The organism is Pseudomonas sp. GW821-FHT07F05 (assembly GCF_059418765.1).
On sequence record NZ_JBWKQL010000013.1, the window covers coordinates 99175 to 153887 of the forward strand.

The 54713-nt window shown below is 59.3% G+C and carries 66 protein-coding genes (1 of these 66 running past the window's edge); 14 read left to right on the top strand and 52 right to left on the bottom strand.

Features of this window, described 5'->3' with window-relative positions; translation table 11 throughout:
- Positions 1–218 precede the first annotated feature (218 nt).
- Positions 219–2102, top strand: coding sequence for a TonB-dependent receptor domain-containing protein (locus AC07RO_RS22290; RefSeq protein WP_495087106.1), 1884 nt, complete (start codon positions 219–221; stop codon positions 2100–2102).
- A gap of 18 nt (positions 2103–2120) precedes the next feature.
- Here AC07RO_RS22290 and AC07RO_RS22295 read toward each other — a convergent pair whose 3' ends face one another.
- The 11 genes from AC07RO_RS22295 to nrdR form a co-directional block, all read right to left on the bottom strand.
- The gene (locus AC07RO_RS22295) at positions 2121–2918 is read right to left on the bottom strand and encodes a cobalamin-binding protein (RefSeq protein WP_495087107.1); all 798 of its coding nucleotides are present in this window, start codon (positions 2916–2918) and stop codon (positions 2121–2123) included.
- 46 nt (positions 2919–2964) lie between these two features.
- Positions 2965–3582, bottom strand: a complete 618-nt coding sequence (gene ribA, locus AC07RO_RS22300; RefSeq protein WP_192173797.1) for a GTP cyclohydrolase II — start codon at positions 3580–3582, stop codon at positions 2965–2967.
- Between the two features lie 106 nt (positions 3583–3688).
- Entirely contained in the window at positions 3689–4435 is a 747-nt protein-coding gene (locus AC07RO_RS22305) for a substrate-binding periplasmic protein (protein WP_346627626.1), read from the bottom strand.
- Positions 4436–4491: 56 nt separating this feature from the next.
- The gene (locus AC07RO_RS22310) at positions 4492–5001 is read right to left on the bottom strand and encodes a phosphatidylglycerophosphatase A family protein (protein ID WP_346627625.1); all 510 of its coding nucleotides are present in this window, start codon (positions 4999–5001) and stop codon (positions 4492–4494) included.
- Positions 4998–5963 (bottom strand): thiamine-phosphate kinase, encoded by a 966-nt coding sequence (gene thiL, locus AC07RO_RS22315; protein WP_495087108.1) that lies wholly within the window; start codon positions 5961–5963, stop codon positions 4998–5000. Before thiL ends, AC07RO_RS22310 begins: the two co-directional genes overlap by 4 nt.
- A 37-nt stretch (positions 5964–6000) precedes the next feature.
- Entirely contained in the window at positions 6001–6501 is a 501-nt protein-coding gene (nusB, locus tag AC07RO_RS22320; protein ID WP_282370125.1) for a transcription antitermination factor NusB, read from the bottom strand.
- Positions 6498–6974: a 6,7-dimethyl-8-ribityllumazine synthase gene (gene ribH / locus AC07RO_RS22325; protein WP_037017809.1), complete on the bottom strand. Its 477-nt coding sequence runs from the start codon at positions 6972–6974 to the stop codon at positions 6498–6500. Before ribH ends, nusB begins: the two co-directional genes overlap by 4 nt.
- Before the next feature lie 147 nt (positions 6975–7121).
- Entirely contained in the window at positions 7122–8213 is a 1092-nt protein-coding gene (gene ribBA, locus AC07RO_RS22330) for a bifunctional 3,4-dihydroxy-2-butanone-4-phosphate synthase/GTP cyclohydrolase II (RefSeq protein WP_495087109.1), read from the bottom strand.
- Positions 8214–8230: 17 nt separating this feature from the next.
- Entirely contained in the window at positions 8231–8902 is a 672-nt protein-coding gene (locus tag AC07RO_RS22335; protein ID WP_495087110.1) for a riboflavin synthase, read from the bottom strand.
- 46 nt (positions 8903–8948) lie between these two features.
- Entirely contained in the window at positions 8949–10088 is a 1140-nt protein-coding gene (ribD, locus tag AC07RO_RS22340; RefSeq protein WP_495087111.1) for a bifunctional diaminohydroxyphosphoribosylaminopyrimidine deaminase/5-amino-6-(5-phosphoribosylamino)uracil reductase RibD, read from the bottom strand.
- A 2-nt stretch (positions 10089–10090) separates the two neighbouring features.
- The gene (nrdR, locus tag AC07RO_RS22345; RefSeq protein ID WP_065988433.1) at positions 10091–10555 is read right to left on the bottom strand and encodes a transcriptional regulator NrdR; all 465 of its coding nucleotides are present in this window, start codon (positions 10553–10555) and stop codon (positions 10091–10093) included.
- A gap of 174 nt (positions 10556–10729) precedes the next feature.
- Here nrdR and AC07RO_RS22350 point away from each other — a divergent pair, with 174 nt between their 5' ends.
- The 3 genes from AC07RO_RS22350 to trxA all read left to right on the top strand — a co-directional run bounded on the left by AC07RO_RS22350 (position 10730) and on the right by trxA (position 12811).
- Entirely contained in the window at positions 10730–11182 is a 453-nt protein-coding gene (locus AC07RO_RS22350) for a hypothetical protein (protein ID WP_463583027.1), read from the top strand.
- Positions 11179–11835 (top strand): class I SAM-dependent methyltransferase, encoded by a 657-nt coding sequence (locus AC07RO_RS22355; RefSeq protein WP_495087112.1) that lies wholly within the window; start codon positions 11179–11181, stop codon positions 11833–11835. The genes AC07RO_RS22350 and AC07RO_RS22355 overlap by 4 nt, the downstream gene beginning before the upstream one ends.
- A 103-nt stretch (positions 11836–11938) precedes the next feature.
- Positions 11939–12811, top strand: a complete 873-nt coding sequence (gene trxA, locus AC07RO_RS22360) for a thioredoxin (protein ID WP_192173806.1) — start codon at positions 11939–11941, stop codon at positions 12809–12811.
- Positions 12812–12995: 184 nt separating this feature from the next.
- Here the strand turns inward: trxA and AC07RO_RS22365 are convergent, their stop codons facing one another.
- On the bottom strand, positions 12996–13349 hold the full coding sequence (locus tag AC07RO_RS22365) for a hypothetical protein (protein ID WP_346627621.1): 354 nt from the start codon (positions 13347–13349) through the stop codon (positions 12996–12998).
- Between the two features lie 173 nt (positions 13350–13522).
- Here AC07RO_RS22365 and AC07RO_RS22370 point away from each other — a divergent pair, with 173 nt between their 5' ends.
- From AC07RO_RS22370 to AC07RO_RS22390, 5 genes are all read left to right on the top strand, one after another.
- A complete protein-coding gene (locus tag AC07RO_RS22370) occupies positions 13523–14101 on the top strand; it encodes a DUF2796 domain-containing protein (protein ID WP_122536840.1) in 579 nt (192 codons plus the stop codon).
- Positions 14102–14164: 63 nt separating this feature from the next.
- A complete protein-coding gene (locus tag AC07RO_RS22375; protein ID WP_495087113.1) occupies positions 14165–14875 on the top strand; it encodes an ABC transporter ATP-binding protein in 711 nt (236 codons plus the stop codon).
- Between the two features lies 1 nt (position 14876).
- Positions 14877–16142, top strand: coding sequence for an ABC transporter permease (locus tag AC07RO_RS22380; protein WP_495087114.1), 1266 nt, complete (start codon positions 14877–14879; stop codon positions 16140–16142).
- A gap of 10 nt (positions 16143–16152) precedes the next feature.
- Entirely contained in the window at positions 16153–16677 is a 525-nt protein-coding gene (locus AC07RO_RS22385; protein ID WP_192173810.1) for a DUF3299 domain-containing protein, read from the top strand.
- 111 nt (positions 16678–16788) lie between these two features.
- A complete protein-coding gene (locus AC07RO_RS22390; RefSeq protein ID WP_282370151.1) occupies positions 16789–17475 on the top strand; it encodes an OmpW/AlkL family protein in 687 nt (228 codons plus the stop codon).
- An 82-nt stretch (positions 17476–17557) separates the two neighbouring features.
- Here the strand turns inward: AC07RO_RS22390 and AC07RO_RS22395 are convergent, their stop codons facing one another.
- Positions 17558–18487, bottom strand: a complete 930-nt coding sequence (locus AC07RO_RS22395) for an NAD-dependent epimerase/dehydratase family protein (protein ID WP_495087115.1) — start codon at positions 18485–18487, stop codon at positions 17558–17560.
- Complete coding sequence (locus AC07RO_RS22400) at positions 18480–19364, bottom strand: sugar nucleotide-binding protein (RefSeq protein WP_122536834.1); 885 nt, start codon at positions 19362–19364, stop codon at positions 18480–18482. Before AC07RO_RS22400 ends, AC07RO_RS22395 begins: the two co-directional genes overlap by 8 nt.
- A 202-nt stretch (positions 19365–19566) precedes the next feature.
- On the opposite strand from AC07RO_RS22400, the gene AC07RO_RS22405 reads away from it, so the two are divergent.
- Positions 19567–23880, top strand: a complete 4314-nt coding sequence (locus AC07RO_RS22405) for a DEAD/DEAH box helicase (protein WP_495087116.1) — start codon at positions 19567–19569, stop codon at positions 23878–23880.
- Between the two features lie 3 nt (positions 23881–23883).
- On the opposite strand, the gene AC07RO_RS22410 is transcribed toward AC07RO_RS22405, so the two are convergent.
- Both AC07RO_RS22410 and AC07RO_RS22415 read right to left on the bottom strand, forming a co-directional pair.
- Positions 23884–26043: a mechanosensitive ion channel family protein gene (locus AC07RO_RS22410; RefSeq protein WP_495087117.1), complete on the bottom strand. Its 2160-nt coding sequence runs from the start codon at positions 26041–26043 to the stop codon at positions 23884–23886.
- 20 nt (positions 26044–26063) lie between these two features.
- Complete coding sequence (locus tag AC07RO_RS22415; protein ID WP_495087118.1) at positions 26064–26264, bottom strand: hypothetical protein; 201 nt, start codon at positions 26262–26264, stop codon at positions 26064–26066.
- Here AC07RO_RS22415 and AC07RO_RS22420 point away from each other — a divergent pair.
- The 3 genes from AC07RO_RS22420 to AC07RO_RS22430 are packed head-to-tail and all read left to right on the top strand — an operon-like array spanning position 26263 to position 29782.
- Positions 26263–28617 carry an FdhF/YdeP family oxidoreductase gene (locus tag AC07RO_RS22420; RefSeq protein ID WP_495087119.1) on the top strand — a complete coding sequence of 785 codons (2355 nt, stop codon included), beginning with the start codon at positions 26263–26265 and terminating at the stop codon, positions 28615–28617. The two genes, AC07RO_RS22415 and AC07RO_RS22420, sit on opposite strands and share 2 nt — an antisense overlap.
- Positions 28618–28674: 57 nt before the next feature.
- Complete coding sequence (locus AC07RO_RS22425; protein WP_495087120.1) at positions 28675–29253, top strand: TetR/AcrR family transcriptional regulator; 579 nt, start codon at positions 28675–28677, stop codon at positions 29251–29253.
- A 49-nt stretch (positions 29254–29302) separates the two neighbouring features.
- On the top strand, positions 29303–29782 hold the full coding sequence (locus AC07RO_RS22430; protein WP_346627612.1) for a nuclear transport factor 2 family protein: 480 nt from the start codon (positions 29303–29305) through the stop codon (positions 29780–29782).
- 91 nt (positions 29783–29873) lie between these two features.
- Here the strand turns inward: AC07RO_RS22430 and AC07RO_RS22435 are convergent, their stop codons facing one another.
- The gene (locus AC07RO_RS22435) at positions 29874–30413 is read right to left on the bottom strand and encodes a single-stranded DNA-binding protein (protein ID WP_037017756.1); all 540 of its coding nucleotides are present in this window, start codon (positions 30411–30413) and stop codon (positions 29874–29876) included.
- A 9-nt stretch (positions 30414–30422) separates the two neighbouring features.
- The gene (locus AC07RO_RS22440; RefSeq protein WP_495087121.1) at positions 30423–31817 is read right to left on the bottom strand and encodes an MFS transporter; all 1395 of its coding nucleotides are present in this window, start codon (positions 31815–31817) and stop codon (positions 30423–30425) included.
- A gap of 189 nt (positions 31818–32006) precedes the next feature.
- Here AC07RO_RS22440 and uvrA point away from each other — a divergent pair, with 189 nt between their 5' ends.
- Positions 32007–34841 carry an excinuclease ABC subunit UvrA gene (gene uvrA / locus AC07RO_RS22445; RefSeq protein ID WP_192174977.1) on the top strand — a complete coding sequence of 945 codons (2835 nt, stop codon included), beginning with the start codon at positions 32007–32009 and terminating at the stop codon, positions 34839–34841.
- 73 nt (positions 34842–34914) lie between these two features.
- Here the strand turns inward: uvrA and bfr are convergent, their stop codons facing one another.
- The 34 genes from bfr to rpoC all read right to left on the bottom strand — a co-directional run.
- Positions 34915–35379: a bacterioferritin gene (gene bfr, locus AC07RO_RS22450; protein ID WP_122623962.1), complete on the bottom strand. Its 465-nt coding sequence runs from the start codon at positions 35377–35379 to the stop codon at positions 34915–34917.
- Between the two features lie 252 nt (positions 35380–35631).
- The gene (rplQ, locus tag AC07RO_RS22455) at positions 35632–36018 is read right to left on the bottom strand and encodes a 50S ribosomal protein L17 (RefSeq protein ID WP_074891753.1); all 387 of its coding nucleotides are present in this window, start codon (positions 36016–36018) and stop codon (positions 35632–35634) included.
- A gap of 42 nt (positions 36019–36060) precedes the next feature.
- Positions 36061–37062: a DNA-directed RNA polymerase subunit alpha gene (locus tag AC07RO_RS22460; RefSeq protein WP_007970428.1), complete on the bottom strand. Its 1002-nt coding sequence runs from the start codon at positions 37060–37062 to the stop codon at positions 36061–36063.
- A gap of 22 nt (positions 37063–37084) precedes the next feature.
- Entirely contained in the window at positions 37085–37705 is a 621-nt protein-coding gene (rpsD, locus tag AC07RO_RS22465) for a 30S ribosomal protein S4 (protein WP_037017742.1), read from the bottom strand.
- 18 nt (positions 37706–37723) lie between these two features.
- Entirely contained in the window at positions 37724–38113 is a 390-nt protein-coding gene (rpsK, locus tag AC07RO_RS22470) for a 30S ribosomal protein S11 (protein ID WP_002555466.1), read from the bottom strand.
- A gap of 30 nt (positions 38114–38143) precedes the next feature.
- Entirely contained in the window at positions 38144–38500 is a 357-nt protein-coding gene (rpsM, locus tag AC07RO_RS22475) for a 30S ribosomal protein S13 (RefSeq protein WP_037017739.1), read from the bottom strand.
- Between the two features lie 131 nt (positions 38501–38631).
- Positions 38632–38748 (bottom strand): 50S ribosomal protein L36, encoded by a 117-nt coding sequence (gene rpmJ, locus AC07RO_RS22480; protein ID WP_002555468.1) that lies wholly within the window; start codon positions 38746–38748, stop codon positions 38632–38634.
- Between the two features lie 28 nt (positions 38749–38776).
- A complete protein-coding gene (gene secY, locus AC07RO_RS22485) occupies positions 38777–40108 on the bottom strand; it encodes a preprotein translocase subunit SecY (RefSeq protein WP_065988454.1) in 1332 nt (443 codons plus the stop codon).
- Positions 40109–40540: a 50S ribosomal protein L15 gene (gene rplO, locus AC07RO_RS22490; protein WP_037017733.1), complete on the bottom strand. Its 432-nt coding sequence runs from the start codon at positions 40538–40540 to the stop codon at positions 40109–40111. It lies immediately after the preceding gene.
- A 3-nt stretch (positions 40541–40543) separates the two neighbouring features.
- A complete protein-coding gene (rpmD, locus tag AC07RO_RS22495; protein WP_028621547.1) occupies positions 40544–40720 on the bottom strand; it encodes a 50S ribosomal protein L30 in 177 nt (58 codons plus the stop codon).
- 2 nt (positions 40721–40722) lie between these two features.
- Positions 40723–41223 (bottom strand): 30S ribosomal protein S5, encoded by a 501-nt coding sequence (rpsE, locus tag AC07RO_RS22500; RefSeq protein ID WP_037017729.1) that lies wholly within the window; start codon positions 41221–41223, stop codon positions 40723–40725.
- A 3-nt stretch (positions 41224–41226) separates the two neighbouring features.
- On the bottom strand, positions 41227–41577 hold the full coding sequence (rplR, locus tag AC07RO_RS22505) for a 50S ribosomal protein L18 (RefSeq protein WP_037017727.1): 351 nt from the start codon (positions 41575–41577) through the stop codon (positions 41227–41229).
- Between the two features lie 10 nt (positions 41578–41587).
- Positions 41588–42121, bottom strand: coding sequence for a 50S ribosomal protein L6 (gene rplF, locus AC07RO_RS22510; protein WP_108121485.1), 534 nt, complete (start codon positions 42119–42121; stop codon positions 41588–41590).
- A 12-nt stretch (positions 42122–42133) separates the two neighbouring features.
- A complete protein-coding gene (gene rpsH / locus AC07RO_RS22515) occupies positions 42134–42526 on the bottom strand; it encodes a 30S ribosomal protein S8 (protein WP_037017722.1) in 393 nt (130 codons plus the stop codon).
- Positions 42527–42740: 214 nt separating this feature from the next.
- Positions 42741–43046 carry a 30S ribosomal protein S14 gene (rpsN, locus tag AC07RO_RS22520; RefSeq protein WP_003186042.1) on the bottom strand — a complete coding sequence of 102 codons (306 nt, stop codon included), beginning with the start codon at positions 43044–43046 and terminating at the stop codon, positions 42741–42743.
- A gap of 13 nt (positions 43047–43059) precedes the next feature.
- A complete protein-coding gene (rplE, locus tag AC07RO_RS22525; protein ID WP_037017720.1) occupies positions 43060–43599 on the bottom strand; it encodes a 50S ribosomal protein L5 in 540 nt (179 codons plus the stop codon).
- Positions 43600–43619: 20 nt separating this feature from the next.
- Positions 43620–43934, bottom strand: a complete 315-nt coding sequence (rplX, locus tag AC07RO_RS22530; RefSeq protein ID WP_002555478.1) for a 50S ribosomal protein L24 — start codon at positions 43932–43934, stop codon at positions 43620–43622.
- Positions 43935–43945: 11 nt separating this feature from the next.
- Positions 43946–44314 carry a 50S ribosomal protein L14 gene (rplN, locus tag AC07RO_RS22535; RefSeq protein ID WP_002555479.1) on the bottom strand — a complete coding sequence of 123 codons (369 nt, stop codon included), beginning with the start codon at positions 44312–44314 and terminating at the stop codon, positions 43946–43948.
- 23 nt (positions 44315–44337) lie between these two features.
- The gene (gene rpsQ, locus AC07RO_RS22540) at positions 44338–44604 is read right to left on the bottom strand and encodes a 30S ribosomal protein S17 (protein ID WP_003194644.1); all 267 of its coding nucleotides are present in this window, start codon (positions 44602–44604) and stop codon (positions 44338–44340) included.
- A 2-nt stretch (positions 44605–44606) separates the two neighbouring features.
- Positions 44607–44798, bottom strand: a complete 192-nt coding sequence (gene rpmC / locus AC07RO_RS22545) for a 50S ribosomal protein L29 (RefSeq protein ID WP_002555481.1) — start codon at positions 44796–44798, stop codon at positions 44607–44609.
- Positions 44798–45211 (bottom strand): 50S ribosomal protein L16, encoded by a 414-nt coding sequence (rplP, locus tag AC07RO_RS22550; RefSeq protein ID WP_003186052.1) that lies wholly within the window; start codon positions 45209–45211, stop codon positions 44798–44800. Before rplP ends, rpmC begins: the two co-directional genes overlap by 1 nt.
- 12 nt (positions 45212–45223) lie before the next feature.
- The gene (rpsC, locus tag AC07RO_RS22555; RefSeq protein ID WP_003176422.1) at positions 45224–45910 is read right to left on the bottom strand and encodes a 30S ribosomal protein S3; all 687 of its coding nucleotides are present in this window, start codon (positions 45908–45910) and stop codon (positions 45224–45226) included.
- A 13-nt stretch (positions 45911–45923) separates the two neighbouring features.
- A complete protein-coding gene (gene rplV / locus AC07RO_RS22560; protein WP_003103908.1) occupies positions 45924–46256 on the bottom strand; it encodes a 50S ribosomal protein L22 in 333 nt (110 codons plus the stop codon).
- A gap of 13 nt (positions 46257–46269) precedes the next feature.
- Positions 46270–46545 carry a 30S ribosomal protein S19 gene (rpsS, locus tag AC07RO_RS22565; RefSeq protein ID WP_002555486.1) on the bottom strand — a complete coding sequence of 92 codons (276 nt, stop codon included), beginning with the start codon at positions 46543–46545 and terminating at the stop codon, positions 46270–46272.
- Positions 46546–46561: 16 nt separating this feature from the next.
- Positions 46562–47386 carry a 50S ribosomal protein L2 gene (rplB, locus tag AC07RO_RS22570; protein ID WP_003210080.1) on the bottom strand — a complete coding sequence of 275 codons (825 nt, stop codon included), beginning with the start codon at positions 47384–47386 and terminating at the stop codon, positions 46562–46564.
- A gap of 14 nt (positions 47387–47400) precedes the next feature.
- Positions 47401–47700: a 50S ribosomal protein L23 gene (rplW, locus tag AC07RO_RS22575; protein ID WP_065988457.1), complete on the bottom strand. Its 300-nt coding sequence runs from the start codon at positions 47698–47700 to the stop codon at positions 47401–47403.
- The gene (rplD, locus tag AC07RO_RS22580; RefSeq protein WP_037017717.1) at positions 47697–48299 is read right to left on the bottom strand and encodes a 50S ribosomal protein L4; all 603 of its coding nucleotides are present in this window, start codon (positions 48297–48299) and stop codon (positions 47697–47699) included. The genes rplW and rplD overlap by 4 nt, the downstream gene beginning before the upstream one ends.
- A 12-nt stretch (positions 48300–48311) precedes the next feature.
- Positions 48312–48947, bottom strand: a complete 636-nt coding sequence (gene rplC / locus AC07RO_RS22585) for a 50S ribosomal protein L3 (protein WP_065988459.1) — start codon at positions 48945–48947, stop codon at positions 48312–48314.
- An 81-nt stretch (positions 48948–49028) separates the two neighbouring features.
- On the bottom strand, positions 49029–49340 hold the full coding sequence (gene rpsJ, locus AC07RO_RS22590) for a 30S ribosomal protein S10 (RefSeq protein WP_003186070.1): 312 nt from the start codon (positions 49338–49340) through the stop codon (positions 49029–49031).
- Between the two features lie 139 nt (positions 49341–49479).
- Positions 49480–50673 carry an elongation factor Tu gene (gene tuf / locus AC07RO_RS22595; protein WP_024646116.1) on the bottom strand — a complete coding sequence of 398 codons (1194 nt, stop codon included), beginning with the start codon at positions 50671–50673 and terminating at the stop codon, positions 49480–49482.
- A 31-nt stretch (positions 50674–50704) separates the two neighbouring features.
- A complete protein-coding gene (fusA, locus tag AC07RO_RS22600) occupies positions 50705–52810 on the bottom strand; it encodes an elongation factor G (RefSeq protein WP_192174976.1) in 2106 nt (701 codons plus the stop codon).
- A gap of 30 nt (positions 52811–52840) precedes the next feature.
- Positions 52841–53311 (bottom strand): 30S ribosomal protein S7, encoded by a 471-nt coding sequence (gene rpsG, locus AC07RO_RS22605; RefSeq protein WP_002555493.1) that lies wholly within the window; start codon positions 53309–53311, stop codon positions 52841–52843.
- A 116-nt stretch (positions 53312–53427) separates the two neighbouring features.
- Positions 53428–53799 (bottom strand): 30S ribosomal protein S12, encoded by a 372-nt coding sequence (rpsL, locus tag AC07RO_RS22610; protein WP_002555494.1) that lies wholly within the window; start codon positions 53797–53799, stop codon positions 53428–53430.
- Positions 53800–54001: 202 nt separating this feature from the next.
- On the bottom strand, positions 54002–54713 hold the final stretch of the coding sequence (gene rpoC / locus AC07RO_RS22615; protein WP_108121483.1) for a DNA-directed RNA polymerase subunit beta'. The gene runs 3488 nt beyond the window's last position; the window shows 712 of its 4200 coding nt (coding positions 3489–4200); its start codon lies off the right edge, out of view; the stop codon is at positions 54002–54004.

Here is a 54713-nt window from a genome sequence, read left to right on the forward strand (position 1 = left end):
GGTCCATCTCTGGCATTGTCCGGGCGATGGGGGGCGTGAGACTGTCCTGCTGTGGTTGTACACCGCAATCAGCTGACAAACGCGAACCCTGTGGGAGTGAGCTTGCTCACGAAGAGGTCTGCCCATTTAACGTATCTTCATCGCCTGTAACCCGGCATTCGCGAGCAAGCTCGCTCCCACTGGGGCCAGGGGTGTCAGACAGCCTACTTGTATAGAACATGACCCTTTCCCGCCTCGCCCTCGCCTTCTCCCTCATCCCTGCCACGCAGGCCTTCGCCGACCAGCCTGATCGCGAAAGCGCCCTGAAGCTGGACAGCGTGCTGATCAGCGCCAATCGCCAAGTCGAGCAGCGTGATGCCAGCACTGCGGCGAGCACCGTATTCACCCGCGCCGACATCGAGCGGCTGCAACCCGGCAGCGTCACCGACCTGTTGAGTCGCGTGCCCGGCGTGCAAGTGGCGCCCAGCGGCGGCCGGGGCAGTTTGCCGGGGATTTTCATTCGCGGGACCAAGGCTGCGCAGAGTCTGGTGTTGGTCGATGGGCAGCGCATTGCCAATGCGACGTCGGCGGACAGCAACCTGCAATACCTCGACGTCGAGCAGATCGAGCGCGTGGAAGTGCTGCGCGGTTCTCGTTCGGTCATCTACGGCGCTGACGCCATTGGCGGCGTGATCCAGATCTTCACCCGACGGGGCGCCGATCAAGGCCTCCAGGCCCGCCTGCATACGGGTTTCGGCAATCGAGGCACCCAGCAGCAGAGCCTCGGCCTGTCGGGCGGCGATCAACAGACGCATTTCAACCTCAGCACCAGCCTGGATGAAACGGCAGGCATCGACCGCACCGGCCCGTCCTTCGCCAGCGATGACGATCACGACGCCTACCGCAATAAATCCCTGAGCCTGAACCTCAGCCACTGGCTCAGCGACGACGTGGAGGTCGGCTTCAACGCTCTGGATAACCGGGGCAAGACCGAGTTCGACAACCCGTTCGGTCTGTTCGACCCGGTCACGTTCAACACCGTGGGTCAGCAGCAATACAGCAAGTTTGACCTGAGCAGCCTCGGCACCTACGTCGACGCCCGCATCAACCAGACCTGGAAAACCCGTCTGGAGCTGGGCCACAGCGAGAACCGCGAAAAGACGCTGGATAAGCTGAGCGACGATCACTACGTATTCAACACCTACCGCGACTCGTTCAATTGGCAGAACGACCTGACGCTGGATGACCGCAACAGCCTGATCCTGGGTGGCGACTGGTACGAAGACCGCGTCAACAGCAGCACGCCGTTCGACGAGGACAGCCGCTGGAACCGCGCGGCGTTCATCCAGCATCGTTTCAAAGGCGAGCACTTCTCGGCCGAGCTCGGCCTGCGCCATGATCAGAACGAGCAGTTCGGCAGCCAGAACACCTGGAGCGGCACCCTCACCGTTCCGCTCAATGACGCCAACGACGTGCTGCTGTCCTACAGCGAAGGCTTCCGCGCTCCGACATTCAATGACCTGTATTACCCGGACTTCAGCAACCCGAATCTCAAACCCGAGCACTCCAAAACCTACGAGCTGCAATGGCGCAGTCGCCTGAGCGAAACCGCCCGCCTTGAGGCCTCGCTGTATCGCACTGATCTGCAGGACGCGATTGCCCTCGACAGCGACTTTCGCCCTCAGAACATCGGCTCGGCACGGATCAAGGGTGTCGAAGCGTCCCTTGAGCAGCAATTGTTCGGCTGGACCGGCAAGCTCGGCGCGTCGGTCATCGACCCCCGTGATCGGGACACCGGCCATACGCTCAACCGCCGCGCCCGCCGAACCCTGAACCTCGATCTTGATCGGCAGTTCGATCGCCTGGGCGTTGGCGCCAGTTGGCAGGCCGTCAGCGATAGCTACAACGACGAGGCCAACACCCAGCACATCGGCGGCTATTCGTTGTTTGGATTGCACAGCAGCTGGAAAGCCAGCGACGAAGTGAAGCTTGAGTTCAAACTGGATAACGCCCTGGACAAACGCTACAGCCGCACGCTGTACAGCTTCGATGGCAGCAATTACGGCTATCGCGAAGAGGGTCGAACGTGGATGTTTGGCGTGACCTGGACGCCTGAGCTGTAGATGTTCAGCCCGCCTGATCTAGCGTTCTGGCGCTATTACGCTGCACACCTTCGCCACCGCTTCCACCATCTGCCCGCTTGCTCGTTCGAGGCCTTTATCGGGCACGGCAAACAGGCGACCGGCTTTCACGGCCTTCAACTGCGGCCAGGTTTTCCATGCTGGCAACAATGCAGCGTCGCTGGCGAGAATCACGTCCGGATCTCGCTGCAGCACTGACTCGATACTCACCTGCGGCGCCGGCAGGGTCAGGTCTTCAAACACGTTGCGTGCGCCGCAGACGGTCAGTGCATCGCTGATGATCTGGCCGCCGCCTACGGTGTAAAGCGGCTGATCCCACACTTGGTAAAAGACTCTCAGCGGGACATCGCGGCGATAACGCTCACGCAATCCGGCCAATCGCTGACGGAAATCCCCCGCTACTTGTCGTCCACGATCGGCGAGGCCAAGGCGTTCGCCCATCTGCTCGATCTGATCAGCCAGTTCTTCCAGCGTGTGAGGCTCGGCGGTGTAGGTGGGAATATTCAGGCGCCTCAGTTGATCGCGCTGGGCCGCGCTGACACTCCCGGGCCATAGCAGCAAAAGATCGGGCTGCAAACTGAGCAGGCGCTCGATGTCGAGCTGCCCGTAGCGACCCACCGAAGGCAGGCGTGCCACCTTTGTCGGGCGTGGACCGCCGTCGAGCACACCGACCAGCAGATCGGCGGCATCCAGTTCGATAACAATTTCAGTAAGAGAGGGTGCGAGGCTAACGACCCGCTGCGCAGCGCCGGCCTGAAAAGCAACCAGCAACAGGAGAAAGGCAACCCAGCGGCGCATCAAGCGCGTCCAGCCTGCGCCAGACGACGGCGCAGACTGCAAAGCATCACGCCGGATCGACTTCGCTCTGATGCTCGTTACCCATCATGTGACCCAGCTTGCCGGCCTTGGTCGCCAGATAGAGCTTGTTGTGCGGATTGTGGCCGGTGTGCAGCGGCACACGCTCGGCGACGGTGATGCCCATGTCTGTCAGCGCTTTGACTTTGCGGGGGTTATTGGTCATCAGACGCAGGGACTGGATGCCCAGATGCTCCAGCATCGGCAGGCAAATGCCGTAATCGCGCTGGTCAGCGGCGAAGCCCAGGCGCTCGTTCGCTTCAACGGTGTCGGCACCGCCGTCCTGCAATTCATACGCGCGGATCTTGTTCATCAAGCCTATGCCGCGGCCTTCCTGGCGCAGGTACAACAGCACGCCGCGGCCTTCGGCGGCGATGGCGCGCAACGCCGCCTCAAGCTGGGAACCGCAGTCGCATCGCTGACTGAACAGCGCATCACCGGTCAGGCATTCGGAATGCACACGGCCGAGCACCGGGGCGCCATCTGACACATCGCCGAGGGTCAGCACGACATGCTCGCGACCGTTTTCCTGCTCGAGAAAGCCGTTCATCTTGAAAGTGGCAAAAGGGGTAGGCAGCTTGGAAGCCGCGACAAATACGACGGGCACCGGGTGCTCCTGATCAGTATGAGGGCTGGAAATTCGCAACATTGTAACAGCAGGTTCCGGCAGACGCTTAGGCTGAATTGTCGGCCAATCAGATCAACAAGTTTGATCAGTGGGCAGCGTCATTACCGGATTGACGACCGTCTGTGTCGAACGGATACGCATGCTTCCAGCGTGCAAAGATCGGCCGCAGCTTGCCGCTGTGCACAAGTTCGCCCATCCGTACGTCAAACAGATCCCGCAGCGCGTGCCCTCGCGGGGTATCGGCAAAGCTCAGGTACAAAGGAATGGAGGTGAGATAGGTCAGCCGATAACGCTGAGGATCGTCGCTTTGGGCGAGGACAAAGTCCATTTCCGGTTTGGCATCGATGTACAGATCCGCGCGCCCGTATTCGAGCATCGGCAGAACGTGATCGCGCCGGGCGACCTCGTTGAAGTGCGTCACGTTGGGCAGATAGTGCTGATACTCGTAGCCACGCACCCAGGCCAAACGGTATTTGCCCAGCGTCTGCAGAGAAGGAAGCGGCTTGGAGGCCAGACCCAGCGTGTAAATCTCGTCGGTGTCGTAGTTCCACTTCGAGTAGAGCGTGCCCTCTACCTCATCCTTATAGGCGGCAATCCACGCGTCGGCCTCGCCCCGCTGCACCAGCCCGACCGCGCGGGTGTACGGCTCGATGCGCTGCTCAACCTTGACGCCGGCCGGCTCGAAGATCTCCCGCATCAAATCCCAACCCAGCCCCGTGCCGTCGGTTTCGGTGTAACCAATCCAGTGCTCGCTGACCAGCTGGATGTCAGTAGGCTTGTCAGACATCGGCGCAGGGGTTGCCGCATCGGCAGTCGCCCAGACACTTGTCATCAGCAACCACACAGCGAGCAGCCATCCCACCCCTGAACGCCTCATGAGCGTAGCCCCTACATCACGGCCCACAGCCAGACCAGCCCTTGCATCGCCAGCCATGCGAACACACCGGCCAGGACATCATCCAGCATGATGCCGACGCCGCCGTGCACATGCTTGTCGATCCAGTGAATGGGCCAAGGCTTGAGGATGTCGAAAAAGCGGAATACCAGGAAACCCACCAGCAGCCAGCCCCAGCCTTCGGGTACCAGCCACAAAGTAATCCACATCCCGACCATCTCGTCCCAGACGATGCCTTCATGGTCGTGAACGCGCAGGTCGTCCGCCACCTTGCCGCACAGCCAGAAGCCGAACAGGATCGTCAGGCCAAGGACCAGCCAATAGCCCCAGTCCGGTAGCATCTGCCACAGGGGAATAAACGGCACGGCAACCATTGAGCCCCATGTGCCGGGCGCTTTGGGCAATGTGCCGGAGCCGAAACCGAAGGCCAGGAAATGCCACGGATTGGTCCAAACGGACGGAGGAACGTTCTCCGCCGGGACCTGATTAGGATGATCTGTCACCGTGTCTCCTGAAAATGTTGATAGCCCCGAATCAACGGGGTGACGTCCTGCCCAAGTGCGTCGATCAGCGCCACGCCGTGGCCTTCGACCACCCGACCCAGAACGAAAACAGGCAAGCCTGCAGCCTGAAGTTCAGCCAGCCATGATGGCGGCAACGTGAAGGCCAGTCTGTAGTCATCGCCCCCACTGAGCGCCGCACTCAACGCCGCATCAGGCCCAAAAAAACTCAGCAGCGCGTCAGACATCGGCACTTTTTCGCGCTCAACGAGCAAGCGCACGCCCGAGGCGGTGGCGATATGTCCGCAGTCGGCGAGCAGTCCGTCAGAGATGTCCAGCGCCGCGCTGGCCTTGCCGCGCAACGCGATGCCCAGCTCGAACTGCGGCTGCGGCGACCAGTAACGCGCCAGCAAGGCCTGAGTGGTAGACGCCTCGGTGCTGCGCTGGTTCAACACCAACGGCAGCGCTCCGGCCGCGTCGCCCAGCGGACCGCCCACGCACAACAAATCGCCGGGCCGTGCGCCGCTTCTGGTCAGGGCCTGCCCGTTGGGGACCGTGCCGAAAACGGTGACCGTCAGGCTCAACGGCCCGCGCGTGGTGTCGCCACCGATCAGGCGCAGGCCGCAGCCTTGGGCCATGGTGTTCAAACCACGGGCGAACGCTTCCAGCCAGTCGGCGGAAACCTGCGGCAAGGTCAGAGCAAGGGTAAAAGCGAGAGGACTGGCGCCCATGGCAGCCAGGTCGCTGGCCGACACGCCGAGAGCGCGCTGGCCGAGCAGGAAAGGATCGCAGACGTCGGGGAAATGCACCCCGGCGACCAGCGTGTCAGTGGAGATGGCGAGTTGCTCGCCAGCGGCCACCGACAACAGGGCGCAGTCGTCGCCGATCCCCAAGGCAACGCCTTCGCCGGGCTGCGCGCAGGGCGCAGCGGCAAAGTAATTGCGGATCAGCTCGAACTCGCCCATGGCGGAGACGCTCAGGTTCTGGAGAAACCCAGAAGCCTCAGCGCTTGTGCGCCTTCACTTCGACTTCGCGCAGACGCGGAGCCAGCTTGTCGAGCACGCCGTTGACGAACTTGTGGCCGTCGGTCGAACCGTAGACTTTCGCCAGCTCGATACCTTCGTTGATGACCACGCGGTACGGCACGTCGATGCGCTCCAGCAGCTCCCAGGTCGACAGACGCAAAACCGCCAGCTCAACCGGGTCCAGCTCGTCGATGGTCAGGTCCAGACATGGCGCCAGCGCTGCGTCGATTTTGTCCTGATTGCCCGGAACACCGTGGAGGATGTCGTGGAAGTAAGCGGCGTCGACGGAGGTGAAGTCGTTGTCGACGCGAAATTGTGCTTCGATTTCGTTCAGCGACTGGCCAGCCATGTGGCGCTGGTAAAGGGCCTGCATCGCCATCTGGCGAGCGGCACGACGCTTTTCGCTTTTCGATGGCTTGCCAGCGTCTGCCGCACGTGGATCACGCGGGTTGAACTGATCGCTTTCGTCGTTAATCACTTGGCCTCCAACTGCGCCAACAGGCTGACCATCTCGATGGCGGACAAGGCAGCTTCAGCGCCTTTGTTGCCGGCCTTGGTGCCGGAGCGTTCGATCGCCTGTTCGATGGAATCGACGGTCAAGACGCCGAACGCGACCGGTACGCCGAACTCCATGGACACCTGGGACAGGCCCTTGGTGCATTCGCCAGCGACGTATTCGAAGTGCGGGGTGCCGCCACGAATGACGGCGCCGAGGGCGATGATGGCGGCGAATTCGCTGCGTTGAGCGACCTTCTGCACGACCAGTGGGATTTCGAACGCGCCCGGTGCGCGGATGATGGTGATGTCGCTTTCGCTCACGCCATGGCGAACCAGGGCATCAACGGCACCGCTCACCAGGCTTTCGACGACGAAGCTGTTGAAGCGGCCAACCACCAGGGCATAGCGACCTTGGGGGGCGATGAAGGTACCTTCGATGGTCTTCAGGGTCATTCGGCTGAGTCTCGTGTTCTCGTATTAAAGAGCATGAAAGCGCGCATCGGGCGCGCGCTCTCAGGGATTTTAGGCCACGAATGGGCGACTGCAGGGACCAGAACCACCCACGGCTGAACGCTGTCGGGGCCTGTCACCTGCCGGTCTTTATTCGGAGGGCACGTATTCTACAACTTCCAGATCGAAACCGGATATCGCATTGAACTTCATTGGCGAACTCATCAGGCGCATTTTGCGCACGCCGAGGTCACGAAGGATCTGCGAACCGGCACCGACGGTGCTGTAAGTGGTCGGCGTCTTGATCGGTGTGCCGCCAGCGGTTTCACGCACATGGGCCAGAACCGTGTCGCCATCGAGCGGGTGACCGAGCAGCAGCACGACGCCGCTGCCGGCCTCGGCCACGGTCTTCATGGCAGCGCGCAGGCTCCAGCGGCCGGGCTGCTTGACCATCAGCAGGTCGCGCAGCGGGTCCATGTTATGCACGCGAACCAGTGTGGCTTCTTCCGCGCAGATCTTGCCCAGCGTCAGCGCCAGGTGCACGTCACCTTCGACGGAATCGCGGTAGGTCACCAGATTGAAATGGCCCAGTTCGCTGTCGAGAGGCTGCTCGGCGATCCGCTGAACGGTACGTTCGTGGATCATCCGGTAATGAATCAGGTCGGCAATGGTACCGATCTTGATGTTGTGCTCGACCGCGAAAGCTTCCAGTTCAGTACGACGGGACATGGTGCCGTCGTCGTTCATGACTTCGCAGATCACGCCGGTCGGCTCGAAACCGGCCATGCGCGCCAAGTCGCATGCCGCTTCCGTGTGGCCTGCGCGGGACAGTGTGCCGCCGGCCTGGGCCATCAGCGGGAAGATGTGGCCCGGGCTGACGATGTCTTCGGCCTTTGCATCCTTGGCAGCAGCGGCCTGAACGGTGCGCGCGCGGTCGGCGGCGGAAATCCCGGTGGTCACACCCTCGGCGGCTTCGATGGACACGGTGAACTTGGTGCCGAAGCCCGAGCCATTGCGCGGCGCCATCAATGGCAGTTTCAGGGTTTCGCAGCGCTCGCGGGTCATCGGCATGCAGATCAGGCCACGGGCGTAACGCGCCATGAAGTTGATGTGCTCGGCCTTGACGCACTCGGAGGCCATGATCAGATCGCCTTCGTTCTCGCGGTCTTCGTCATCCATGAGGATGACCATCTTGCCTTGGCGAATGTCTTCAACCAGTTCTTCGATGCTGTTGAGCGCCACGCGGCACCCCCTTCAATTCAGGATTTGAGGTAGCCGTTGGCGGCCAGAAAGCTTTCGCTGATGTTGCCGCCCTGGGCAGGCGTCGGATCAGCCGCTTTGTCACCGAGCAGCAAACGCTCGAGGTAACGCGCCAGCAGGTCGACTTCCAGGTTGATCTTACGGCCCGGGCGGTAGTCGCCCATGATGGTCTCGGCGAGCGTGTGCGGCACAATGGTCAGCTCGAACTCGGCGCCGTTGACGGCGTTCACGGTCAGGCTAGTGCCGTCGATGGTGATTGAGCCTTTGTGGGAGATGTACTTGGCCAGCTCGCGCGGGGCGCGCATGCGGAACTGGATCGCACGGGCGTTTTCTTCGCGGGACAATACTTCGCCGACGCCGTCGACGTGGCCGCTGACCAGATGGCCGCCCAGGCGGGTGGTCGGGGTCAGGGCTTTTTCCAGATTGACCCGGCTGCCGGTTTTCAAATCGACAAACGCAGTGACGTTCAGGGTTTCGCGGCTGACGTCGGCCCAGAAGCCGTCGCCTGGCAATTCAACGGCGGTCAGGCAGACGCCGTTGACCGCGATGCTGTCGCCCAGTTTGACGTCGGAAAGGTCGAGCTTGCCGGTCTCTACGTAAACGCGGACGTCGCCGCCTTTCGGAGTGATGGCGCGGATGCTGCCGATGGATTCGATGATGCCGGTAAACATGGGTGCTCCTGGAAAACAGGGCCAGCGCTGGGCGCGGAAGCCGGAATTATACGCCGGGGTGCGACGCGGGTATCGCAATGACTCGCCAGTCATTGCCGACCGCGCGCATTTCGACGATCTTGAGTTCGAGCGCCTCGCTCATCTGCGCCAGCGGCAGGTCCAGCAACGGTCGCGCCGACGAGCCCATGAACTTGCCCGCCACGAAGATCTGAAATTCATCCACCAGGCCCAGTCGGGTAAACGCGCCAGCGAGCTTGGGACCGGCTTCGACCAGCACGTCATTAACGCCCCGGGCCGCCAGTTCAACCAGCAACTTGCTCAGGTCGACATGCCCGCCGCTGCTGGGCAGTGCCAGCAGTTCGTGGCCTTCGTCGTGGTAGCGCCCCCGTGCTGACGCTGCCGCGCAGGTCGCCACCAGCGCGTTGCCCGCTTTAAAGAAGGGCGCGTCGAGAGGCACACGCAAACGCCCGTCGATCAACACGCGCAACGGCGGGCGGGTCGCGGCCAGGGCGCTGAGTTCGGCGTTCAGGCCCAACTCGTCAGGGCGCACGGTGAGCCGCGCGTTGTCGGCGAGCACGGTATCGGCGCCGGTCAGCACCACGCTCGACTGCGCACGCAGGCGCTGTACGGCAGATCGCGCTTCAGGGCCGGTGATCCACTGGCTTTCGCCGCTGGCCATGGCCGTGCGTCCGTCGAGGCTCATCGCCAGCTTGACCCGCACGTACGGCAGGCCGTGTTCCATACGCTTGAGAAACCCTTTGTTAAGCGCCCGCGCTTCGCTTTCGAGCACGCCGCTCTGCACCGCAATGCCCGCGTTCATCAGGCGCAACAGGCCACGGCCGGCGACGTCGGGATTGGGGTCTTGCATGGCGGCGACCACACGCGCCACACCGGCATTGACCAGCGCGTCGGCGCACGGCGGGGTGCGGCCATGATGGCTGCAGGGTTCGAGGGTGACGTAAGCGGTAGCGCCCTTCGCCTTGTCGCCCGCCTGGCGCAGGGCATGCACTTCTGCGTGGGGCTCGCCGGCGCGGACGTGCCAGCCTTCGCCGACAATTGCGCCATCACGCACGATCACGCAGCCAACACGCGGGTTGGGATGCGTCGAGTAGACGCCTTTGCGCGCCAGTTCCAGCGCCCGCGCCATGTAGGCTGCGTCGAGCACGCCTTGCTCTGTCGAGGTCATGCTCACTCTTTAACCGGCTCGCGGGCCAGTCGGTCGATTTCTTCGCGGAATTCGTTGAGGTCCTGAAACCGCCGATAAACAGAAGCAAAGCGGATGTAGGCCACTTCGTCGAGCTTCTGCAATTCGCCCATGACCAGCTCACCCACGATCAGCGATTTGACCTCGCGCTCGCCGGTCGCACGCAGCTTGCTTTTGATGTGGGCCAGGGCCGCTTCGAGACGCTCGACGCTGACCGGGCGCTTTTCCAGCGCGCGCTGCATGCCGGCGCGCAGCTTCTCTTCGTCGAAGGGCTGACGGCTGCCGTCCTGCTTGATCAGCCGGGGCAGAACCAGTTCAGCGGTTTCGAATGTGGTGAAGCGTTCTTCGCAGGCGACGCATTCGCGGCGGCGGCGAACCTGATCGCCTTCAGCAACGAGGCGCGAGTCAATGACTTTGGTGTCGTTGGCACCGCAAAAGGGACAGTGCATGGTGGCAGGCAACAAAAAAAGGGAGGGCCATGGTAGCGCATCTCGCTGGCAAGACAAGTCCGAGGCTTTAAGGTATATAGACGCGCATTCAGTGCGGTGAAACCCCTCGCACTCAGCGATACTGCGCCATCCCGTGCGTATCTCGCCCGCATTCTGCTTTGTCTGGAGCTGTTCATGACGCTACGTACGCTTGCTGTAATCAGCCTTGTGGGCCTGCTCGCTGCCTGCAGCACGGCCGAAGCGCCGAAACCTGCGGCGCCCGCCAAACCTGCGCCCAACGCCATTACGCTGCCGGAAGGGCAAGGTCCGTTGCAGCCGTTCCAGCGCGAATTGAGCGGCCAGTTGCTGGGCGTGCCGGCCGGCGCAGAAGTCGAACTGGCGCTGCTGGTCATCGACGATCGCAATCGCCCGCAGAAGCTGCTGACCAGTACCAAACTGATGGGCAACAACCAGTCGCTGCCGTTCCAGCTGCGTTTCAATCCGGAAGCTTTCCCGGTGGGTGCGCGTGTCGAATTGCGCGGTCGCGCCAGCAAGTCGGGGCAGCTGATTCTGCATCTGCCGTCCGTATTGATCACCCAACCCACCACTCAGGCGCTGGGTCAGCTGCAATTCGCTCCCGCGCCGTGACCGCTCCGCTTCACCTGCAAGCCGCATTGGGCGAACTGTTGGGCGATGCGCAACTGGCTGCCGAAGCGCTGCCGGGGACGGACCTGAAGCTGTGGCTGATCGACGCGAACAATATGGATCGCGCGTTCAGCCCCGAAGAAACCCGGCGCATTCTCGAAGACCCGCCCTACTGGAGTTTCTGTTGGGCCAGCGGACTGGCGCTGGCGCGCTTTCTCGCCGAGCAGCCGCAGTGGGTCGCGGGCAAGCGCGTGCTGGATTTCGGCGCGGGCTCGGGCGTCGCAGGTATTGCAGCGATGAAGGCCGGGGCGCTTGAAGTCGTCGCCTGTGATCTTGATCCGCTGGCGATCGAGGCCTGCCGGGCCAACGCCGAGCTGAACGGCGTGACGCTTCAGTATTCGGGGGACTTCTTCGCCGAAGACGATCGTTTCGATCTGATCCTCGTGGCGGACGTGCTGTACGACCGCGCCAACCTGCCGTTGCTGGATCAGTTTCTCAGTCGCGGAAAAGAGGCGTTGGTGGCCGATTCCCGGGTGCGGGATTTCCAGCATCCTCTTTATAAAAGACTGGGGATTCTGGAGGCGCTGACGCTGCCCGATCTGGCCGAACCGTGGGAGTTTCGCAGGGTGAGTCTTTATCATGCGGTCAGGTCATGACTCGCTTCGCGCGCACAATTGTGCGGCAGGCATCAACCCCGCTTTCGACAATCCCCCCAGCGCTTTATAGTTCGCGCCATCAAGCCTTTTTTCGAGACCCGCGATGAGCCAGGACACGCCGTACATCTTCGATGCGACCACCGCCACTTTCGATCAGATGGTCATCGAGAATTCCTTTCACAAACCCGTGCTGGTGGATTTCTGGGCCGAGTGGTGTGCGCCGTGCAAGGTGCTGATGCCGCTGCTGCAACAGATCGCCGAGAGTTATCAGGGCGAGTTGCTGCTGGCTAAGGTCGACTGCGACGCTGAACAGGACATCGTGGCGCGCTTCGGCATTCGCAGCCTGCCCACCGTGGTGCTGTTCAAGGACGGCCAGCCGGTAGATGGGTTCTCCGGTGCTCAGCCTGAATCGCAAATCCGCGCACTGCTTGAGCCCCATGTGCAAATGCCACCGCCGGCCGCCGCCGACCCGCTGAAAACCGCGCAGGCGATGTTCGCCGAGAGCCATTTCGCCGAAGCCGAAGCGGTTCTGCAGACCATCCTCGCCGAGGACAACACCAACGCTGCCGCGCTGATTTTGTATGCGCGCTGCCTGGCCGAACGCGGCGAGCTGACGGAAGCCCGCACGGTACTGGACGCTGTGAAGAGCGATGAGCACAAAGCCGCGCTGGCCGGGGCGAAGGCGCAATTGACGTTTCTGGCTGAAGCCGCCGCGTTGCCTGACGTCGCCGAGCTGAAGTCGCGCCTGGCGCAGAACCCGCAGGACGACGAAGCCGCGCACCAACTGGCGATCCAGCAATTGTCCCGTCAGCAATACGAAGCCGCGCTGGAAGGACTGCTCAAGCTGTTCATCCGCAACCGCAGCTACAACGAAGGCCAGCCGCACAAGACGCTGCTGCAGGTGTTTGACTTGCTGGGGAATGATCACCCGCTGGTCACGACCTACCGTCGTCGGCTGTTTGCGGCGCTTTACTAGCCTCCCCTGCTGAAGCCGGTCTTTTGATGGACCGAGCCAGTCCCAAGGAATGTACGCGGTCTACTTGTGGGACCGGCTTTAGCCGGGAAGAGGCCCGCACCAGCACCCTCAATTTTGTGGTGTGACGGCTGAAGCATTCCCGGCTAAAGCCGGTCCTACACGGGTTCAAAAACGGTTGTGTGTATCATTCGATCCAGTGATACACCGGCGTGTCGCCCTGGCTTTCCACTTTCACGTTGGCGCTGTGGCGCATCCGCACCATCAGGCGTTTGCCCGCAGCGGTGCTACCCGACAAACCTTCCAGCTGACCGAGTAGATCCGGCCCGGTCAGATGGCCCGCTTTGCGCAACAGCTCTTGAGCGATATCCCAGACAGCATCGTTGCGACTGGCCGCAGGCTTGACGGACGTATCAACCGGCGCCGACGTTGCCTGCACCTGCGCGCCTGGCTGAATGCCCAGCCGTGCCCAGTCGGCGTCGTCCATTTCCACAGTCAGATCCACCGGCAGATCGCCGACGGTTCCACGGATTCGCAGCATGGGGTGTGTCCTCTGATAGGGCGGACCGGCATGGTCCCACAGGAATTGTCGACCTGCACGTGATCCCTGAAAGCTCACCCTCCCACAAGGCTGATTGAAAAAGTTAAGAAACAGCGCAACGCATTGTTATAAGATCACATAACAAATTTCAGACTCACCCCCGGAGCTTCCCCATGCGTCGTTTGCTACTCGCCCTGCCCTTCGCCTTGCTGCCCCTCGCTGCTGCTCAAGCGGCTGATGAACATGACCACGATCATGAGCACGGCAGTCTCGGCGCGCATGTGCACGGTGTCGCGCGGCTGGACATGGCGCTGGACGGTCGCACCCTGGAACTGGAACTCGACACGCCGGCGATGAACATCGTCGGCTTCGAGCACCCGGCAACCACGGACGCAGACAAGATGACGCTTGCTCTGGCCAAGGAAACCCTGCTCAAACCCCACGCCCTGTTCAGTCTCCCGGAAGCAGCCGGATGCACCGCGACCAAACAGCGGGTGGAAAGCACGCTGTTCGGCGACAAGGATGACGACGATCACGACCACGCCGATGGCGACGCGGCTGAACACGAGCACAGCGAAATTCACGGCCACTATCAGTTCACCTGCAGCGCGCCGAACGTGCTCAACAAGCTCGATCTGACCCAGCTGTTCAAAAGCTTCCCGGCCACCCAGACCATTCAGGTGCAGCTGGTGACACCGAAACGCCAGATGGGCGCTGAAGTGCGTCCGAGCAATCCGGTGGTCAAGTTTTAACCAACGCCACTCCATCAGCGACCGGGCTTCCCGGTCGATCACTTTTCAAACGCACGTGTGGCCATGACTCAAGCGCTCATTGAATTGTCCGAACTCGGCTTCAGCTGGCCGGGGCATCCGCAGCTGCTGGACATTCCGGCGTTTCGCCTCGATGCCGGCGAAACCCTGTTTCTCAAAGGCCCCAGCGGCAGTGGCAAAACCACGCTGCTCGGTCTGCTGGGCGGTGTGCAGCGCCCCAGCCGCGGCAGCGTTCGCCTGCTCGGCCAAGAACTGACACAGCTCTCGGCCGGCGCCCGGGACAGGTTTCGTGTCGACCACACCGGCTACATCTTTCAGCAATTCAATTTGCTGCCGTTTTTGTCGGTGCGCGAGAACGTCGAGCTGCCCTGCCGCTTTTCCAAACTGCGCACGCAGCGGGCGACCCAACGCCACGGCAGCGTCGACATAGCGGCCGAAACCCTGCTCGCTCACTTGGGTTTGAAAGACCCCGAAATGCTCAGCCGCCGCGCCGATTCGCTGTCCATCGGTCAGCAGCAACGGGTTGCTGCCGCTCGCGCCCTGATCGGCCAGCCGGAGCTGGTGATCGCTGACGAACCCACCTCGGCGCTGGATGCCGACGCCCGGGAAGCGTTCATTCAGTTGCTGTTCGCCGAATGCCGCGAGGCCGGCGCCAGCCTCTTATTCGTCAGCCACGATCAAAGCCTGGCGCCGCTGTTCGATCGCAACCTGTCGCTGGCCGAACTCAATCGCACCGCCGTCGCCGCAGAGGTTTGAGATGTATCTTCTTCGTCTGGCGCTGGCCAGCCTCGCCAACCGCCGCTTCACTGCCTTCCTCACCGCGTTCGCCATCGCCCTCTCCGTCTGCCTGCTGCTGGCGGTCGAACGGGTGCGCACCGAAGCACGCGCCAGTTTTGCCAGCACCATCAGCGGCACGGACCTGATCGTCGGCGCGCGCTCGGGGTCGGTCAACCTGCTGCTGTACTCGGTGTTCCGCATCGGCAACGCCACCAACAACATTCGCTGGGACAGTTTCGAGCACTTCGCCAACAGCACGCAGGTGAAGTGGGCAATTCCGATTTCCCTCGGCGACAGCCATCGCGGCTATCGCGTGATGGGCACCAACGAATCGTATTTCGAGCATTACCAGTACGGCCGTCAGCAGCACCTGGAGCTGGCCGACGGCCGGCCGTTCGCCACCGACCCGTTCGAGGTGGTGCTCGGCGCGGAAGTGGCGGACGCGCTGCATTACAAGCTCGGCGACAAACTGGTGCTGGCCCACGGCGTCGCGACGGTGAGTCTGGTCAAGCATGACGACAAGCCGTTCACCGTCGTCGGCATTCTCAAACGCACCGGCACGCCGGTGGACCGCACGCTCCACACTAGCCTCGGCGGCATGGAAGCGATTCACATCGACTGGCACAACGGCGTGCCCGCCCAAGGCGCCGGGCGTATAAGTGCCGACCAGGCCCGCAACATGGACCTCACGCCCACTGCCATCACTGCATTCATGCTCGGGCTGAACAGCAAGATCGCCACCTTCGCTGTGCAGCGCGACATCAACGAGTTCCGGGGCGAGCCGATGCTGGCGATTCTGCCGGGGGTGGCGTTGCAGGAGCTGTGGAGCCTGATGGGCACGGCTGAAAAAGCGCTGTTCGTGATTTCGCTGTTTGTGGTGCTGACCGGGCTGATCGGCATGCTGACGGCGATTCTCACCAGCCTCAACGAGCGGCGTCGGGAGATGGCGATTCTGCGCTCGGTGGGCGCACGCCCTTGGCACATCGCCAGTCTGCTGGTGCTGGAAGCGTTTGCCCTAGCGCTGGGAGGATCGGTTTGCGGACTGGCGCTGCTTTACATCGGCATTGCCTCCGCGCAGGGTTACGTGCAGGCCAATTACGGTTTGTACCTGCCGCTGTCCCTGCCCAGCACATACGAGTGGACGCTGCTGGCAGGCATTCTCGGCGCTGCCGTGTTGATGGGCACTGTGCCCGCGTGGCGTGCCTATCGCCAGTCGTTGGCAGACGGGTTGTCGATTCGTTTATGAGGTCGTTGTGATGCGAATGGGTTGGCTGCTGTGGTTGATGATCGTCGCAACGCCGTTGTGGGCCCAGGACCTGCGCGTGCTGACGTGGCAGGAAATGATCCCGCCCGACGCGCCACCGGTGAAGCTGATCACCGCGCCGATCCATAACCTGTCGAGCATGGCAGACACCCTGTCCGTCGAGTCCGCGCCGGCCGCCCATCAACTGGCGCCCCATGCGCCGGTGGTCAAGTCGCTGGACGGCGAGCGAGTGCGTCTGCCGGGTTACATCGTGCCGCTGGAAGTCAGCGAGGAAGGCCGGGTGACGGAGTTTCTGTTGGTCCCGTATTTCGGCGCCTGCATTCATGTGCCTCCACCGCCTCCGAATCAGATCGTCCACGTGACCAGCGAACTGGGCGTCAAGGTGGACGAGCTGTACCAGCCCTACTGGATCGAAGGCCCGATGCAGGTCAAATCTTCGACCACCGAACTGGCCGACGCGGGTTACCAGATGGAAGCGGACAAGATTCTGGTGTACGAAATGCCAGATGAGCAGTGAGGGTCGTTAGCAGGCACACCCTAATTGCACTTTCATTGAGCCAGGTCAAAAACCGCGAGCTAGACGCTTCGTAACATACGGCATCTCTTTTTATGCCCTTACGGAGCCCCCATGCACAAGTCCCTGCTCAGCGTGCCCCTGCTCGCGCTTGCACTCGGTGTCCCTCTCGCCGCTCACGCCCACCAGGCCGGTGACTTCATCATTCGCGCCGGTGCTGCCACGACGGCGCCCAACGAAGAAAGCGGAAACCTGAAGCTGGACGGCACCAAAGTCCCGGGTACCAAAGCGACGCTGGACAGCGACACCCAACTGGGGCTGGCGTTCGCCTACATGCTCACCGATCACGTGGGCCTTGAGTTGCTGGCGGCAACGCCCTTCCAGCACACTGTCGCGGTTAAAGGCCTGGGCCCGGGTCTGGATGGCAAGCTGGCGGACGTGAAACAGCTGCCGCCTACCCTGTCGCTGCAGTACTACCCGATGGACGCGACGTCGAAGTTCCAGCCCTATGCTGGTGTCGGCGTGAACTACACCTGGTTCTACGACGAAAACCTGAGCAGCGAACGCAAAGGCCAGGGCATGAACAACCTTCACATCAAGAATTCGTGGGGCTGGGCCGGTCAGATCGGCGCGGACTACATGCTGACGGACAAGATCATGCTCAACGCCGCCGTCTGGTACGTGGACATCGACACCCAAGCCACGCTGGACGGTCCGTCGGCGCTGGGCGTCGGCCGGACCAAAGTGAACGTGGACGTCGATCCGTGGGTGTACATGGTCGGGGTGGGTTACAAGTTCTAAGCGCTTGAAGTTCGAAGCGCTTGCGCCCGACCCAGCAGGCACAAAAAAGGCACCTCCTCGGTGCCTTTTTGCTGCGCGGGTTTCAGCGCCCCAGCAGCCGCGCCAGCCCGACTTTCAGCGGCGTCGGCTCGGGCACCTTAAAGCGCTCAAGCAGACGCTGATTGCTGGCACGTGAATGCTTGATGTCACCCGAGCGTGCGGGCAAGTAGCTCACCGGCGGCAGATCTCCCACCACCTCGGCAAGGGCGCTCAGCAGCTCATTCAACGAAGTCGTCGCGTTCAGCCCGACATTGACTGCGCCCTCTGCCACCGTCGGCATCTCGATGCCCTGCACCACGAGGTCCACCAGGTCCTCGACGTAGAAGAAGTCCCGGGTCTGCTCGCCGTCGCCGAACACCGCAATCGGCAGACCGTTTACCGCCCGCTCTGCGAAAATGCTGATCACGCCGGAGTACGGCGAAGAAGGGTCCTGACGCGGGCCGAAGATGTTGAAGAAGCGGAAAATCACGGGCTCGAAACCGTGCTGGCGACGATAGAAATCGAAGTAGTGCTCACCGGCCAGTTTGTCCGACGCGTAGGGGGTCAGCGGCGCTTTCGGCGTATCTTCGGTGATGGCCTCGCCTTCACCGTTGTTGCCGTAAACCGCAGCGCTGGAAGCAAACACCACGCGTTTGATACCGGCCTCGCGCATCGCTTCACAGACATTTAGCGTGCCGATGAAATTGCTCTGGTGCGTCTTCACCGGATCATCCACCGAGGCCTGCACCGACGCGACGGCAGCCAGGTGCGCCACGGCCTGACAACCCACCGCCACCCGGGCCACCAGCGCGGCATCGGCGACATCACCTTCGATCAACTCGACACGGGGATTGTCCAGCGGCAGGTTGCTGCGTTTGCCGGTGGAAAGATCGTCAAGGATGCGTACGGCGTAGCCCTTGGCGAGCAGCGCGTCGGTCAGGTGCGAACCGATGAAACCGGCGCCGCCGGTGATGAGGACAGGAGCATCAGACATGGCGGTAGTAGCGGTCCAGTAGGTTGGGCAAACCAGCACGCCAGGCGCGTGGCTTGATACCGAAAGTGTGGAGAATTTTCTTGCAGGCGAGCACGGCGTTCTGCGGCTCTTCGCTGGCGTCCGGACGTGCAGCGTGGGCCTGGGCGGTCGGCGTTTCGATTGCCAGCGGACGCAGCAGACGGGCTTCGGTCAACACGGCCTGACCGAACGCCAGTGGCGTGGTCGCTTCGTGCCCGGCGTAGTGGTAAGTGCCCCACAGCGGCGCGGCGCAATCGAGCTGTTTGAGCACCGAAATGATGACCCTCGCGGCGTCATCGACCGGGGTCGGATTGCCACGACGGTCGTCCGCCAGCAGCAATTCACCGGGGGATTCGGCGCGGCTGAGAAAGCGCCCGAGCACGCCTTCGGCGCTGTCGTCGAGCAGCCAGCCGAACCGAAGCAGCACATGTTGCGGGCAGGTGGCGCGCACGCTTTGCTCGATGCGCCACAAGGCCTGGCCACGGGAACCCAGCGGCACGGGCTCGTCTTTTTCGCTGTAAGCCGTCGCCCGCGAACCGTCGAACACGCGGTAGCTGGAGGGTTGGACGAGGACGATATTGTGGTGCTGGCACAGTTCAGCGAGACGCTCGACGGAGCGTTCCTGATTATCCAGCCTGTCAGCGCTCACCCGCTCCGCCTGAAACCAGTCGAAGTAGTAAGCGAGATTGATCAAGGCATCCGGGCGGGTGTCATCGAGCAGTTGCGTCAGGCTTGCCGCGTCCCAACCGTCTTGGGGTGGACGCGGCGCGAGGAAACCAATGTTCTCCTCGGCACCTAGACGAATCAACGCCTGCCCGAGGGCATTCCCGCCGCCCAACAGCATAAGGCGCATTCGCATAGAGTCAGCAGGCTCAGTCTTCAGGTCGATTAAAAATAGGTGAAAAACGTCCGCAAACATAACACGTCATCGGGCAAGTCCCAACAACGGCGGGCATGCGCGCGTGCGGCGCCCTGAAACGCGTCTCCGATCACTCGCCCTTGTGTCTTCCCCTGAGCATCTGACCCTTGCATCTACCCGCCGGCGCCCGCATTAATTGCGCATGAACCTTCCCCAGACACCCGACCCGGTGCTCGACGCCTTTCATCCGGCGGTCAGCGCGTGGTTTCGCTCCACGTTCCCGGCCATTACTGCGGCCCAGGCCCAGGCGTGGCCGTTGATCAAGGGCCGCCAGTCCACGTTGATCGCCGCGCCCACCGGTTCCGGGAAAACCCTGACGGCGTTTCTGGCAGTCATCGATGATCTGGTGCATCAAGGGCTGGAGCACGGCGGCGAGCTGCCGAATGAGACCTTCGTGGTCTACGTCTCGCCCCTGAAAGCGCTGTCCAACGACATCCAGATCAACCTGCAGAATCCGTTGGCGGGCATCACCGATCAACTGATTCAGCAAGGCCTGCCGGGGCTGCGCATCACCACCGCCGTGCGCACTGGTGATACGCCGCAGAAAGAACGCACGGCCATGCGTAAAACCGCGCCGAATATCTTGGTCACGACGCCGGAGTCGCTGTACGTGCTGCTGGGCTCCGACTCCGGTCGGCGCATGTTGTCGAGCACGCAGACCGTCATCGTCGATGAGATTCACGCGATCGCGGCCGGCAAGCGTGGCAGCCATCTCGCCCTGACGCTGGAGCGTTTGCAGGCGCTGTGTGCAAAACCGCTGCTGCGCATCGGGCTGTCGGCGACGCAAAAGCCCATCGAGCGGGTGTCACGCTTTCTGGTCGGCAGCGATCCGATCAGTCGCCCTTGCGCCATCGTTGACATCGGCCACGCGCGTCCTCGGGATCTGGCCATCGAAGTGCCGCCGGTTGCCTTGAGCGCCGTGATGTCCAGTGACGTCTGGCAACTGGTCTATGACCGGCTCGCGGTGCTGGCGCGCGAACACCGCACCACTCTCATCTTCGTCAACACCCGGCGGCTGGCTGAGCGCATGGCGCGGCATCTGAGTGAGCGACTGGGCAAAGAGGCGGTAGCGGCCCACCACGGCAGCATGGCAAAAGAGCAACGACTCGACGCCGAGCAGCGCCTCAAGCGCGGTGACCTGCAGGTGTTGATCGCCACGGCTTCGCTGGAGCTGGGGATTGATATCGGTGACGTCGATCTGGTTTGCCAGATCAGTTCGCCCCGATCCATCGCTTCCTTCTTGCAGCGGGTCGGTCGTTCCGGGCACCACGTAGGCGGGACGCCCAAGGGACGGCTGTTTGCTGTTTCCCGGGATGATCTGATCGAGTGCGCGGCGCTGCTGGATTGCGTGCGTCGCGGCGAGCTCGACACACTGGTCATTCCCGAGGCGCCGCTGGATGTGCTGGCGCAGCAGATCATTGCCGAGGTCAGCTGTCAGGAATGGCAGGAGCAGGACCTGCTGGCGCTGTTCCGCAAGGCCTCGCCCTACGCCGAAGTCGACGAAACCCATTATCAGGCGCTGCTCAGCATGCTCGCCGAGGGTTACAGCGGGCGTCAGGGCGTGCGCGCGGCGTACCTGCATCGCGACGCGGTAACCCGCACGTTGCGTGGTCGGCGCGGCAGCAAACTCACGGCGGTCACCAGTGGCGGCACGATTCCGGACAACGCCGATTACAGCGTGGTCCTCGAACCCCAGGCGCTCAACATCGGCACCGTCAACGAAGACTTCGCCGTGGAAAGCGCGGCGGGTGACATCTTCCAGCTGGGCAACACGTCCTACCGCATTCTGCGGATCGAGTCCGGCCGCGTGCGGGTTGAGGACGCCCACGGCATGCCGCCAAACATTCCGTTCTGGATGGGCGAGGCCCCGGGGCGCAGCGATGAATTGTCTTTTGCCGTCGCACGCTTGCAGGCCGACATCGACCAGCAGCTCAGCGCCCATCCCGGCAACCTTCTGGCCTGCACGGACTGGCTGATGAAAAGCCTGGGCCTGGATCTCGCGAGCGCCGAGCAGATCATTGAATACCTCGCCCGCGCGCACTCGGCCCTGGGTGCGCTGCCGTCACAGGACACGCTGGTCATTGAGCGCTTTTTCGATCAGTCCGGCGGCACACAGCTGGTGATTCATTCCCCGTTTGGCAGCCGGGTCAATCGCGCGTGGGGCCTGGCGCTGCGCAAGCGCTTCTGCCGCACCTTCAACTTCGAGCTGCAAGCCGCCGCCAGCGAGGACGCCATCGTGCTGTCGCTGTCCACGGCGCACAGTTTTGCGCTCGATGAAGTCTGGCGTTATCTCAACTCCGCCACTGCCGAGCATTTACTGATTCAGGCAGTACTGGATGCGCCGCTGTTCGGCGTGCGCTGGCGCTGGAACGCCGGTGTCGCACTGGCCCTGCCGCGTTACACCGGCGGGCGAAAAGTGGCGCCGCAGCTGCAGCGGATCAAGAGCGATGACCTGATCGCCACGGTGTTTCCGGAGCAAATCGCCTGCCTGGAAAATCTGGTGGGCGAGCGGGAGGTGCCGGAGCATCCACTGATCGAGCAAACTCTGGACGATTGCCTGCACGAAGCCATGGACGCCGAAGGCTGGCTCAAACTGCTGCGGCGTATGGAAAACGGCGAAGTGCGTCTGGTCAGTCGCGATCTGCCCGCGCCCTCTCCGCTCGCAGCGGAAATTCTCAACGCCAAGCCGTATGCGTTTCTCGACAACGCGCCACTGGAAGAACGTCGCACCCAGGCGGTGCTGAATCGGCGCTGGAGCGATCCGGAATCCACCGACGATCTCGGCGCGCTGGATGTTGATGCGATCAAAGCGGTGGCCGATGAAGCCTGGCCGCAGCCGCAAAGCGTGGATGAGATGCACGAGGCGCTGATGACCCTGGGCTGCATCACCGGCGTTGAGGCCCGCGAGCACGGCGACTGGATGAAATGGCTGGAGAGCCTTGCCCGCTCAGGCCGGGGCACGCGCTTGCAGGTCACCCCGGAGCAGGCGCTGTGGATTCCGCTGGAGCGGCTGACCTGTTTGCAGGCGATCTATCCCGCCGCCGAAATGCACCCGCCATTGGCGGCATTGGCCGGGTTCGATGAAACGTGGAGCGAGGACGAAGCGCGCGTCGAAATCGTGCGGGCGCGGCTTGGCGGTTTCGGCCCGCTGACGGTTCCCGCCATTGCTGAGCCGTTGGCGCTGACGCACAGCGAAGTCGCACAGGCGCTGGCCCAGCTGGAGAGCGAAGGTTATGTGCTGGGCGGCCAGTTCAACCCTGACGCGAGTGAGGAGCAATGGTGCGAGCGGCATCTGCTGTCGCGTATCCACCGGTATACGGTCAAACGCCTGCGCCGGGAAATCGAGCCGGTGTCGCTGCAGGACTTCACCCGCTTTCTGTTCGATTGGCAGCATCTGTCCGCCACGACCCAGAGTCAGGGCAAAGCCGCGCTGCCGGAAGTCGTCGCGCAACTGGAGGGTTTTTCGTCAGCCGCAGGCGCGTGGGACAGTGATCTGCTTCCGGCGCGCTTGAAAGACTATTCATCGATCTGGCTGGATGACCTGTGTCGGTCCGGCAAAGTGGTGTGGATGCGTCTGACCAGCCGCAACAAGGTCGGCAGCGCTGCGTTGCGCAGTACGCCGATTGTGCTGCTGCCGCGACCGCAGGTTCGCCTGTGGACCGGGCTGACCGAACAGCCGGCGCCGACCGAATTATCCCTGCGCGCGCAGAAGGTTCATGAAGTGTTGTCGAGCCAGGGCGCGATGTTTTTCGATGAGCTGACCTCCGAAGCTCACTTGCTGCGGGCTGAACTGGAAACGGCGCTGCAGGAATTGGTTGGCGCCGGGCTGGTCAATGCCGACAGCTTCGCCGGGCTGCGCGCGCTGATCACGCCGGCAAGCAAACGCGCCAGCCACACCAGTCGACGTAACCGCGGCGCGTTCATTGGCGGCATGGACGATGCCGGGCGCTGGGCGTTGTTGCGTCGCGCGCCGGCGAAGGAAGAAGGCGCGTCGCAAAGGATCGACAGCGACACGCTGGAGCATGTCGCCATGACCTTGCTGCGTCGATACGGCGTGGTGTTCTGGCGCCTGCTGGAGCGCGAGGCGGACTGGCTGCCGACGTGGCGCGAGTTGCTGCGCACGTTCCATCGGCTTGAAGCTCGCGGAGAGATTCGCGGCGGGCGCTTCGTTGCCGGCCTGGCCGGTGAGCAATTCGCGCTGCCCGAAGCCATCCCGTTGTTGCGCGAAGTCCGCAACCGCCCGCTGGACGGCAGCTTGATTGCCGTCAGCGGGGTCGACCCGCTCAACCTCGCCGGGACGCTGCTGCCCGGCGCGAAAGTCCCGGCGATTGTCGGCAACAAGCTGGTTTACCGCGACGGCATTCCCATCGCCGCCATCATCGCCGGCAAGCCCCAGTACTGGGGCGAGGTGGATGAGGCGCTGATGTTGCAGGTGCGTGACCGGCTGTTCCGGTAGATCTCAAGCCGGGCTTTCGGACCCGTCCTTGTTCACCACCGATGTCTTGCCGGGCAGCGCTTGTTGCTCAGCGCCCTCTTCCCCCTCCGGTGCCTGACGATTGTGCGGGCTCATCACCAGTTGTGGATAAGTTTGCGCGAATCGCACCTCAGCCGACTTATCCACAAGACGCTTGAGCCGGTCGTTGAATGCACGGCTCACCGCGTACTGCCCACCCGAAGAGGTGCGGAACTGCGCCGTGATGACAATGCCGTTCATGTCCATGCGGTCCAGCCCGAACACCTCCAGCGGCCCCTGCAGTTTGCTCGCCAGCAGCAAATCGTCGCTGATCGACTGGCCCGCTTCACGAATCAGCGAGGTCGCCGCGTCAACGTCCGTGTCGTAAGTGAACTGGAACGAGAAGAACGCATAAGCGAACTGCCGGGACTGGTTGGTGACGGCCTTGATCTGTCCGAACGGCACCGAATGCACGAAGCCCTTGCCGTCGCGCAGACGCAGGGTGCGGATGGTCAGGCTCTCGACTGTGCCGGCGTGGCCCGAATCCAGCACCACCCAGTCGCCGATGGAGATGGTGTCCTCGATGATGATGAACAGCCCGGTAATGACGTCCTGCACCAACTGCTGCGAACCGAAACCGATCGCCAGCCCGACAACCCCGGCACCGGCCAGCAGTGGCGCGACGTTGATGCCCAGGTTCGCCATTGTCGTGATGGTGCAGATCACCACCAGGATGATCTTCATCGCGTTGCGCAGCAGCGGCAGGATGGTCTTCACCCGTGTGCTCGGCTGACGCGCGGAACGTCCATTGGCCGGAGGCTTCAGGGCTTCCTGAATGGCCGTGTCCATTACCACCCACAGCAGCCAGGTCACCAGCAGAATCAAACCGATGCTGCTCAGCGAATCGCTGATCACCTTGCCCAGCGCATTGCGTTGGGCGAATTCAAACAGCGAGAAACCCCAGATCCGGCCCAGCAACTCGATGAAGCCAATCGCCAGCGCAATACGCATGACTGCGTGCAACAGGCTCAGCAAACGCTCCTTGTAAACACTGTCGGTCCGCGCCTCGGTGGGCTTGAACACGTGCTGGAACAAGGTGCTGAGAAACACCGCGCCGATCAACAGGACCGTCGTCAGCAACGCGCAACGCAAGGCTTCCTGGCTGCCTTCGCCGGCGCCGATCAGATTCACCGCCGAGACCAGAATCATCAGCAGGATCGGCAAGTGCCACAGGCTGGAGAAAATCTTCAGCGTCTGTTGCACCGCGGGCCGCGCCAGCCGGGCGCCGAGGGAACGGTTGCGGATCAGATGCGCGATCGGCCGACGCATGCGGATGACGACCATGCCAAACATGACCGACGCCATCAGCCCGGTAAACGCGGCGATGCTGGTGGTCACGTTACCGCCGAACAGCCGGGCAATCTGCGGACTGGTCAGCGCGTCGCTCAACGCCGCGAGAAAGCCGATGATGAACAACGGGTGCGGCGCGTAGTGACGAATGATGCGCACCGCCGGCCGTTTGTGGCCCGAATTGAACAGCACGATCAGCGACAACAGCACGGATGTGGAGAAAATCCCGCTGCTGGTCGAGTACGCCAGACACAGCGCCAGCGCGCGCCCCACCGACGTCGGCATGAAGTGACTGACGTAGAGCGTCAGCGGCAGGCAGATCAGCGCCGGCACCATGTAAGGCAACACATAGCCCAGCACACCGACCACGCGATCGCGGCGAATCAGGAACCGATGCCGTGATAACCGATTGACCAGAAACGCGCCGATTCGGTTGAGCAGCAGGAACGCGCCCGCCCACACCAGGGACAGCATCACGAAATCGCCGGCAATCCGCCACGCTGAGCGCGACTGCGGCTTGTTGACCAGCGCGTCGATCTCGTCAGCGGCTCGGTCGGCGCGCAGGCGCCAGGAGTCGAGCAAGTGGCCATCCACATCGAGCTTGTCTTGAACGCTGTCGATGCTGGAACTGATGGCGCCGAGCAATCCGCCTTTGACCAGAATCTCCGCTTTGGCAGGATCCTCTGGCGCCGGGTCGGCAGGTGCGGCAGCGGCAGCGGGAGCAGTGGCAGCGGCGGGGGCGTCGGCGGCTTGAACATTGACGCTGAAAACGCTTAACAGCAAGCACAGCAACAGAAAGGGTTTGAAATTCGGCAAAACGCGAGTCACTCCTTCGGTCAGGGAACCGTGGAAAAATCGGCCCTCTGGAACTGATCGAATTTCATCCAGCAAGTTCGTTTCCAAGGCGCAATCATCATGTTGGCCGTTGACGGTCCGCCCGCCAGCAAATGTAACGAACCTTTACCGAGCCGCTTCGTCGTAGCCTTAACGAGGGCGACTGTCTCCAGTGCGCCCGCTCCGCCGAGGATCAACTCCATGTCGCTCATCCATCCCAAAGCTCATTTCCGTCCCTACACGTCCGCCGCCGGCGGTTGGGGCTCGGCAAAGTCGGTGATGGAGATCCTCTGGCGCGAGCAGGCGCCGATTCGAGCGGGGCTGCCGCTGATCAAGCAAAACAAACCGGGCGGATTCGCCTGCGTCAGCTGCGCGTGGGCCAAGCCCGGCAAACCCCACAGCCTGGAGTTCTGCGAAAACGGCGCGAAGGCCACGGCCTGGGAACTGACGTCGCGCAAGACCGACCCGGCCTTTTTCGCCCGTCACACGCTCACCGAACTGCGCCAGTGGCCCGATTACGACCTGGAGCAACAGGGCCGCCTCACGCACCCCATGCGGTACAACGCTGCGACCGATCGCTACCAGGAAACCACGTGGGAGGAAGCCTACCGTGACATCGGCGCGCAGCTGAAAAGCATGACGCCCGACAGCGTGGTTTTTTATGCATCGGGCCGGGCCTCGCTGGAAACATCGTTCATGTACCAGCTCATCGCCCGCGCCTACGGCAACAACAATCTGCCCGACAGCTCGAACATGTGCCACGAGAGCACCTCGGTCGGCTTGCAGGAAAGTATTGGGGTACCTGTAGGAACGGTGACGCTGGATGACTTCGAGCACACTGACTGCATCCTGTTTTTCGGCCAGAACGTCGGCAGCAACAGCCCGCGGATGCTGCATCAACTGCGTGAAGCGCGGCAGCGTGACGTGCCGATCATCACGTTCAACCCGATCCGCGAGCGCGGCCTCGAGCGCTTCGTCAATCCGCAGTCCCCGGTGGAAATGCTCGGGCCGAAGTCGACGGTCATCAGCACCCAATACCATCAGTTGGCGATCGGTGGCGACACGGCGGTTGTGCTAGGCATCGCCAAGTCGCTGTTTGAGATGGACGAGGCGGCGCTGGCAAAGGGTCAGCCCGGGATCATCGATCAGGCGTTTATCGCCCAGCACACTGAAGGGTTCGCCGAGTTCTGCAACTGCGTGCTCGAAACACCGTGGGAAACCATCGAGCGTCAGGCAGGACTCAGCCGTAGCGCGCTGGAGGCAGTGGCGACGGTGTACGCCAGACACGAGCGCGTGATGCTGGTGTACGGCATGGGCATCACCCAACACCGGCGCGGGGTGACCAACGTGCAAATGTTGGTGAATTTGCTCCTGCTGCGCGGCAACATCGGCAAGCGCGGCGCCGGGATTTGCCCGGTGCGCGGTCACTCCAATGTGCAGGGGCAGCGCACGGTTGGCATTACCGAAGACCCGAAAAAAATTCCTGTGGATAAGATTGAGGCGCTGTATGGCTTCTCGGTCCCGCCGAAAAAAGGCTTGAACACCGTTGAGACCTGCGAAGGACTGCTGGACGGGAGCGTGCGCGGATTCATCGGGCTCGGCGGGAATTTTCTGCGGGCGATCCCGGACACGTCCCGCATGGAGCCGGCCTGGAACACGTTGGACCTGAACGTCCAGATCGCGACCAAGCTGAACCGCACACATCTGGTTCCGGGGAAAAACGCGTGGATCCTGCCCTGCCTCGGGCGCATCGAAAAGGATGTGCAAAATGGCGTCGAGCAGGTCTATACCACTGAAGACAGTACGGGCTGCGTGCGGGCCTGGCAGGGTAATAGCCAACCGGCCAGCGCCCATCTCCGCGCCGAAATCGCCATCCTCGCGGGCATCGCCGAGGCAACGTTACCTGGGACCACTCAAATCGACTGGGACGCCTGGCGCCGCGATTACGCGCTGATTCGTCAGGGCATCGCTCAGGTCTACCCCGAGATTTTCCACGACATGGAAACCCGCATGTGGGAAACCGGCGGTTTTCATCGCCCCATTGCCGCAGCGAAGCGTGAATGGAAAACCGAGAGCGGTCGCGCAATGTTCATTACGCCCGAGCTGCTTGAAGAAGACGATGACGTGTACCCGAACCATACTCGCCGCGACGTGCTGCAACTGATGACGCTGCGCAGCAACGACCAGTTCAACACCACGATCTACGGCTACGAAGATCGCTTCCGTGGCGTCAGCGGCACCCGCGCGGTCATCTTCATGAACCGTAACGATGTCCTGCGAATGGGCTTCAAACCGGGAGACTGGGTCAACGTCACCACCGCCATCGAGCCGCAGGTCACGCGTTCGGTAGGGCCTCTGCAGATCATCGCTTACGACATCCCCGAAAACTGCTGCGCAGCGTACTACCCCGAGTGCAACCCACTCGTTCCGTTGTGGCACCACGCTAAACGCAGCAAGGTGCCTGCGGCCAAATCCGTCCCCGTTACGCTGGCCAAGGCCTCACCCAGCACCGAGGATTTGAAACGTGCGCTGCCGGAGTCCGATCAGGTGCGTTGAGCCTGTTTTTGAATGAGTGGCTTGACGCAGGAGAACGTACGTTCTACCTTCTGCGTCATGAATACATCAACAAACCCCACCCGCGAGAAAATCCTCGCGACTGCCGAGCAACTCATTTATCAGAACGGCATCCAGGCCACCGGCATGGACCTTCTGGTGAAGACGTCGGGCGTCGCGAGGAAAAGCATCTATCGCTATTTCGCCACCAAAGACGATGTGGCCGCCGCTGCACTCAACGCCCGCGACGTGCGCTGGATGGACTGGTTTCGGACTGAGTCCGACAAGGCCGACACCCCTGAAGCGCGCATTCTGAATATGTTTGACGTGCTCAAAGGCTGGTTCGAGTCCGAAGGCTTTCGCGGCTGCGCGTTCATCAACACGGCAGGTGAAGTGGGCGACCCGCAAGACCCCATCCGTCTGATCGCCAAACTGCACAAACAGAAGCTGCTTGATTACACGCTGGAGCTCTGCGAGCAGATTGGGATTGCCGATCCGCAAGCCTTGGCCAAGCAGTTACTCATCCTCATGGAAGGCGCGATCACCGTCGCCCGCGTCATGGGTGACTACAGCGCTGCAGAAAGCGCCAAGGCGGTTGCGCAGTTGCTGCTTGAGCAGCGCCTGCGCTCCAGTTCCTAGCCTCAAACGTCCCACCCACCGCCGAATCATCACTGCCTGGAGGTCCACCATGTCGTCCAATGCCCAAACTCGCCCGCCACTTCCCCCATTCACCCGCGAATCCGCCATCGAGAAGGTTCGCCTGGCTGAGGATGGCTGGAACAGCCGGGACGCTGAAAAGGTTTCGCTGGCCTACACACTCGACACCAAATGGCGCAACCGCGCCGATTTCGCCGAGAACCGTGAAGAGGCGAAACATTTCCTGATACGCAAGTGGAACAAGGAGCTCGACTATCGCCTGATCAAAGAACTCTGGGCGTTCACCGATAACCGCATCGCGGTGCGTTACGCGTACGAATGGCACGACGACTCAGGCAATTGGTTCCGCTCGTACGGCAACGAGAATTGGGAATTCAATGAAGACGGCTTGATGGCGCGGCGTTTCGCCTGCATCAATGACATGCCGATCAAAGAAGCGGATCGCAAGTTTCACTGGCCGCTGGGCCGGCGTCCTGATGATCATCCCGGGTTGTCGGATCTGGGTTTGTAATCCTCGAACGCGACCCAAAACAAAGCCCCCGACAGCTGAGCTGTGCGGGGGCTTTTGTTTGCAGCGTTATTGCGTTTGGGTAACGCGCTGCTTAGAACGGGATGTCGTCATCGAAGCTGTCGAAATCCGGTGCCGGCTGCGGCGCTTGTTGCGGCGCGGGACGCGACTCGCGCTGTGGCTGAGGAGCGGACTGCTGCGGGCGGGCCTGCTGTTGCGGACGCGGCGCGGAGTTCTGGGAGTTCTGATAACCGCCACCGCCTTGGCCCTGAGGAGCGCCGTCGCCCTGAGGACGGCCACCGAGCAACTGCATGGTGCCTTGCATGTCGACGACGATTTCAGTCGTGTAACGCTTGATGCCGTCTTTTTCCCACTCGCGAGTCTGCAACTTGCCTTCGATATAGACCTGCGAACCCTTGCGCAGGTACTCGCCGGCGATTTCGGCGACCTTGCCGAACATCGATACGCGGTGCCATTCGGTCTTCTCGACCTTCTGACCGGTTTGCTTGTCGGTCCACTGTTCGCTTGTCGCCAGACTCAGGTTGGTCACGGCATTACCATTAGGCATGTAGCGGACTTCGGGATCCTGGCCGCATGTGCCGACCAATATGACTTTGTTTACCCCACGGGCCATAACGTTCTCCTAGGCTTCACACGTTTCCGACGCTGGATTGACCACTTCGTCGAAAGACGCCCGATCCAACAGTTCTTTGTCAAATTTGATATAGATGGCAGCCTCGTCGGCCACCACTACTGCATCTGTTACTCCACGTACGGCCAACACGCGATCGGCAAGGCCTGTGTCGCGTTGAGCCTCGGGCGACAACGGCAAGCGAAGGCTGGTTACGTAGGGAGGTTCGCGCATGGTAACAGCAAACGCCAGCCAGAGGGCGGCCAGCCCGGCGCCTCCCAGGAACACCACATCCAGTCCGCCGTGCTGGAAAAGCCACCCACCGAGGATGCCCCCCGCTGCCGAACCCAGGAACTGACTGGTGGAATAAATCCCCATCGCCGTGCCCTTCCCGCCCGCCGGAGACACTTTGCTGATCAGCGACGGCAGCGACGCTTCGAGCAAATTGAATGCGGTGAAAAAGACCACGGTACCGATGACCAGTGCTCGCAGCGTGTCGCCGAACTCCCAGAAGAATAGCTCAGTGAGCATCAGCACCAGTACGGCGCCGAGTAACACGCGCTTCATCTGACGCTTCTTTTCGCCGTAGATGATGAAAGGGATCATTGCGAAGAACGAAATCAGCAGTGCGGTCAGATACACCCACCAGTGCTGCTCTTTGGGCAGGCCGGCTTTCTCGACGAGCGCCAGCGGCAATGCCACGAAACTGGACATCAGCATGGCGTGCAACGCGAAGATACCCAAGTCCAGACGCAACAGGTCAGGATGACGAAGCGTCGCGCCCAATGCCTGTCGCGCCAGACCGGACTCCCGGTGCTGCAGGGTTACCGTGGACTTGGGCACGACGAAGGCGACGATTGCCACGCCCACCAGCGCCATCGCGCCGGTCGCCAGAAACAGGCCGGACAATCCGAACGCACTGGTGAGAATGGGGCCGACCACCATCGCAACGGCGAAGGACACACCAATGGTCATGCCGATCATCGCCATGGCTTTGGTGCGATGCTGCTCGCGGGTCAGATCCGACAGCAACGCCATGACCGCAGCGGAGATAGCGCCCGCGCCTTGCAGAACTCGACCGGCGATCACGCCCCAGATCGAGGTCGACTGAGCGGCCAGCACGCTGCCGAGCGCAAACACGATCAGTCCTAGATAAATGACGGGACGACGGCCGATGCGATCAGAAATAATGCCAAACGGAATCTGCAGCACCGCTTGTGTCAGGCCGTAAGCGCCGATCGCCAGACCGATGAGTGCCGGGCTGGCGCCCGCAAGGTCCATCCCGTAAGTGGCGAGGACGGGCAGCACCATGAACATGCCAAGCATACGGAAGGCGAACACCAGCGCCAGACCGCCCGCGGCGCGGGTTTCGCTGCCGCTCATGCGCTCGCTGTGAGAATCGTGCATGAAGGAACCTCGTATGAACCGGCGGCGATTCTACCAGTCCCATCGTTTAGAGCACATACGACGGTTTGCCGCGCATCGCAGGAATTTTCTTTTTTCCGAGTGAGGCCGCGCGATCCTCAACAGTGTGTATCCATCCAGTATTTCCCCGTATACTTCCACGTTTTACACGCCCGCCGTGCGAGGCCAGCTTTGGACAAGATCTTGATTCGTGGGGCTCGAACCCACAACCTGAAGAACATCGACCTGACCCTTCCACGCGACAAGCTGATCGTCATCACCGGATTGTCCGGCTCAGGAAAATCGTCCCTGGCGTTCGATACGCTCTACGCCGAGGGCCAGCGCCGCTACGTCGAGTCGCTGTCCGCCTACGCGCGTCAGTTCCTGTCGATGATGGAGAAGCCGGACGTCGACACGATCGAAGGCCTGTCGCCGGCCATTTCCATCGAGCAGAAGTCCACGTCCCACAACCCGCGCTCGACCGTGGGCACCATCACCGAGATCTACGACTACCTGCGTCTGCTGTATGCGCGCGTGGGACAGCCGCGTTGCCCGGATCACGACATTCCTCTGGAGGCGCAAACCGTCAGCCAGATGGTCGACCTGGTCCTGGCCCAGCCGGAAGGCGCCAAACTGATGCTGCTTGCCCCCGTGGTACGGGAGCGCAAAGGCGAGCATTTGGCCGTCTTCGAAGAGCTTCGCGCTCAGGGTTTCGTCCGGGCTCGGGTGAACGGTCGGCTGTGCGAGCTGGACGAACTTCCCAAGCTCGATAAACAGAAGAAGCACTCGATCGATGTCGTCGTTGACCGCTTCAAGGTGCGTTCGGACTTGCAACAGCGCTTGGCTGAGTCCTTCGAGACCGCGCTGAAGCTGGCTGACGGCATCGCGCTGGTTGCGCCGATGGACGACGAGCCCGGCGAAGAGATCATTTTCTCCGCGCGATTCGCTTGCCCGATCTGTGGCCATGCGATCAGCGAGCTTGAGCCAAAGCTGTTCTCGTTCAACAACCCCGCCGGCGCATGCCCAACCTGCGACGGGCTGGGCGTGAAGCAATTCTTCGACACCAAACGTCTAGTCAATGGCGAACTTACCCTCGCAGAAGGCGCGATTCGTGGCTGGGACCGGCGAAACGTCTATTACTTCCAGATGCTCGGCTCGTTGGCGAAGCATTACGGCTTCAGCCTGGAGGTGCCGTTCAAGGAACTGCCGGCCGATTTGCAGAAGGTCCTGCTGGGCGGCAGCGGTAAGGACAGCGTTGACTTCCGTTACCTGAACGACCGCGGCGACATCGTCAAACGTGCGCACCCGTTCGAAGGCATTGTCCCGAATCTTGAGCGCCGGTACCGGGAAACCGAATCGACAACGGTTCGCGAGGAGCTGGCGAAGTTTCTCAGTACCCAACCCTGCCCCGAATGTCGTGGCACGCGGTTGCGCCGAGAGGCCCGTCATGTGTGGGTTGGCGAGAAGACACTTCCCGCCGTCACCAACATGCCGATTGGCGACGCAACCAATTATTTTGGTGAGCTGAAGCTCACGGGGCGACGCGGCGAAATCGCTGACAAAATTCTCAAGGAAATTCGCGAGCGTCTGCAGTTCCTCGTCAACGTCGGGCTCGACTATCTGACACTGGACCGCAGCGCCGATACGCTCTCCGGCGGTGAGGCGCAGCGGATTCGTCTGGCTAGCCAGATCGGTGCAGGCCTGGTCGGCGTGATGTACATCCTCGATGAGCCTTCAATCGGCTTGCACCAGCGCGATAACGATCGGCTGCTGGACACGTTGCGGCACCTGCGAGACATCGGCAACACGGTGATTGTGGTGGAGCACGACGAGGACGCCATCCGACTGGCCGACTACGTGGTCGACATCGGGCCGGGCGCAGGCGTGCATGGCGGCAAGATTGTCGCGGAGGGCACACCACAGGAGGTGATGGACCATCCGGACTCGCTGACCGGTAAATACCTCTCGGGCCGGGTGAAGATCGCCGTCCCTGCCAAGCGGACGCCTCGCAATAAAAAGCTCTCGCTCAAACTCAAAGGCGCGCGTGGCAATAACCTGCGCAACGTCGATCTGGAAATTCCAATTGGCTTGCTGACCTGCGTGACCGGTGTATCGGGATCGGGCAAATCTACGCTGATCAACAACACGCTGTTCCCTCTCAGCGCTACTGCGCTCAATGGCGCAACGACGCTTGAGGCATCGGCACACGACAGCATCGACGGCCTGCAGCACCTGGATAAAGTCGTCGATATCGACCAGAGCCCAATCGGGCGTACCCCACGGTCAAATCCTGCGACCTATACCGGGCTGTTCACGCCAATCCGTGAGCTATTCGCCGGCGTGCCCGAGTCAAGGTCTCGTGGCTACGGCCCTGGCCGATTCTCTTTCAACGTCAAGGGTGGTCGCTGCGAAGCGTGCCAGGGCGACGGCTTGATCAAGGTTGAGATGCATTTTCTGCCTGACATCTACGTTCCTTGCGATGTGTGCAAGAGCAAGCGATACAACCGTGAGACGCTCGAGGTTAAGTACAAAGGCAAAAACGTCCACGAGGTCCTGGAAATGACGATCGAGGAAGCGCGGACATTCTTCGACGCCGTGCCTGCCCTTGCCCGGAAGCTGCAGACGCTGATGGATGTGGGGCTGTCCTATATCAAACTTGGCCAGTCAGCGACCACGCTTTCTGGTGGTGAAGCGCAGCGGGTGAAGCTGTCGCGCGAGCTGTCCAAGCGTGACACCGGCAAGACCCTGTACATCCTCGACGAGCCCACCACCGGCCTGCACTTCGCGGATATTCAGCAATTGCTGGATGTATTGCATCGACTTCGCGACCACGGCAACACGGTCGTTGTGATCGAGCACAACCTGGATGTGATCAAGACCGCCGACTGGCTGGTCGACCTGGGCCCTGAAGGGGGTTCGAAAGGCGGGCAGATCATCGCGACCGGTACGCCAGAGCAGGTGGCGGACATGAAACAGTCCTACACCGGCCACTATCTGAAGCCGCTTCTGGAGCGCGATCGCGCCTGATTGCATCGGCTTAACAAAAAGCCCTTGTCGCAATATGCGGCAAGGGCTTTTTTTGTAGTGGCGGTCTGAGCAATCAGAACTGCGACTGAAGATAGTTTTCGAGGCCGATGGACTTGATCAGGCCTAATTGCTTCTCAAGCCAATAGGTATGGTCTTCTTCGGTGTCGGCGAGCTGAATGCGGAGGATGTCGCGGCTGACGTAGTCTCTGTGCTGCTCACAGAGCGCAATACCTTTGCACAGTGCGGCTCGCACCTTGTATTCCAGGCGAAGATCGCTGGCGAGCATCTCCGGTACCGTAGTGCCCACATCCAGATCGTCAGGACGCATACGCGGAGTGCCTTCGAGCATCAGAATCCGGCGCATCAACGCATCTGCGTGTTGAGCCTCTTCTTCCATCTCGTGATTGATACGTTCGTACAGCTTGCTGAAACCCCAATCTTCGTACATCCGCGAGTGAACGAAATACTGGTCGCGCGCAGCCAGTTCGCCAGTCAACAGCGTGTTGAGGTAATCAATTACATCCGGGTGGCCTTGCATCGCCGTCCATCTCCACGTGAAAGGCGTTAGTTTGAACCAACAAGACTGGTTGGTCACCCTACGGCATAGCAAATAAACATAGAAATCCGGCGAAATTCGGACATTTGGTACCGAAAAGACGGGTAAATGAGGAGGGTTCCGTTTATCACTTAGAATCACCCCGAATTACGCTGAGTCTAGCGCTCCGGGAGGCTTTGGTGCGGACAACAAAAAACCGGGCACTAGGCCCGGTTCTTTGTATTGACTGATGTCTTATTCAGCGGCTTCTACAGAGCCACCGACAGGACGATCAACCAGTTCGACGTACGCCATAGGCGCATTGTCGCCAGCGCGGAAGCCGCACTTGAGGATGCGCAGGTAGCCACCCTCACGAGTTGCATAACGCTTGCCCAGATCGTTAAACAGTTTGCCGACCATTTCTTTCGAACGGGTACGGTCAAATGCCAGACGACGGTTAGCAACGCTGTCAATCTTGGCCAAGGTGATCAGCGGCTCAGCAACGCGACGCAGTTCTTTGGCTTTCGGCAGGGTAGTTTTGATCAGCTCGTGCTCGAACAGCGACACCGCCATGTTTTGGAACATGGCCTTACGGTGAGAGCTGGTACGGCTCAGGTGACGTCCACTTTTACGATGACGCATGGTTCATTCCTTACCAAACAGTACGTTCGGTGATTACGACGATCAGGCAGTCGCCTTGTCGTCCTTCTTAAGACTTGCAGGCGGCCAGTTGTCGAGGCGCATGCCGAGGGAGAGACCACGAGAAGCCAGAACGTCCTTGATCTCGGTCAAGGATTTCTTGCCCAGGTTCGGAGTCTTCAACAGTTCTACTTCGGTGCGCTGAATCAGGTCGCCGATGTAGTAAATGTTCTCCGCCTTAAGGCAGTTGGCCGAACGTACGGTCAGTTCCAAATCGTCAACCGGACGAAGCAGGATCGGATCGATCTCGTCTTCCTGTTCGACTACAACGGGTTCGCTGTCACCTTTGAGGTCGACGAACGCAGCCAACTGCTGTTGCAGAATGGTTGCTGCACGACGGATAGCCTCTTCAGGATCCAGAGTACCGTTGGTTTCCAGATCGATAACCAGCTTGTCCAGGTTGGTACGTTGCTCGACACGGGCGTTTTCCACCACGTATGCAATGCGACGAACCGGGCTGAACGAAGAGTCGAGCTGCAAGCGACCAATGCTGCGGCTTTCGTCTTCATCGCTCTGACGCGAGTCTGCTGGTTCATAACCGCGACCACGAGCTACAACGAGCTTCATGTTCAGGGCGCCGTTAGACGCCAGGTTAGCGATTACGTGATCGGGGTTAACGATCTCGACATCATGATCCAGCTGAATATCGGCAGCGGTAACCACCCCCGAACCCTTCTTCGACAAGGTCAGCGTAACTTCGTCTCGACCGTGCAGCTTGATAGCCAGACCTTTCAGGTTCAACAGGATTTCAATGACATCTTCCTGTACACCTTCGATTGCGCTGTACTCATGGAGTACACCATCAATCTCGGCCTCGACTACTGCACAGCCGGGCATGGAGGACAACAGGATGCGGCGCAGCGCGTTGCCCAGGGTATGGCCGAAACCACGCTCGAGAGGCTCGAGAGTGATTTTGGCGCGGGTCGGACTGACAACCTGCACATCAATGTGGCGGGGTGTCAGGAACTCATTTACCGAAATCTGCATGGATGCACCTATTTTCTAGCCCTTACTTGGAGTAGAGCTCGACAATCAGGCTTTCGTTGATGTCGGCGGACAGATCACTGCGAGCTGGGACGCTTTTGAAGACGCCAGACTTTTTCTCAGTGTCTACTTCTACCCATTCTACGCGGCCACGTTGGGCACACAGATCGAGAGCCTGGACAATACGCAGCTGGTTCTTCGCTTTTTCGCGAATTGCCACTACGTCACCAGCACGGACCTGGTAGGACGGAACGTTAACGGTTTTGCCGTTTACGCTGACCGACTTGTGCGATACCAGCTGACGCGATTCGGCACGAGTCGAACCAAAGCCCATGCGGTATACAACGTTATCCAGACGGCATTCGAGCAGTTGCAGCAGGTTCTCACCAGTTGCGCCTTTCTTGCCGGCAGCTTCTTTGTAGTAACCGCTGAACTGACGCTCGAGAACGCCATAAATACGACGGACTTTCTGCTTTTCACGCAGTTGGGTGCCGTAGTCGGACTGGCGACCGCGGCGTTGGCCGTGGATACCAGGTGCTGCTTCGATGTTGCACTTCGATTCGATCGCGCGCACGCCGCTCTTCAGAAAGAGATCGGTGCCTTCGCGACGAGCGAGTTTGCATTTTGGACCAATGTAACGAGCCATTCTTTACAATCTCCTGGATTACACGCGGCGCTTCTTCGGCGGACGGCACCCGTTGTGCGGGATTGGCGTCACGTCGGTGATGCTGGCGATCTTGTAGCCGCAGCCGTTCAAAGCACGGACAGCAGATTCACGACCTGGACCTGGACCTTTGACGTTGACGTCGAGGTTTTTCAGGCCGTATTCCAGCGCAGCTTGACCAGCACGTTCAGCAGCTACTTGAGCAGCAAACGGCGTGGACTTGCGAGAACCGCGGAAACCCGAACCACCGGAGGTTGCCCAGGACAGAGCGTTACCTTGACGGTCGGTGATGGTCACGATTGTGTTGTTAAAAGATGCATGGATGTGGGCGATGCCATCAACCACTGTCTTTTTAACTTTTTTACGAGGACGAGCAGCAGGTTTTGCCATGATTTAATTCCTGTCGATTCGCTGGGGCGATTACTTGCGGATCGGCTTACGCGGACCTTTACGGGTACGCGCGTTAGTCTTGGTACGCTGACCGCGTACTGGAAGACCACGACGATGACGCAGACCGCGATAGCAACCGAGGTCCATCAAGCGCTTGATTTTCATGTTGATTTCGCGACGCAGATCACCTTCAGTGGTGAACTTCGCGACTTCGCCACGCAGCTGTTCAATCTGCTCGTCGCTCAGATCTTTGATCTTTACCGCCGGGTTAACCCCGGTAGTAGCACAGATTTTGTGTGCAGTTGTGCGACCAACACCATAGATGTAGGTCAGCGAGATAACAGTATGCTTGTTATCTGGAATGTTAACGCCTGCAATACGGGCCATTCAGTGGGACTCCAATTGACAGCTACCTACGCCCCGGAAGCCAAGAAATAGGGCGCGAGATAATATCGCTGTAATAACAAATAATCAACCCAGCAGCGCACTAGCTGCTGGGCTTTTAGCACAGATCACATTTAGCCTTGGCGCTGCTTGTGACGTGGTTCCGCGCTGCAAATTACTCGAACAACACCTTCGCGGCGAATAATCTTGCAGTTGCGGCACAGCTTTTTCACCGATGCACGAACTTTCATCACCAACTCCTCGAACCTTATGGGTGCTTCAGCGCAGCATGCCGCTGCCGTAGCCCTTCAGGTTGGCTTTCTTCATCAGGGATTCATACTGGTGCGAAACGAGGTGCGATTGCACTTGGGACATGAAGTCCATCACAACCACGACCACGATCAGCAACGAGGTCCCGCCAAGGTAAAACGGCACGTTTGCAGCGACCACGAGAAACTGTGGAAGCAAGCACACGGCCATCATATAGAGAGCACCGAACATGGTCAGACGAGTCAGAACACCATCAATATAGCGCGCAGACTGCTCACCAGGACGAATGCCCGGAATAAAGGCACCGGACTTCTTCAGGTTTTCCGCTACGTCTTTCGGATTGAACATCAACGCCGTATAGAAGAAGCAGAAGAAAATAATCCCTGCACTAAACAGCAGAATATTCAACGGCTGACCAGGTGCGATCGACTGCGAGATGTCCTGCAACCAGCCCATACCTTCAGACTGACCGAACCAGGCACCCAGCGAAGCCGGAAACAGCAAGATGCTGCTAGCGAAGATGGCAGGAATAACGCCCGCCATGTTCACTTTCAACGGCAAGTGGCTCGTCTGCGCAGCGAAGACCTTGCGGCCCTGCTGACGTTTGGCGTAGTGAACAGCAATACGACGCTGACCACGCTCGATGAACACCACGAAACCGATGATCGCTACTGCCAGCAAACCGATGGCGACCAAGGCGAAGATATTGATATCACCCTGACGTGCAGACTCGAAAGACTGCCCGATCGCTCTCGGAAGACCGGCGACGATACCCGAAAAAATCAACATCGAGATACCGTTGCCAACACCTCGCTCAGTGATCTGCTCGCCCAGCCACATCATGAACAGCGCACCAGCAACAAAGGTGGTGACTGCAACGAAGTGGAAGCCGATATCTGCTGAGAACGCAACGCCCTGACCGGCCAAACCAATGGACATGCCAATAGCTTGAACCAGAGCCAGGACGACGGTGCCATAGCGGGTGTACTGGCTGATCTTACGACGACCAGCCTCACCTTCCTTCTTCAACTGCTCCAGCTGCGGGCTGACCGCGGTCATGAGCTGCATGATGATCGATGCCGAGATATACGGCATGATCCCCAGTGCAAAAATGCTCATGCGCTCCAGCGCACCACCTGAAAACATGTTGAACAAGCTAAGAATGGTCCCCTCATTCTGTCGAAACAGGTCCGCCAGACGGTCAGGGTTGATACCCGGAACTGGGATATGCGCACCGATCCGATAGACGATAATCGCCAGGAACAGGAAACGCAGACGAGCCCAGAGTTCGGACAACCCGCCGCTTTTGCCTAGCGCTGAGAGAGCACCTTGCTTAGCCATTTATTCCTCGAACTTGCCGCCAGCTGCTTCGATAGCCGCACGCGCACCTTTGGTGGCTGCGATACCTTTGAGGGTGACTGCGCGAGTAACCTCACCGGACAGCATGATTTTCACACGCTGTACGTTTTGGTTGATCACGTTGGCATCCTTCAGGGACTGCACAGTGACGACGCCTTCTACTTTAGCCAGCTCGGAGGTGCGAACTTCAGCACGATCCATAGCTTTCAAAGAGACGAAGCCGAACTTGGGCAGACGACGATGCAACGGCTGTTGGCCGCCTTCGAAGCCCGGAGCAATGGTGCCACCGGAGCGGGAGGTCTGACCTTTGTGGCCACGGCCACCGGTCTTGCCCAAACCACTACCGATACCACGGCCCGGACGATGCTTTTCGCGACGGGAACCCGGCGCTGGACTCAGATCATTGAGTTTCATCGATTAACCCTCGACTCGCAGCATGTAGTAAGCCTTGTTGATCATCCCACGGTTTTCCGGGGTATCAACGACTTCTACAGTGTGACCGATGCGACGCAGACCCAAACCCTTAACGCACAATTTGTGGTTAGGGATGCGGCCGGTCATGCTTTTGATCAGCGTTACTTTAACGGTAGCCATGATCAGAAGATCTCCTGGACGTTCAGGCCGCGTTTAGCAGCGATGGACTCAGGGGACTGCATGGTCTTCAAACCCTTGAACGTTGCGTGAACAACGTTGACCGGGTTAGTCGAACCGTAGCACTTGGCCAGAACGTTGTGGACGCCAGCAACTTCGAGAACGGCGCGCATTGCGCCGCCAGCGATGATGCCAGTACCTTCCGACGCAGGCTGCATGTAGACCTTCGAAGCCCCATGAGCGGACTTGATAGCGTACTGCAGCGTGGTGCCGTTCAGATCAACCTGGATCATGTTGCGGCGAGCAGCTTCCATTGCCTTCTGGATCGCAGCAGGCACTTCACGTGACTTGCCACGGCCGAAGCCAACACGCCCTTTACCATCACCAACCACGGTCAACGCGGTGAAAGTGAAGATACGGCCGCCTTTAACGGTTTTTGCTACGCGATTAACTTGTACCAGCTTCTCGATGTAGCCTTCGTCGCGTTTTTGGTCGTTATTTGACATAACTTAGAACTCCAGCCCGCCTTCACGAGCAGCATCAGCCAGCGCCTTAACGCGACCGTGGTACTTGAAGCCAGAACGATCAAAAGCCACTTGCGATACACCGGCGGCTTTCGCACGCTCAGCGATCAGCTGGCCAACTTTAGTGGCCGCGTCGATGTTGCCAGTGGCGCCATCACGCAGTTCTTTGTCCAAAGTCGAGGCGTTTGCCAGGACTTTGCTGCCGTCGGCCGAGATGACCTGGGCATAAATGTGCTGCGAAGAGCGGTACACGCAGAGACGCACGACTTCGAGTTCGTGCATTTTCAGGCGTGCTTTGCGAGCGCGACGCAGTCGGGTAACTTTTTTGACGGTCATTTGCTATGCCCTACTTCTTCTTGGCTTCTTTACGACGGACGACTTCGTCCGCGTAACGCACGCCTTTGCCTTTGTACGGCTCTGGACGGCGGAAGTCGCGGATCTCAGCGGCCACTTGACCAACCAACTGCTTGTCGATACCGCGAATAACGATATCGGTTTGGTTGGGAGTCTCAGCGGTGATGCCTTCCGGCAATTCGTAGTCCACTGGGTGCGAGAAGCCAAGGGCCAGGTTCAGTACCGTGCCTTTTGCTTGCGCTTTGTAACCAACACCGACCAGCTGGAGCTTGCGCTCGAAGCCTTGGCTTACGCCTTGGACCATGTTGTTTACCAACGCACGAGTGGTACCGGCCATTGCGCGAGTTTGTTGATCGCCGTTGCGAGCAGCAAAACGCAGCTCACCGGACTCTTCAACAATTTCAACGGACGAATGAATGTTCAGGTCTAGAGTGCCCTTGGCACCCTTCACCGAAAGCTGCTGGCCGACGAGCTTGACTTCGACGCCTGCTGGCAACTTAACGGGGTTCTTAGCTACGCGTGACATGCTTATCCCCCCTTAGAACACAGTGCAAAGCACTTCGCCGCCGACACCGGCAGCGCGCGCAGCACGATCCGTCATCACACCTTTGTTGGTGGAGACGATAGACACACCGAGGCCGCCACGAACTTTTGGCAACTCATCGACGGACTTGTACTGACGCAGGCCTGGACGGCTAACGCGCTTCACTTCCTCGATGACCGGACGGCCTTCGAAGTACTTCAGCTCGATGGATAGCAACGGCTTTGTTTCGCTGCTGATCTGATAACCCGCAATGTAACCTTCGTCCTTCAGGACTTTGGCTACAGCCACCTTCAACGTGGAGGATGGCATGCTTACGACGGGCTTTTCAGCCATCTGGGCATTACGGATACGAGTTAGCATGTCCGCTAACGGGTCCTGCATACTCATGGGCTAGACGCTCCTGATACAAAAAAAATGAGCCTTACGGCTACAACCTGTCGCCTTAAAATTCCGGGCACGTGCGAGCACGGGCTCTGGCGAGCCGGCAATTCTAGGCGCACCCCAGAAATGAATCAAGCCCCAAAAGGGGCTTGATTCAAATTCAGGCTCTACGCCCATCGGTTCGACGTGAACACAATGGGCATACTGCGTGAATAACTGCTTACCAGCTGGCTTTAACCAGACCTGGTACGTCGCCACGCATTGCTGCTTGACGCAGCATGTTACGGCCGAGGCCGAACTTGCGGTACACGCCGTGCGGACGACCTGTCAGGCGGCAACGGTTACGCATGCGCGAGGCACTTGCGTCACGTGGCTGCTTCTGCAGTGCGACCGTAGCTTCCCAACGTGCTTCTGGACTTGCGTTCAGATCCACGATGATCGCTTTCAGCGCAGCACGCTTGGTAGCGTACTTGGCAACGGTGAGCTGACGCTTCAGCTCACGGTTTTTCATGCTCTTCTTGGCCATGGTCCTACTCCAATCAGTTGCGGAACGGGAACTTGAAAGCACGCAGCAATGCGCGACCTTCTTCGTCCGTACGAGCAGTGGTGGTCAGGGTAATGTCCAGACCGCGCAGGGCATCGATCTTGTCGTAGTCGATTTCCGGGAAAATGATCTGCTCTTTAACGCCCATGCTGTAGTTACCACGACCATCGAAGGACTTGGCATTCAGGCCGCGGAAGTCGCGGACCCGAGGCAGGGAGATCGACAGCAGACGATCCAGGAATTCATACATACGCTCACGGCGCAGAGTCACTTTGACGCCGATCGGCCAACCTTCACGGACTTTAAAGCCAGCGATAGATTTGCGAGCGTAGGTCACGACGACTTTTTGGCCGGTGATTTTTTCCAGATCTGCAACAGCGTGCTCGATGACTTTTTTGTCGCCGATCGCTTCGCCCAGACCCATGTTCAGGGTGATCTTGGTAACGCGTGGAACTTCCATCACGTTCGAAAGCTTAAGTTCTTCCTTAAGCTTCGGTGCGATTTCTTTCCAGTAAATCTCTTTTAGTCGTGCCATGGTCTTCTACCTAGCAGTGTTCAAGCATCAACCGCTTTTTGGGTCGACTTGAAGACACGAATTTTCTTGCCGTCTTCAACTTTGAAACCAACGCGGTCAGCCTTGTTGGTTGCGCCGTTGAAAATGGCGACGTTAGAAGCGTGCAATGGCGCTTCTTTCTCGACGATACCGCCCTGTACGCCCGACATCGGGTTTGGCTTGGTATGACGCTTCACCAGGTTGATCCCACCAACGACCAAGCGGTCGTCAGCGAGAACCTTGAGCACCTTACCGCGCTTACCTTTGTCTTTGCCGGCGATCACGATGATCTCGTCGTCACGACGAATCTTTTGCATGTCGGATCTCCTTACAGCACTTCTGGGGCGAGCGAGACGATCTTCATGAACTTCTCAGTACGAAGTTCACGGGTCACTGGCCCAAAGATACGGGTGCCGATCGGCTCTTGCTTGTTGTTCAACAGAACAGCAGCGTTGCCATCAAAGCGGATGATGGAGCCGTCTGCGCGACGAACACCATGGCGAGTGCGGACTACTACTGCAGTCATCACTTGGCCTTTTTTCACCTTACCGCGCGGAATTGCTTCCTTGACGGTAACTTTGATGATGTCACCGATACCAGCGTAACGACGATGAGAGCCACCAAGCACCTTGATGCACATAACGCGGCGTGCGCCGCTGTTATCGGCCACATCGAGCATGGATTGAGTCTGAATCATATAATTTCTCCGACCCCTAGCCCTTAGACTTCCACAGCGCGTTCGAGAACATCAACCAGTGCCCAGGACTTAGTCTTGGCCATCGGACGAGTTTCACGAATAGTGACCTTGTCGCCGATGTGGCACTGATTGGTTTCGTCGTGCGCGTGCAGCTTAGTCGAACGCTTAACGTATTTACCGTAGATTGGGTGCTTGACGCGACGCTCGATCAGTACGGTGATGGTCTTGTCCATCTTGTCGCTGACGACACGGCCAGTCAGCGTACGGACGGTTTTTTCGGCTTCAGCCATGATTACTTACCTGCCTGCTGGTTGAGCACAGTCTTCACGCGAGCGATGTCACGCTTAACTTGCGAGAGCAGGTGAGACTGCCCCAACTGGCCAGTTGCTTTCTGCATGCGCAGATTGAACTGGTCGCGCAGCAAGCCGAGCAGTTGCTCGTTCAGTTGCTGTGCTGATTTTTCACGAAGTTCATTCGCTTTCATCACATCACCGTCCGCTTAACAAAGGAGGTGGCGAGCGGCAGCTTTGCAGCAGCCAGGGCGAAAGCCTCACGCGCCAACTCTTCGGAAACACCCTCGATTTCATACAGGACTTTGCCTGGCTGAATCTGGGCAACCCAGTACTCCACGTTACCCTTACCTTTACCCATCCGAACTTCGAGTGGCTTTTTGGTGACAGGCTTGTCCGGGAATACACGGATCCAGATCTTGCCGCCACGTTTAACGTGACGGGTCAGTGCACGACGCGCTGACTCGATCTGACGAGCGGTGAGACGACCACGAGCAACAGACTTCAGCGCGAACTCGCCGAAGCTGACTTTGCTACCGCGCAATGCCAGACCACGGTTGTGGCCGGTCATCTGCTTGCGGAACTTCGTACGCTTAGGTTGCAACATTTGGCGTACCCCTTACTTAGCAGCTTTTTTACGAGGCGCTGGTGCTTGCGGTTTCAGCTCTTCTTGGCGACCACCAATTACTTCGCCTTTGAAGATCCAAACCTTTACACCGATCACACCGTAAGTGGTGTGAGCTTCGTAGTTGGCATAGTCGATGTCGGCACGCAGGGTGTGCAATGGCACACGACCTTCGCGATACCATTCAGTACGTGCGATTTCAGCACCGCCGAGACGACCGCTCACTTGGATTTTGATGCCTTTGGCACCAATGCGCATGGCGTTCTGCACTGCACGCTTCATAGCGCGACGGAACATTACGCGACGCTCCAGCTGCTGAGCTACGCTCTGCGCAACCAGCATACCGTCGAGCTCCGGCTTACGGATCTCTTCGATATTGATGTGCACAGGCACACCCATTTGCTTGGTCAGGTCCTGACGCAGCTTCTCAACATCTTCACCTTTCTTCCCGATAACGATACCTGGACGAGCGGTGTGGATGGTGATGCGTGCAGTCTGCGCCGGACGATGGATATCGATACGGCTTACGGACGCGCTTTTTAGTTTGTCTTGGAGATACTCTCGCACCTTCAGATCAGCGAACAAATAGTCCGCATAAGTCCGACCGTCTGCGTACCAGACGGAGGTGTGCTCCTTGACGATTCCCAGGCGAATGCCAATGGGATGTACTTTCTGACCCATCTCTTCGACTCCGTTACTTGTCAGCAACCTTGACAGTGATATGGCAAGACCGCTTGACGATGCGATCAGCACGGCCTTTGGCACGTGGCATGATGCGCTTCAGCGAACGCCCTTCGTTGACGAAAACGGTGGAGACCTTGAGGTCATCAACGTCTGCGCCTTCGTTATGCTCGGCGTTGGCTACGGCCGACTCCAGCACTTTCTTCATGATCTCGGCGGCTTTCTTACTGCTGAAAGCCAACAGGTTGAGCGCTTCGCCCACCTTCTTCCCGCGGATCTGGTCGGCGACCAAGCGGGCTTTCTGGGCGGAGATTCGAGCGCCCGACAACTTAGCGGCTACTTCCATCGTTCCTTACCCCTTAACGCTTGGCTTTCTTGTCTGCCACGTGCCCACGATAAGTGCGGGTACCGGCAAACTCGCCTAGTTTGTGGCCGACCATGTCTTCGTTCACGAGAACAGGAACATGCTGACGACCGTTATGCACAGCAATGGTCAAACCGACCATTTGTGGCAGGATCATAGAACGACGCGACCAGGTCTTAACTGGTTTGCGATCGTTCTTTTCCGCCGCCACTTCGATCTTCTTCAGTAGGTGAAGATCAATAAAAGGACCTTTTTTCAGAGAACGTGGCACTGTCGTATCCCTCTATTTACTTGCGACGACGGACGATCATTTTGTCGGTACGCTTATTACCACGAGTCTTCGCGCCCTTAGTCGGGAAGCCCCACGGCGATACCGGATGACGACCACCAGAGGTACGACCTTCACCACCACCATGTGGGTGGTCAACCGGGTTCATGGCAACACCACGAACGGTTGGGCGAACGCCACGCCAGCGTTTGGCACCAGCTTTACCCAGCGAACGCAGGCTGTGCTCGGAGTTCGAGACCTCACCCAGAGTCGCACGGCATTCAGCCAGAACTTTACGCATCTCACCGGAGCGAAGACGCAGAGTCACGTAGACACCTTCACGAGCGATCAGCTGTGCAGACGCACCAGCAGAACGAGCGATCTGAGCACCTTTACCCGGCTTCAGTTCGATGCCGTGAACGGTAGAACCCACTGGGATGTTGCGCAGCTGCAGAGCGTTGCCTGGCTTGATTGGAGCCAAAGCGCCCGCGATCAGCTGGTCGCCAGCACTCACGCCTTTAGGCGCGATGATGTAACGACGCTCGCCGTCTGCGTACAGCAGCAGTGCGATGTGAGCAGTACGGTTTGGATCGTATTCAATACGCTCGACGGTGGCAGCAATGCCATCCTTGTCGTTGCGACGGAAATCGACCAGACGATAATGCTGCTTATGACCACCACCGATGTGACGAGTAGTGATGCGGCCATTGTTGTTACGACCACCAGTCTTCGATTTTTTCTCGAGCAGCGGTGCGTGAGGAGCGCCTTTATGCAGCTCCTGGTTGACCACCTTGACCACAAAACGGCGGCCAGGGGAAGTCGGTTTGCATTTAACGATTGCCATGATGCACCCCTTCCTTACTCAGCACTGCTGCTGAAATCGAGATCTTGGCCTGGCTGAAGGGAGATAACCGCCTTCTTCCAGTCATTACGCTTGCCCAGACCGCGAGCAGTGCGCTTGGTCTTACCCATAACATTCAGGGTAGTGACACGCTCTACTTTCACGCTGAACAGGCTTTCGACGGCCTTCTTGATTTCCAGCTTGGTTGCATCAGTAGCAACCTTGAAAACGAACTGACCTTTTTTGTCTGCCAGAACCGTAGCCTTCTCGGAAACGTGCGGGCCAAGCAGAACTTTAAATACGCGTTCCTGGTTCATCCCAGCAGCTCCTCGAATTTCTTCACGGCCGACACAGTGATCAACACTTTGTCGTATGCGATCAGACTAACTGGATCGGAACCTTGAACATCACGTACATCAACGTGCGGCAGGTTACGAGCAGCCAGGTACAGGTTCTGATCAACAGCGTCCGACACGATCAAAACGTCGGTCAGGCTCATGTCATTCAGCTTGCCCAGCAGATCTTTGGTTTTCGGCGATTCAACAGCGAAATCCTGAACCACGACCAGACGATCAGTACGGACCAGTTCAGCAAGGATGGAGCGCAGTGCAGCGCGATACATCTTCTTGTTGAGCTTCTGAGAGTGATCCTGAGGACGTGCTGCGAAAGTGGTACCGCCGCCGCGCCAGATCGGGCTACGGATAGTACCGGCACGAGCACGGCCAGTACCCTTTTGACGCCAAGGGCGCTTACCGCCACCGGATACGTCAGAACGGGTCTTTTGCTGCTTGCTACCCTGACGACCGCCAGCCATGTAGGCCACGACTGCCTGGTGAACCAGCGTCTCGTTGAATTCGCCGCCAAATGTCAGTTCGGAAACTTCGATCGCTTGAGCGTCATTTACATTTAATTGCATGTCAGCTTCCCCTTAACCGCGAGCCTTGGCTGCTGGACGTACAACCACATTGCCGCCAGTAGCGCCAGGAACAGCACCCTTGACCAACAACAGATTGCGTTCAGCGTCCACGCGCACTACTTCCAGGGACTGCACGGTCACGCGCTCAGCGCCCATATGACCGGACATTTTTTTGCCCTTGAATACACGACCAGGAGTCTGGCACTGGCCGATAGAGCCCGGGACGCGGTGGGACACGGAGTTACCGTGAGTATTATCTTGACCACGGAAATTGTGGCGCTTGATAGTACCTTGGAAGCCTTTACCCTTGGACTGACCGGTAACATCTACCATCTGGCCAGCAGCAAAGATTTCTGCATTGATCAGATCGCCAGCCTTGTATTCGCCTTCTTCAAGACGGAATTCCAGGACAGTACGACCTGCAGCAACGTTCGCTTTAGCGAAGTGACCTGCTTGAGCAGCAGTCACACGGGAAGCACGACGAACGCCGACAGTGACTTGCACTGCACGATAGCCATCGACTTCTTCGGTTTTGAACTGGGTGACGCGATTCGGCTCGATCTCAATGACCGTAACCGGAATGGAGACACCTTCTTCGGTGAAAATACGGGTCATACCGCATTTACGACCGACTACACCAATAGTCATGTTGTAAACCTCATGAGTGTACGGGGCTTTCACCCGCTATGGCCGCCCATTTCAGAGCGTTACACGACTAAGACCCGAGTCTTAGCCGAGGCTGATCTGTACTTCCACACCTGCCGCAAGATCAAGCTTCATCAGCGCATCAACGGTTTTATCCGTTGGCTGGACGATGTCCAGAACACGCTTATGAGTGCGGATCTCGTACTGGTCGCGCGCGTCTTTGTTGACGTGCGGAGAAACCAGAACGGTGAACCGCTCTTTACGGGTAGGGAGTGGAATCGGACCACGCACTTGAGCACCAGTACGTTTCGCGGTTTCCACGATTTCCTGGGTGGATTGGTCGATCAGGCGATGGTCAAAAGCCTTCAACCTGATACGGATTTGCTGATTTTGCATTGGATTTCAGACTCCAGGCTACTTCCCACCGAGCGCAATACGCCCGTTTAAAGGAGGCGCAATTCTATAGACGAGCTAACGGGGTGTCAACCCAATAAAAAAGCCCCCGCAAGCGGGGGCTCTTTTTGAAGATCATCGCTTACGCGATGATTTTGGCCACGACGCCAGCGCCGACGGTACGACCGCCTTCACGAATAGCGAAACGCAGACCGTCTTCCATTGCGATTGGCTTGATCAGGGTAACGGAAACTTTCACGTTATCGCCTGGCATAACCATCTCAACGCCTTCCGGCAGTTCGCAGCTACCAGTTACGTCGGTAGTACGGAAGTAGAACTGTGGACGGTAGCCCTTGAAGAACGGAGTGTGACGGCCGCCTTCTTCTTTGCTCAGCACGTAAATTTCAGCTTCGAACTGAGTGTGCGGCTTGACGGTGCCTGGCTTGACCAGAACCTGGCCACGCTCAACGTCGTCACGCTTGGTGCCGCGCAACAGAACGCCGCAGTTCTCGCCAGCACGACCTTCGTCGAGCAGCTTACGGAACATTTCAACACCGGTGCAGGTGGTGACAGTAGTGTCACGCAGACCAACGATTTCCAGTGGATCTTGAACCTTGACGATACCGCGCTCAACACGACCAGTCACAACAGTACCGCGACCGGAGATCGAGAATACGTCTTCGATTGGCATCAGGAACGGCTTGTCGACAGCACGCTCTGGCTGAGGAATGTAGCTGTCCAGAGTTTCAACCAACTTCTTGACGGCAGTGGTGCCCATCTCGTTGTCGTCTTTGCCTTCCAACGCCATGCGTGCAGAGCCGATGATGATTGGAGTGTCGTCGCCCGGGAAGTCGTAAGTGCTCAGCAGATCGCGTACTTCCATCTCAACCAGTTCCAGCAGCTCAGCGTCGTCTACCAGGTCAGCCTTGTTCAGGAAGACCACGATGTACGGAACGCCTACCTGACGGGACAGCAGGATGTGCTCACGAGTTTGTGGCATCGGACCATCAGCAGCCGAACAAACCAGGATAGCGCCGTCCATTTGGGCAGCACCAGTGATCATGTTCTTCACGTAGTCGGCGTGACCTGGGCAGTCAACGTGTGCGTAGTGACGCACGGACGAGTTGTACTCAACGTGAGCAGTGTTGATGGTGATACCGCGAGCCTTCTCTTCTGGTGCGCTGTCGATCTTGTCGAAGTCAACACGAGCCGAACCGAAAACTTCGGAGCAGACGCGAGTCAGAGCAGCGGTCAGCGTGGTTTTACCATGGTCAACGTGACCGATAGTGCCAACGTTGACGTGCGGAAGGGAACGATCAAATTTTTCTTTAGCCACGACAAATAACTCCTAGCCTAAAGGCGCTGAATCAGCCTTGTTTTTTGGTTACAGTTTCGACGATGTGCGACGGAGCTGTATTGTATTTTTTGAATTCCATAGAGTAGCTTGCGCGACCTTGGGACATGGAGCGAACGTCGGTCGCATAACCGAACATCTCACCCAACGGAACCTCGGCACGAATTACTTTGCCGGAGACCGTATCTTCCATACCCAGGATCATGCCGCGACGACGATTAAGGTCGCCCATCACGTCACCCATATAGTCTTCAGGCGTAACAACCTCTACAGCCATGATCGGCTCAAGCAACTCACCACCGCCCTTCTGGGCCAGTTGCTTGGTCGCCATGGAAGCAGCCACCTTAAACGCCATCTCGTTCGAGTCGACGTCGTGGTAAGAACCATCAAACACGGTAGCCTTCAGGCCGATCAGCGGATAGCCGGCAACAACGCCGTTCTTCATCTGCTCTTCGATGCCCTTCTGGATAGCCGGGATGTATTCCTTAGGAACCACACCACCCACTACTTCGTTCACGAATTGCAGACCTTCCTGACCTTCGTCAGCAGGTGCAAAACGGATCCAGCAGTGGCCGAACTGACCACGACCGCCGGACTGGCGAACGAACTTGCCTTCGATTTCACAGTTCTTCGTGATGCGCTCACGATACGAAACCTGAGGCTTACCGATGTTGGCTTCGACGTTAAACTCACGGCGCATCCGGTCAACCAGGATGTCCAGGTGCAGCTCGCCCATGCCAGAGATGATCGTCTGACCAGTCTCTTCATCAGTTTTGACGCGGAAAGACGGGTCTTCCTGAGCAAGTTTGCCCAGTGCGATACCCATTTTTTCCTGGTCATCCTTGGTTTTAGGCTCTACGGCAACCGAAATAACCGGCTCCGGGAAGTCCATCCGAACCAGGATGATTGGCTTGTCAGCGTTGCACAACGTTTCACCAGTGGTGACGTCCTTCATGCCGATCAAGGCCGCGATGTCACCAGCGCGTACTTCCTTGATCTCTTCGCGAGCGTTTGCGTGCATTTGCACCATACGACCCACGCGCTCTTTTTTGCCCTTGACCGAGTTGATCACGCCGTCGCCGGATGCCAACACGCCCGAGTAAACACGGACGAACGTCAAGGTACCCACGAATGGGTCGGTAGCGATCTTGAACGCCAGAGCCGAGAACGGCTCGTTGTCGTCTGCGTGACGCTCCATCTCTTCTTCTTCGTTATCAGGGTTGGTGCCCTTGATAGCAGGAATGTCGACTGGAGCTGGCAGGTAGTCGATAACGGCGTCGAGAACCAGGGGGACACCCTTGTTCTTGAAGGAAGAACCGCAAACAGCAAGAACGATCTCACCAGCGATAGTACGCTGACGCAGAGCGGCCTTGATTTCCTCGTTGGTGAGTTCTTCACCCTCAAGGTACTTGTTCATCAGCTCTTCATTGGCTTCGGCCGCAGCCTCTACCATGTTGCTGCGCCATTCGTTAGCCAGTTCCTGCAATTCAGCAGGGATAGGCTTGCGAACCGGGACCATACCCTTATCGGCATCGTTCCAGTAGACCGCTTCCATGGACATCAGATCGATCTGACCCTGGAAGTTGTCTTCAGCACCAATTGCCAGCTGGATCGGCACCGGAGTGTGACCCAGACGCTGCTTGATCTGAGCAATTACGCGCAGGAAGTTTGCGCCAGCACGGTCCATTTTGTTCACGTAAACGATACGTGGAACACCGTACTTGTTGGCTTGACGCCATACAGTTTCGGACTGAGGCTCAACGCCAGAAGTACCACAGAACACAACGACCGCGCCGTCGAGTACACGCAGGGAACGCTCAACTTCAATGGTGAAGTCTACGTGGCCCGGGGTGTCAATGACGTTGAAGCGGTATTGGTCTTTGTGTTGCTTCTCGGAACCCTGCCAAAAGGCAGTAATAGCAGCAGAAGTAATGGTAATACCACGCTCCTGCTCCTGAACCATCCAGTCGGTGGTCGCGGCGCCGTCATGCACCTCGCCCATCTTGTGGCTTTTACCGGTGTAAAAAAGGACGCGCTCGGTGGTGGTGGTTTTACCAGCATCCACGTGAGCAACGATACCAATGTTACGGTAACGGTTGATCGGTGTAGTACGAGCCATAAAGCCCTCGCAAAATTAGTGACGCTGAAATTAGAAGCGGTAGTGCGAGAAAGCTTTGTTGGCTTCAGCCATACGGTGCACGTCTTCACGCTTCTTGACCGCAGCACCTTTACCTTCGGCGGCGTCCAACAGTTCGCCAGCCAAACGCAGAGCCATAGACTTCTCACCGCGCTTGCGCGCGAAGTCTACCAGCCAACGCATTGCCAGAGCATTACGACGGGACGGACGAACTTCGACCGGAACCTGGTAAGTAGCACCGCCTACACGGCGCGACTTCACTTCGACCAGCGGAGCGATGGCGTCGAGAGCTTTCTCGAAGATTTCCAGGGGATCGGAGTTCTTGCGTTCTTTAACCTTTTCCAGCGCGCCATAAACGATACGCTCGGCAACGGCTTTCTTGCCGCTTTCCATAACGTGGTTCATGAACTTGGCCAGGATCTGGCTGCCGTATTTTGGATCGTCAAGCACTTCGCGCTTGGCTGCTACGCGTCTTCTTGGCATGGATAAGCCCTCAAACGGTCTTCAGGTTCGCTCGGAATCAGCACCTACTGGCGCCTCCGACCTTACTCTTATCGACTCAGAAAATAAGATGATTCAATTTTTACAAAAAGCCGCTACTACTTAGGCTTCTTGGTACCGTACTTCGAACGACCCTGGTTACGACCTTTGACACCGGAGGTATCCAACGAACCGCGAACGGTGTGGTAACGAACACCTGGCAAGTCTTTTACACGGCCGCCGCGAATCAGTACGACGCTGTGCTCTTGCAGGTTGTGGCCTTCACCACCGATGTACGAGGAAACCTCGAAACCGTTGGTCAGACGCACACGGCAGACTTTACGCAATGCCGAGTTAGGTTTTTTCGGCGTAGTTGTATACACGCGAGTGCACACACCACGACGCTGCGGGCAGTTCTGCAGCGCAGGCACGTCGGATTTCTCGACGATACGCTTACGCGGCTGACGTACCAGCTGGTTGATAGTTGCCATCTACTAGCTCCACTGTTGTCTTGCGACGCTATTGTCTTACAAGAAAAGCAAAATGGCAGGACATACGTCCCGCCAGATTTAGGGGTACAAGAGTCTAAAGAGGATCCTGCCCCCAGTCAAGGCAAAGCCCCGATGTCCACAGCCACTGGCAACCCATAGAAACCGGGTAATGCCAATGACCATGAAAATCGGGGCCCTACTCTCAATTACTGCTTGAGTTCAACGCTTCGGTCAGCGCGGCTTCAACTTCGCTCGCACTTACACGCATCGGCTTGTCGGCTTCACGACGACGCTTGCGCTCGCTGTGATATGCCAGACCGGTACCTGCAGGGATCAAACGACCCACAACCACGTTTTCTTTCAGGCCGCGCAGATAATCACGCTTGCCGGTCACTGCCGCTTCGGTCAACACGCGAGTGGTCTCCTGGAAGGAGGCCGCCGAGATGAACGATTCGGTGGACAGCGAGGCCTTGGTGATACCGAGCAACACCCGAGTAAATTTGGAAACAAATTTCTCGTCAGCCGCGAGGCGCTCGTTTTCAACCAGTACGTGCGTCAACTCCATCTGGTCGCCCTTGATGAAGCTGGAGTCGCCCGACTCAGCGATCTCGACTTTACGCAGCATCTGACGCAGGATCGTCTCGATATGCTTGTCGTTGATCTTCACGCCTTGCAGGCGGTAAACGTCCTGAATCTCGTTGACGATGTATTTCGCCAGAGCGCTGACACCCAGCAGACGCAGGATATCGTGCGGATCGCTAGGACCGTCGGAGATAACCTCACCACGGCTGACCTGCTCACCTTCAAAGACGTTGAGGTGACGCCACTTTGGAATCAGCTCCTCGTACGGATCGGTACCATCGTTTGGCGTGATAACCAGACGGCGCTTGCCCTTGGTCTCTTTACCGAACGCG

Bases quoted from the DNA above. Each gene is read 5' to 3' on its own strand.
- rpmJ (WP_002555468.1), bottom strand. From the start codon at position 38,748: ATGAAAGTTCGTGCATCGGTGAAAAAGCTGTGCCGCAACTGCAAGATT.
- rpsM (WP_037017739.1), bottom strand. From the start codon at position 38,500: ATGGCCCGTATTGCAGGCGTTAACATTCCAGATAACAAGCATACTGTT.
- rplR (WP_037017727.1), bottom strand. From the start codon at position 41,577: ATGACCGTCAAAAAAGTTACCCGACTGCGTCGCGCTCGCAAAGCACGC.
- rplF (WP_108121485.1), bottom strand. From the start codon at position 42,121: ATGTCACGCGTAGCTAAGAACCCCGTTAAGTTGCCAGCAGGCGTCGAA.
- ribD (WP_495087111.1), bottom strand. From the start codon at position 10,088: ATGACCTCGACAGAGCAAGGCGTGCTCGACGCAGCCTACATGGCGCGG.
- AC07RO_RS22370 (WP_122536840.1), top strand. From the start codon at position 13,523: ATGCGTCGTTTGCTACTCGCCCTGCCCTTCGCCTTGCTGCCCCTCGCT.
- rpsG (WP_002555493.1), bottom strand. From the start codon at position 53,311: ATGCCAAGAAGACGCGTAGCAGCCAAGCGCGAAGTGCTTGACGATCCA.
- rplP (WP_003186052.1), bottom strand. From the start codon at position 45,211: ATGTTGCAACCTAAGCGTACGAAGTTCCGCAAGCAGATGACCGGCCAC.
- AC07RO_RS22395 (WP_495087115.1), bottom strand. From the start codon at position 18,487: ATGTCTGATGCTCCTGTCCTCATCACCGGCGGCGCCGGTTTCATCGGT.
- rplV (WP_003103908.1), bottom strand. From the start codon at position 46,256: ATGGAAGTAGCCGCTAAGTTGTCGGGCGCTCGAATCTCCGCCCAGAAA.
- AC07RO_RS22335 (WP_495087110.1), bottom strand. From the start codon at position 8,902: ATGTTTACCGGCATCATCGAATCCATCGGCAGCATCCGCGCCATCACT.
- AC07RO_RS22425 (WP_495087120.1), top strand. From the start codon at position 28,675: ATGAATACATCAACAAACCCCACCCGCGAGAAAATCCTCGCGACTGCC.
- rplO (WP_037017733.1), bottom strand. From the start codon at position 40,540: ATGAAACTCAATGATCTGAGTCCAGCGCCGGGTTCCCGTCGCGAAAAG.
- AC07RO_RS22440 (WP_495087121.1), bottom strand. From the start codon at position 31,817: ATGCACGATTCTCACAGCGAGCGCATGAGCGGCAGCGAAACCCGCGCC.
- rpmD (WP_028621547.1), bottom strand. From the start codon at position 40,720: ATGGCTACCGTTAAAGTAACGCTGATCAAAAGCATGACCGGCCGCATC.
- rpmC (WP_002555481.1), bottom strand. From the start codon at position 44,798: ATGAAAGCGAATGAACTTCGTGAAAAATCAGCACAGCAACTGAACGAG.
- AC07RO_RS22295 (WP_495087107.1), bottom strand. From the start codon at position 2,918: ATGCGCCGCTGGGTTGCCTTTCTCCTGTTGCTGGTTGCTTTTCAGGCC.
- thiL (WP_495087108.1), bottom strand. From the start codon at position 5,963: ATGGGCGAGTTCGAGCTGATCCGCAATTACTTTGCCGCTGCGCCCTGC.
- secY (WP_065988454.1), bottom strand. From the start codon at position 40,108: ATGGCTAAGCAAGGTGCTCTCTCAGCGCTAGGCAAAAGCGGCGGGTTG.
- rplE (WP_037017720.1), bottom strand. From the start codon at position 43,599: ATGGCACGACTAAAAGAGATTTACTGGAAAGAAATCGCACCGAAGCTT.
- bfr (WP_122623962.1), bottom strand. From the start codon at position 35,379: ATGCAAGGCCACCCGGATGTAATTGATTACCTCAACACGCTGTTGACT.
- AC07RO_RS22435 (WP_037017756.1), bottom strand. From the start codon at position 30,413: ATGGCCCGTGGGGTAAACAAAGTCATATTGGTCGGCACATGCGGCCAG.
- AC07RO_RS22430 (WP_346627612.1), top strand. From the start codon at position 29,303: ATGTCGTCCAATGCCCAAACTCGCCCGCCACTTCCCCCATTCACCCGC.
- rplX (WP_002555478.1), bottom strand. From the start codon at position 43,934: ATGCAAAAGATTCGTCGTGACGACGAGATCATCGTGATCGCCGGCAAA.
- AC07RO_RS22400 (WP_122536834.1), bottom strand. From the start codon at position 19,364: ATGCGAATGCGCCTTATGCTGTTGGGCGGCGGGAATGCCCTCGGGCAG.
- AC07RO_RS22350 (WP_463583027.1), top strand. From the start codon at position 10,730: ATGACGCTACGTACGCTTGCTGTAATCAGCCTTGTGGGCCTGCTCGCT.
- rplD (WP_037017717.1), bottom strand. From the start codon at position 48,299: ATGCAATTAAATGTAAATGACGCTCAAGCGATCGAAGTTTCCGAACTG.
- rpsC (WP_003176422.1), bottom strand. From the start codon at position 45,910: ATGGGTCAGAAAGTACATCCCATTGGCATTCGCCTGGGAATCGTCAAG.
- AC07RO_RS22365 (WP_346627621.1), bottom strand. From the start codon at position 13,349: ATGCTGCGAATCCGTGGAACCGTCGGCGATCTGCCGGTGGATCTGACT.
- trxA (WP_192173806.1), top strand. From the start codon at position 11,939: ATGAGCCAGGACACGCCGTACATCTTCGATGCGACCACCGCCACTTTC.
- rpsH (WP_037017722.1), bottom strand. From the start codon at position 42,526: ATGAGTATGCAGGACCCGTTAGCGGACATGCTAACTCGTATCCGTAAT.
- rpsE (WP_037017729.1), bottom strand. From the start codon at position 41,223: ATGTCAAATAACGACCAAAAACGCGACGAAGGCTACATCGAGAAGCTG.
- fusA (WP_192174976.1), bottom strand. From the start codon at position 52,810: ATGGCTCGTACTACACCGATCAACCGTTACCGTAACATTGGTATCGTT.
- ribH (WP_037017809.1), bottom strand. From the start codon at position 6,974: ATGACCCTGAAGACCATCGAAGGTACCTTCATCGCCCCCCAAGGTCGC.
- AC07RO_RS22415 (WP_495087118.1), bottom strand. From the start codon at position 26,264: ATGGAGTTGATCCTCGGCGGAGCGGGCGCACTGGAGACAGTCGCCCTC.
- rpsD (WP_037017742.1), bottom strand. From the start codon at position 37,705: ATGGCTCGTTACATTGGTCCAAAATGCAAACTCGCTCGTCGCGAAGGC.
- rplQ (WP_074891753.1), bottom strand. From the start codon at position 36,018: ATGCGTCATCGTAAAAGTGGACGTCACCTGAGCCGTACCAGCTCTCAC.
- rplN (WP_002555479.1), bottom strand. From the start codon at position 44,314: ATGATTCAGACTCAATCCATGCTCGATGTGGCCGATAACAGCGGCGCA.
- AC07RO_RS22380 (WP_495087114.1), top strand. From the start codon at position 14,877: ATGTATCTTCTTCGTCTGGCGCTGGCCAGCCTCGCCAACCGCCGCTTC.
- AC07RO_RS22305 (WP_346627626.1), bottom strand. From the start codon at position 4,435: ATGACAAGTGTCTGGGCGACTGCCGATGCGGCAACCCCTGCGCCGATG.
- AC07RO_RS22290 (WP_495087106.1), top strand. From the start codon at position 219: ATGACCCTTTCCCGCCTCGCCCTCGCCTTCTCCCTCATCCCTGCCACG.
- rpsQ (WP_003194644.1), bottom strand. From the start codon at position 44,604: ATGGCTGAAGCCGAAAAAACCGTCCGTACGCTGACTGGCCGTGTCGTC.
- AC07RO_RS22375 (WP_495087113.1), top strand. From the start codon at position 14,165: ATGACTCAAGCGCTCATTGAATTGTCCGAACTCGGCTTCAGCTGGCCG.
- AC07RO_RS22420 (WP_495087119.1), top strand. From the start codon at position 26,263: ATGTCGCTCATCCATCCCAAAGCTCATTTCCGTCCCTACACGTCCGCC.
- nrdR (WP_065988433.1), bottom strand. From the start codon at position 10,555: ATGCACTGTCCCTTTTGCGGTGCCAACGACACCAAAGTCATTGACTCG.
- rplB (WP_003210080.1), bottom strand. From the start codon at position 47,386: ATGGCAATCGTTAAATGCAAACCGACTTCCCCTGGCCGCCGTTTTGTG.
- rpsK (WP_002555466.1), bottom strand. From the start codon at position 38,113: ATGGCAAAACCTGCTGCTCGTCCTCGTAAAAAAGTTAAAAAGACAGTG.
- AC07RO_RS22390 (WP_282370151.1), top strand. From the start codon at position 16,789: ATGCACAAGTCCCTGCTCAGCGTGCCCCTGCTCGCGCTTGCACTCGGT.
- rpsL (WP_002555494.1), bottom strand. From the start codon at position 53,799: ATGGCAACTATCAACCAGCTGGTACGTCAGCCGCGTAAGCGTATCGTC.
- rpsJ (WP_003186070.1), bottom strand. From the start codon at position 49,340: ATGCAAAATCAGCAAATCCGTATCAGGTTGAAGGCTTTTGACCATCGC.
- rpsN (WP_003186042.1), bottom strand. From the start codon at position 43,046: ATGGCCAAGAAGAGCATGAAAAACCGTGAGCTGAAGCGTCAGCTCACC.
- AC07RO_RS22460 (WP_007970428.1), bottom strand. From the start codon at position 37,062: ATGCAGATTTCGGTAAATGAGTTCCTGACACCCCGCCACATTGATGTG.
- rplW (WP_065988457.1), bottom strand. From the start codon at position 47,700: ATGAACCAGGAACGCGTATTTAAAGTTCTGCTTGGCCCGCACGTTTCC.
- AC07RO_RS22385 (WP_192173810.1), top strand. From the start codon at position 16,153: ATGCGAATGGGTTGGCTGCTGTGGTTGATGATCGTCGCAACGCCGTTG.
- rplC (WP_065988459.1), bottom strand. From the start codon at position 48,947: ATGACTATTGGTGTAGTCGGTCGTAAATGCGGTATGACCCGTATTTTC.
- AC07RO_RS22405 (WP_495087116.1), top strand. From the start codon at position 19,567: ATGAACCTTCCCCAGACACCCGACCCGGTGCTCGACGCCTTTCATCCG.